Below are 57,247 nucleotides of genomic sequence, written 5' to 3'. Positions count from 1 at the left end.
ATCCGTCCAAACTATGCTTTTCATCCCGCCAAGAAGTGAATAGAACACCGTGAATGTGGTGAATACAATCCCGTACAGATGTGGTACAAATTGAACCGGTACATGGAAAGGAACGAGTGGTGAGATCGCGGACCACGGAATGAAAATCACGAGAAACTTGCCGAGACCGATGAATGCGTAGGTCATGAAGCTGAGACAGCTCAGAATAGCAAAAATTATAATAATGCTATGTGATTGCCGCGAATCGCGGGATGTGCCGAATCGGGTCAGCATCCATTCAGCGCTGGTGGACGCGCCTGACTTCCGCAGCCACGCCGACATGTAGACCATCATAAAAATCTGATTGAATACGGGCCAGAGCCAGGGAAGCCAGATGCTTTTAACGCCGTAAACAAACATTATAGAAACCATCCAGGCGGTTCCCGAAATGTCAAACATCCCCGATGCATTGGAAATCGCGAGCATCCAGAATGGAATCGTCCGGCCGCCCAGCAGGTAATCAGAGCTTGTTTTATCTGCTTGTCTCTTTGATACAATGCCGACAATAATTACAAAAACCAGGTAAGCCGCGATAACCAGAAAGTCGGTAAATCCTATTTCCATTCGCTTAATAAGTATTTAACAAATTGCCGGAATGGTAATAATACATTTTCAACATTAAATTGATATATTTAAACATTCCAACCTGACACTTTATGAATGAAATCTACCGCGAAATTACACCTTTGACCCAGTACGATTGTTTCACTGTTTTTACCCGGAGTAAAACAATTTTTGACTTCCCACTTCACACGCACGACGAATATGAGCTCAATCTTATCCTTTCCGGGCGTGGCGTAAAACGGATCGTAGGTGACCACACAGAAATTATTGACGATGCGGAGCTCGTTCTCGTCGGCAACAACCTCCCGCACGGCTGGCTGACCCACGCATACAAATGGCAGGAGGGGATGCCGGAAGTTAAAGAGATTACCGTCCAGTTCCACCGTGACCTTTTCGACGAAAATTTCCTGAAACGCAATCAGCTCTTCTTTGTACGTTCGCTTCTGGAAAAATCGGCCAAAGGGATTTCCTTTTCACGGGATACCATAGAGCGTATCCTGCCGCGTTTTCAGGCGCTGGGGCAGAAAAGCGGCTTTGACTCCATTTTGGAATTAATGTCCATTCTGCACGATTTGTCGGTCTCCCGGAATATGCGCACACTGTCGAGCAGCACATTCACAGGCGAGAATATTAATTTCAACAGCCGCCGCATTGAAAAGGTATTCGCTCACATGCGGGACAATTATGACAAAGAAATCAACCTGGCTGTTATATCCAAGCTGGCAGGCATGTCGGAGGTCTCTTTCAGCAGGTTTATAAAAAAAAGAACCGGAAAAACTTTCATAGAAAGTCTGAATGAGATCAGACTCGGCCACGCTTCCCGGTACCTGATCAACACCAGCAACACGATCTCCGAAATCGCCTACAAATGCGGATTCAATAACTTGTCTTACTTCAACCGGATTTTCAAAACCAAAAACGGCTGCACACCGAAAGAGTTTAGAGAGAACTACTCAGGTACGCGGACGTTTGTGTAGAGTTTATGAGTTTAAAGTTTATGAGTTCAGGAGTTTAGAGTTATTGAAGTTTGGAGTGGTTAATAAGTTTGTTTTACCAAAATAAAAGAGCTCAAAGCCGGGTAACCCACAACTTTGAGCTCTTTTACTTTAAACTCATAACATAACTCATAAACTCCCTACACTTTCAGCATCCAGCCGAAAACGTCTTCCTGTTTGCCGGTGCGCAGGTCGGTCAGGTAGTTTTTGACTTTTGTTACGAATGAATCTTCTTTGATCTCTGGCAATGTGTAATCCACACCTTCGTAAGCAATGGCTGCGAATGGAGAAATTACAACCGCAGTACCTGCACCAAAAGCTGCTTCCAATGTGCCGTTTTTGGCTGCGTCAATGATTTCTTTCACACTTACACGGCGCTCTTCTACCGGGATACCCCAATGCTGCGCGATTGCTACGATGCTTTTGCGTGTGATACCGTCGAGCGTTGTTTCAGAAACGTAAGGTGTCACCAGCGTTCCGTCGATCAGGAACATGATGTTCATCGTACCGGATTCTTCGATATAGGCATGCTCACGGGCGTCTGTCCAGATCAGCTGATCGTAACCTTGCTCCTGCGCCAGTTTTGCCGGATAAAGTGAACCGGCGTAGTTGCCTGCACACTTCGTGCCGCCCACCCCGCCTTCAGCTGCACGGATATATTGTGTTTCCACTTTCACGCGCGGCGGCTTGGCATAGTAAGTACCTACCGGACTTGTGAAAATGATAAAAGTATAAGAATCAGAAGGTTTAACCCCGATGTAAGGATCAGTTGCGAACATGTACGGACGAATGTACAGCGAGCATCCTGGCTGAGAAGGTACCCAGCCGGAATCCAGGCGGAGCAGTTCCAGAAGTCCGTTCATGAAAACTTCTTCCGGAATTGACGGCATGCATAAGCGTTCTGCCGATTTGTTGAGCCGCTTCCAGTTGTCTATTGCACGAAACAAGAGCACGTCGCCTTCCTCGCTTTTATAAGCTTTCATGCCTTCAAAAATCGCCTGTCCGTAATGCAGGGCGGCTGTTGCAGGACTGAGCGAAAGGTCGCCGTAAGGGACGATCCGGAGATCCTGCCATTGACCTTCACGGTAGTCGGCGATGAACATGTGGTCGGAAATATTCCGGCCGAAAACCAGGTTGTTGAAGTCAACCTCTTGTAAGCGAGATTCGGTGGTTTGCTGAACCTCAATCTGTAATGTGTCGGCTGTCATGATGCCTAAATTTAAATTTCGAAACGCTAATACGAATGTTCGTCAGGGATTGCAATTTAAAAATTTAATCTATAAATAACTGATATTTAGTACAACAATTATTTATTCGGAGAAAGTCTTGGATTCCAGGTGACTTCCTCGATTCCCAGCTCGTAAGTCATAGCCCGGCAGAGCATGAAAAGATAGTCGGAAAGACGGTTCAGATAGCGTACCACAATGTCCTCCACTTCTTCACCCTGTTGTAAATGGATCACCGCCCGCTCGGCCCGCCTGCACACCGTACGCGCTACGTGCCCGAAGGAAACAGACTGGTGCCCGCCGGGAAGCACAAATGCCCGCAATGGAGGTACTTTCGAATCAATCAGGTCCATTGCAGTTTCCAGTAAAAGAATGTCCTCTTCCAGAAGGTCCGGCAGAATGCGTTTGGTCCGGTCTGACTCGGAAGCCAAATGCGAGCCTATCGTGAAAAGTCTGTCCTGAATTTCTTTCAACAGCTCTTTCCGGCTTTCATTCACCGGCTGGTCGCGCAGCAGGCCAATGTAGCTGTTCAGCTCATCGACAGTTCCATAAGCGTCGATTCTGACGTGGGCTTTGCTCAGTCTTGTGCCTCCGATCAGGGAAGTCATGCCCTTATCGCCTGTTTTCGTGTATATTTTCATAAATGTGGTTTGAAAGTAGATTCGTGGCAGCCTGCATTCAGGCAACAACATTTGAGCGCAATAATAACTGCCAATTAGGTTTTAGAAACTCCCCGCCCTAATTTTGCACCCTGATTTAACTTGGCGAAAACCTCCGGAAGGTTGAAGAATTCATGAAAATTACAACATTTGCAATCAAGGTCTGGCGTTGGCTGTCTATCATATTCGTGGTAGGTGCATTGCTTTGGACTTACTCCCTGTTCCCTGAGATGGTAGCTGTGGATTTTGCCCAAACCGGCCTGGCCGAGAAATATGTGGATAAAGAGCATATTTTTTACATCATAATGGGCTTGTTTCTCCTGAACAATGTGGTGATCGCGGCATTTGCCCGCCACATCCCAAAAGTGGACCCTACCTATTTGCCAATTCCAAAAAGAAAAGAATGGGCGCAGTTCCGCCCGGAGCTTAGCGAGCATCTTGTAAACTGGATTTACTGTCTCGTTTCGGTAATCAACACGATCATTGGGTTCAGCCTCCTAGCTTTGGCGACTATCAACAGTACGCAGTACAAATTGGATGTATTCGATTTTTCGTGGGTATATTATATCGGGATCGTGCTGATAGTAGTTGTATTTCTGCTGCCTTTACGTCTGCTCTGGCCGCCGGTACCTGAGGAAAAGCTGTAAAAGGAAGCCGAATGGAACAAGAGCGCAGGGAGACAGGGACACAGGCAGATTGGCTTACAAAAGCAGAATCGATCCGGCTGCAGGATTATTATTATGATCTTCCCGACAACAGAATTGCGCATTACCCGCTTGAAGTCCGGGATCAATCCAAGCTGCTGGTTTACAAAAACAGCACAATCAATCACCATACTTTTTCGGATTTACCTGACCAGCTTCCCGCCGATACGCTGCTGGTTTTCAATGATACGCGCGTAATACCTGCCCGGGCGTACTTCCAAAAGGAAACCGGTGCAGTGATCGAGATTCTCCTGCTCCACCCCGAAGCGCCTACCCGCGTGATCAACGATGCGATGCTGATCAGGAATGAATGCGTTTGGGAGTGTATGATCGGGAATAAAAAGCGTTGGAAGTTAGCAGATACATTAAGAACAACAGTCGAGGTAAATGCAAAGACGGTCACATTGGAAGTATCCTATGCCGACTATGAGCGCAACCATGTGCATTTGAAATGGAGCGGCGGACTAACCTTCCTGGAAATTGTGCAGGCACTAGGTGAAATCCCGCTCCCGCCTTACCTGAACAGGGATACCGAAGAGGGAGATAAGCAAACCTACCAGACTGTTTACGCCCACCACAACGGTGCAGTAGCCGCGCCAACTGCCGGGCTGCATTTTACTGAAAACGTATTTACAGAACTAGAAAAGCGGGGGATACGCAGATCTTTTCTCACGCTGCATGTAGGCGCAGGTACTTTTCTGCCCATTAAAGTAACTTCGGTTACCGCGCACAGAATGCACTCCGAGCAGATTGTTTTTTCGAGGGAAGTGATCGAGGAGCTGCGAAGCGCGGCGGGACCGATTGTGCCTGTCGGAACAACTTCCATGCGCTCGCTGGAAAGTTTGTACTGGTTTGGTGTAAAGCTTTTCAGGAATGAAACGAGCGAGTTCCGGATTGAAAAATTATATCCTTATCCATTTGAAGAAAGCGACCTGCCGGCAGCATCCGAGGCGCTTGCTGCAATTGCCGCATTCATGGATGCAAATAATTACAGCTACATTACGGGTGAAACCGAGATATTCATATTTCCGGGATACCGGTTCAGGCTTTGCAAAGGACTGGTTACCAATTTTCATCAGCCAGGTTCTACATTGATCCTGCTGGTGGCTGCATTGGTAGGTGACGCCTGGAAACAGATCTACCGGGAAGCATTTGATACAGGTTACCGGTTTTTAAGCTATGGCGACTCTTCCTTACTCTGGCCTTCGGCACAACATTGAAATTTGAATTATGAATAAAACCTGGGTTGTACTTCTGCTTTTCCTGTTCTTGCAAGCTTGTGATTCCAGTCAGAAATCGAAGGAACAGCAGGAAGTTGCCGGGGAGAGCAGCTACAAAGGCCAATGCGAGGTCCAGCACGCGAAGGGTTTTGATATTCAATATTTTGATCAATATAAAATCATCACAATCAAAAGCGCGGATTCTACAGCAGCTGGCGAAAAGTTCATACTGCTTGAAAACGGCAGGTCGCGCCCCGAAGGTTACCCTGAGGCGCAGGTTATTCAAATCCCGGTTAAATCCATGGTTGGAACTTCCTCCATGCATACCGGCTTGCTGGAAACACTCGGCTCGACTGACGTACTGACCGGGCTGGCTGGTTCGCAGTACGTTTATTCGCCTTCGGTTCAGAGGCAGATCAAAGCAGGTAAGATAGTGGAAGTAGGGAAAGACAATGGACTAAACCTGGAAAAGCTGATCGAAATGCATCCCGATCTGGTAATGACGGTGGGTTCGCCCGGTACCAAGGCGGATCGTTTTACTGCATTGAGAGAAGCAGGTATCCCCGTACTGACCAATTCAGAATGGGTTGAAACCACGCCGCTGGCGCGTTGTGAGTGGATAAAGCTGGCGGCTGCACTACTCAACAAGGAAAAGGAAGCAAATGCAATTTTTGGCAAAATAGAAAGAGATTATAACCACCTTGCGCGCCTCGCCCGGACCACAGATCCCAAACCAACCGTTATTTCCGGCCTGAATACAAAGGATGTCTGGTTTTTACCCAAGGGCGACAATTATATGTCGCAGTTCTTCAAGGATGCGGGCGCAAGCTACCATTGGGCAGATACAAAAGGCGGGGGCAGTCTGTCGCTCAATTTTGAAGCGGTTTATCCCATTGCTTTGAAAGCGCAGTATTGGATAAATGTTGGGTTTGATAAGAATAATACGCGTAAAAGCATCCTCGAACAGGATTCACGCTATGCGGATTTTTCCGCAGCGAAATCGAGGAAAATGTACAGCTATAATGCACGTGTCAACGCATCTGGCTCCAACGATTTCTTCGAATCAGGCGCATTTAACCCGCATATCGTGCTGGCAGACCTGATCCATATTTTTCATCCGGGACTTCTTCCGGGGCACCAGCTGGTTTATTACAAACAGTTACCATAAAAATGGCAGCACCTGCAAAAAGACAAGGATTGATCCTGACTTGCCTCGCACTGCTGGCAGTTGTTTTTTTTGCATTGGATGTATTGTCCGGGTCTGTTGCCATTCCTTTCGCGGAAGTACTGCACATTCTTTTTTCGCATGAATCTGAAAATCAGGCGTGGTTATTCATTATTGAGAAAATCCGTATTCCTAAAGCAGCGACCGCTATTCTGGCGGGCTGCGGGCTTTCGGTAAGCGGCTTGCTGATGCAAACGCTCTTCCGCAATCCGCTCGCTGGTCCCTCCGAGCTGGGTATTACGGCTGGCGCTGGCCTGGGCGTGGCTTCGGTGATGCTGGCGGGTGGAAGCGCGGGAGGTATGTACGCGGTCAATCAGCTGGGTATCTCCGGTAGCTGGCTTGTAATTGTAATGGCGTCGCTTGGCTCTGCATTGGTGATGTCGCTTATTCTGCTGATCGCGGGCCGGGTAAAAGATAATGTTGTGCTGCTGATCGTAGGTGTGATGATCGGCACGATTACACTTTCTGTGATCAGTATATGGCAATATGTAAGTCAGCCCGAGGAGTTGCAGGAATACATTATGTGGACTTTCGGGTCGCTGGGCGGCGTAACACAGTACCGCCTTTTTGTATTGACAATCGTAGTAACACTCGGCTTGCTGGGCGCATTTATTTCTTCCAAATCACTGAATGCATTGTTGCTGGGGGAGAATTATGCAAGAAGCATGGGACTGAGCATTGTGCAAAGCCGGCTGATGATCATGACCAGTACCAGTCTGCTTACCGGAAGTATTACTGCCTTTTGCGGGCCGATCGGTTTTATCGGGATCGCCATTCCACACCTGACGCGCGCGTTGCTGCGTACTTCCAACCACCGTATATTAATCCCGGCCTGCTGCCTTTCTGGCACAGTGCTAATGTTGTTTTGTGATATTGTGGCGCAGCTCCCCGGTGCACAGACGGTCATTCCAATCAATATCGTTACTTCGCTGCTTGGGGCGCCGGTGGTGATCTGGGTAATCCTGCGCAGTAACAATCTTCGTTCGTCATTCTCATGAAAGATCCGCAGCCGATCCTGCAAACGGAAGCCCTTTCGATCGGGTACCGGTCAAAAAATGCTGACCTGGTTGTTGCAAGTAACCTGAATGTATCGTTACGGGCTGGAAAGCTGGTTTGTCTGCTCGGCGCGAATGGTTCGGGTAAATCCACTTTAATGCGTACACTGGCTGGCTTGCAGCCTGCATTAGCCGGTAAGATCCTGCTCAGCCAGCACGAGCTTGCCCGTTTGAAACCGCAGGAACTCGCCACGCAGCTGAGCCTGGTTTTGACTGAAAGACTTGAAACCGGCAACCTTACAGCTCGCGAAGTAATTACGCTAGGGCGAACACCTTATACCGGTTGGCTTGGGCAACTTAGCGAAGCAGACAGGCAGCAAATCGATCTTGCAATTACATATACAGGAACAGAGCCTCTTTTGAGCCGCCAAATCAGTCAGCTCAGTGACGGAGAGCGGCAGAAGGTAATGCTGGCGCGGGCACTTGCACAAGATACCGGCGTGATCTTGCTCGACGAGCCTACCGCGCACCTGGACCTGCCCAATCGGATCGGGCTGATGAAGCTGCTTCACCAGCTGGCCGCCGAAACCAACAAGGCGATTTTACTCAGTACCCACGAGCTCGATCTTGCATTACAAACCGCTGATCAGCTCTGGCTGATGAAAAAAGGCGACGGCTTGCTTTCCGGCGTACCTGAAGATCTGATTCTCGACGGATCTTTTGAATCTGTTTTCAACCGGGAAAACTTCTTCTTTGATACAAACACAGGCACATTCAATATCCAGCGGGAACCCACCGGGCAGCAGGTGTATTTGGAAGGCAGTGAAAAGGAGGTGCTTTGGACAAGAAAAGCGCTGCAACGCGCGGGATTTTGCATTGCAAGTACAGCTGGGAGTTTTTGGAAGATCAAAGTAATGCAAGTAGCAGGTAAGGGAGCAAACTGGGAAGTGAGCGGGTACGGGAAGTCAGGCCACCTGCATTCAGTTGAAGCCTTAATCGCTTTTTTGACCTATCACTAAAATGAATTTAACATCGGTGACTTAGCTGATGTTCTTTTCGTGAGAATGGCTATTTTTGAAACATATTAGCCAAACAGGTTTACCCTTCACATGATTCTTTTGGTTCCATTAGCAATGTGGCTTTGTACAGCCAATTGTTACCTGGCGTTTTTCAAAGATTGGCCCCAGGCATTCCGGCGGTCGGTTCTTGCTTCGGCCATTTTTCTGTTCTTCTTCATAGGGGCCAGTACCGAATTGCTCAGCGCATTTAATCTGATCAATCCCTACGTAGTAATTACCGCCTGGCTTTTGCTGAATGTAGCCCTGATACTTATTTCGGCGAGGCTGCAGAGTAAATACAAACTTAATCTGCGCTCGATCAGCAGGTACTGGATACAATCGGGAAAAGTATTCTTTCGTAAACTGGGCGCATTTACGGTAACTATTCTCGGTTCACTCGCATTATTTACGCTCGTGGTGGCTATTGTAGCCACTCCCAATAACCTCGATTCGCTGAGCTACCATTTGAGCCGGCTGGGTTACTGGGTACAAAACGGCAATGTGGAACATTACGCTTCCCACATTGAGCGCGCGATTTCATTCAGTCCGTTTTCGGAGTACGTACACTTGCATACGTACCTGCTTTCAGGCGGAGACCGGTATTTTCAGTTGGCTCAATGGCTGAGCCTGGCTGGTATTCTCATTTGTGTGTCTCTGATCGTGGAGCTTTTCTCGGCATCGCTAGTTCAGCTTCGCATCGCATTGGTTTTCGCAGCTACTTTGCCCATTGTAGTGCTGGAATCCATGACAACCCAGAACGATCTGATGGTCGCGTTTTTTATAGTTGCGACTGCCTTTTACTGCTTTGATTTTAGCCAGAACCGTAAGTTTATCGCCTTTTTGTTCCTGTCTCTCGCGGTTGCGCTCGGGATTATGACGAAAGGTACATTCGTCTTCTACGCGCTTCCGTTTGGCTTTTATCTTCTCATTTTTACAATCGGCAGAGCGGATTTGTGGAAGTCACTCGCATTGCTGCTGGCGGGCACCGTGATGCTGGTACTACTGCTGAATGCGCCATTCTGGTATCGTACGCACGAAATTTTCGGCTCGCCTGTCGGGACAATGAGCAATGGAAACAGGAATGATATTCGCGTTCCGGCTGATTTCGTCTCCTCGCTTTCCAAGCACACCATGCTGCACCTCGGATTTGTTTCTCCGGGTAACAGGTACAATCAATTTTTAGAAAACGGGCTTGTGGCATTGCACGCCGCTATGGGCCTTCCATTGGACAAGCCAGGTTCAGGGATGCTTTTTAAAATGAACAAGCTCAATTTCAATGAGGACTTCGCGCATAATTTCTTCGGAATGTGGTTAATTCTGCTAAGTATCCCATTGCTTTTCTTCGTAAAGCTTGCTCCCAACGCAAAATGGTATGCGCTGGCTGCGTTTTGCAGTTACCTCGTATTTTGTTTTTTTATCGGTTACCAAACTTACGGTTCGCGTCTGCACATCCCGTTTTTTGTACTTGCCGCCCCGGTTGTCGGTCTGGTTTACGGCTCATTTTTACCAACTATTATGAGCAAATTGATGCTGACGATACTCTGGCTTTTTGCATTGCCATTTGCACTTTTAAGCGTGACGCATCCGCTGCTTTCCACCAAATGGTTTTTTGAAAAGGTATTTCCGCCGATCAATAATGCATTGAACCTAAAAATTCATGTTGGTCCGGGTAATGTGAACCTGATGCAGGAAAGTATCATTTTTTCTCCGCCCGAGAAAATCGTCTGGGGCGATCATCTGCCTGAAATGCAGCGACTCACCAACTTTATTGAGGCTCAAAACCCGCAAAAAATCGGCTTCGATCTTACAGAAGCCAGTTATGATTATGCATTTCAATATTCTTTAAGAAAAGAAGGCCGTATTTTTGAGCATGTGTCGGTCCGTAATCCTTCAAAAGTATTGGAAAATATGGCATTCAAGCCTGATATTATCCTGGCAGAGGTTTACGAGGGCACGGCATTTGAATGTCACGGACGGAAATACATGCTCGGATTCCACACGCTGGACAAGTGGGTGTACGTTCCGGTTAAGTGATTTTGAAATAGAATTTACAGGTTTAATCAATTGAAATGAACGCATTGGAAGTTGTAGAAGCGTATTACGCTTGCTTTAATAATCAGGATTGGAAAGGAATGCTGGCGCTGGTTGACCCGCAGATCAGGCACGAGGCAAACCAGGGCGATGTGCGCATTGGAATTGAAAAATTTACCGAATTCCTGGGTAATATGGACGAGGCTTATGAAGAAAAGCTTACGGATATGTTCTTTTTTACCGAAAAAACAGGAACACGCGTTGCAGTTGAGTTTGTGGTAAATGGAACTTACAAGAAAGCGGAAGAAGGTATGCCGGAAGCTTACGGGCAAACTTATGTGCTGCCTGCCGGTGCTTTCCTGGAAGTGAAAGCTGGAAAAATCACGCGCGTAACAACCTATTACAACCTGCCGCGCTGGATTGAGCTGGTTTCTAAGAAATAATGGAAAACCTTTCATTTGTCACGAAAAGAGGCGCCGAGATCGAAAGTGTTTTTGAAGATTTGGGGAAATTGCGGATCGCCGTTTTTCATGATTTTCCTTATCTCTACGAAGGTGATCTGGATTATGAGAAAGAGTACCTCAAAATATACAGTCAATCTGCCAGAGCTTTTCTTTTCTCAGTTTATGATGGTGCCGAAATGGTCGGCGCTACTACCTGCATTCCATTAGCGGACGAAACAGAAGAAGTTCGGGCGCCATTTGAGAAAGCCGGGTACGATGTCAGCAGCATATTTTATTTTGGCGAAAGCATTCTTCTTCAAAAATATCGGGGACTTGGACTCGGTCACCGCTTTTTCGATGAGCGGGAAGCCCACGCGCGCAGCTTCGGCGATTATGAACTTGCGTGTTTTTGCGCGGTGGAAAGAGCGGCAGATCATCCGGCCAGGCCAGATAAGTATCGGCCAAATGACGTTTTTTGGCAAAAAAGAGGTTATGTAAAAAACCCCCGGTTACGAAGCACAATGCGGTGGCTGGATATAGGAGAGATTAACGAAACTGCCAAGACAATGACATTTTGGTTGAAGGCTTTGAAAAGTAAATAAATGAAAGTTACCGTCGCGGCAGCACAATATCCGATCAGCGAACACGCTGATTTTACTTCCTGGAAAAAGCATATCAAGAATTGGGTCAGCGAGGCCGCTGACCAGGGAGCCCAGCTTTTACTTTTTCCTGAATATGGTTCAATGGAGCTTGTCAGTACTTTTTCAGAAGCTGTCAAAAGCAATATCCGTGAACAGATCTTCGCGCTTGATGCGCTCAAATCGGAGTTTTGCGATGTGTTTGAGGAGCTGGCAAAAGCATATCATGTAACCATCGTAGCTCCCTCGATTCCGGTTATTGAGCAAGGCCAAAACCACAACCGGGCCTATGTTTTTTCTCCCGCCGGACTGGCCGGATACCAGGATAAGTTTTTCATGACGCGCTTTGAAAATGAAGAATGGGGCATCCAAACCGCGCCGAAAGTATTGACAGTTTTTGAGGCCCCCTGGGGGAAATTTGGCGTTCAAATCTGCTACGACATCGAGTTCCCGATAGGGGCGCAGTTGCTGTGCGAAGCTGGCGCGATGCTTATTCTTGCGCCAAGCTGCACCGAAACCATTCGTGGCGCGACCAGGGTACATGTCGGTGCCCGCGCTCGCGCCTTGGAAAACCAGGCATATACCTTGGTTTCACCAACAATCGGCAATGCAGCCTGGTCGCCGGCAGTAGATATCAATTATGGTTTTGCTGCCTGTTACTCAACGCCGGACATCGATTTGCCCGAAGAGGGAATTGTTGCAGCAATGGAACCCCAGGTGGCCGGCTGGCTCATTCAGGAACTGGATTTTGCAAAGCTTGATGTTGCGAGAAACGACGGTCATGTTTTTAATTTCAAAGATCTAAAAACAATACAAACAGCCCTTTTAGAATCGGATATTGAGATTCGCCATTGCAAGGTTTAAGTTGCCAATGCACTTAGTTTTATTTTGCAGCGGGATTTTCTGCTAAACGCGCCTTGGTTTCTAATGCTTCCAATCTGCTCACAATATCGCTGTTCAAAGCTTGGAGCGATTCGTTTTGTTTGGTCAGTTGCTTAATTGAATCAACCAGGTGAGGAATGAGCCCGATATAGTTAACCGACTTGAAACCCTTCTCATCTTCCTTCACCAACTCAGGGAATAACTTTTCTAATTCTTGTGCGATAAAACCTGTTTGTAGGGTTTGATCTTTCAGAGGATCCTTCCAGAAGTAGTGATATGGATTCAGAGCCGAAATTTTGTTTACGCTTCCGGTGATGGCGCTTAACTTGTGTTTGAGGCGGGCGTCGGAAGTTTGGATAACACTGCCCTGCAAAAAACCATTTCCATCTTTGTTTACCCAAAACTGCCAGGTATTTAAGAAAAACCCGACTTGTTCGTCAGTCTTCATTCCTACAAAGCCACTTTCAACGCCGGCAGCGTTATCAAAATGAATACCTGCTGTTACCCCATTGTGCCGGATACGCGCTCTTCCATCGACTTCCAGCGTGTACTTGGGATTAAGTGCATTTTTGCCCAAACCCAAATTCCCACTTCTTAGCAACGTGAGTGCATTTTGTCGGTCATTGTAGCTGATACCGTTGCCAATTTGAAAAATTCGGTCAGTGGGTTTTTCATTTTCCGGGTCAGGATTGTCAGATGCATTATTAAAGAGGCCGGTCACGAATGAAGCTCTCGTCTTAGCTATTGTGAAGTTTCCGAAAGCAGCCGAGATGTCTCCCATTGCCTTAGATGAAAATCCGAAACTTGCAGATGAACTTCCACTTGCCTCCGAGGAGAATCCGGTGGCAAGTGAATAGTCAGCAGAGGCCTTTGTCGATTGTCCAAGCGCTGTGCTGCTACTGCCACTTGCCTCTGTATCACTTCCGGAGGCAAAAGAACTGATCCCTAAAAGTTGATCCTCCCATTTATCATTGTCGGCCGTTCCAGCGCGGAACGCAGCTTTGACAGGATACCATATCAATTTAGATCCTTGTCCAACGAGAGGCAGACGGTATTTATCCAGCCGTGGGTCGTCCGGGGTAGTTGTGCTTGGGTCGATTCCTGGTTCTAGGACAAAATCCTGGATTACCGGATAGCTGTTATTCCATCTCCGGGCATCGCGCGCGTGAAGTGCATACGGTACACTTTGCATTTGTGTGGTACCAAGATCAGTAAATGCATTTCCTCCGTCAAGTGCTATTTCAATTTGCAGATAATGAGAGAATACCTGCCACACAATCTGATTGAAATCTCCCGTCAGCACATTCCCTTTCCCGATCGATAAGGTGAAAACCCCGTGTGCATTTGAAACTGATTGGTGCGTTTCCTGATAGACTACCGACCCATTCGGGGCTTCTTTGTGAATAGTAAGCCTCACGCCGATTGTAGCATCGCCTACGATTTTTCCCGCAGCGTTTCTTGCTACACCCTGAAAGCTGAATTGATCCGGTGCTTGTGCAAAAAGCTTAACGGTGCATAAAATGGAAAAAACGAGTAGAAGTAGAGATTTTGGCTGCATGGCAAGCACGTTTGATGGAGATTGAAAACCCCAACCTATCTACATTTTTGAGCTCAGAGATAAATGAGTTATCCCCTGGTGGATCTAAGTGATTGAATGGAAGAATTAGGCTCGTAAGGAGGCTTAAAATTACACGATCAGCGATCAACTCCTTATTGCTTTGACAGAATAGTCTTAACATGCATATCCCGGAATTGCCGCAATACAATCCGGACGTAGCGAAATGATCAGAGCCGGATCACGTTCCGTTTGTTGCCAAACCAGGTATCTTTCACAGCGCCTGTTCCATTGAAGCGGTATTGAACACCTACAATGCCGGTGGCTTCGTTAGGAAATTGAAGCGTGTAGACTTTTTTATTGTTGACGTAAATATTCGCCTGTTTCGCTACTGTTTCGACTCTCAGTTTCGTCCATTGCGTCAGGTCTGCCCCAAAATTCGATAGATCAGCCTCTTTGCTGGTCACGTAAGTGCCGCAGAAAGCCAGCGCCAGATCACCTACGCAAGGTTTTGCAACCAGAGGAATGATGATAATGTCGTTTTTACATTGGATCAGCACCTGTACAGGCTGACAAGCATTTGAACCCTGGTTGAAATCTGTTTTGATATTTGTTTCAAAAACAAAATTGTCACTCATCAGATCACCTAAATCACGCTGATTGAAGATCCGAATCTTCGGTGCTTTTGGGTGAAGTGACAAGTTGTATTTGTTCAAAACTCGCTCATTTACCGCTACAATGCCGTTGCTGATGCATTCTTCCTTCTTAAAATAAAGAGGCACCGGCTCTTCTTCAGCCAGACAAAGCCAGCCGCCGGAAGTAATCCAAAGGTCCTGCGTTTTGACGATCTGATTGTCCGCAATCAGTTTTGTGTTAAAGTATCCGGGATAGTAATAAATGGAGGAATGCTCACGCTTGTCCTTGGGAACAAGCTTTTTCCGACTTATATCCCAGGTTTGTACGATAAAAACAGAGTCGGTTTTGGCAGCTCTTGCGTCATAGTGGAATACCACCGAGTTGGGGACACCTTCTGTAACAATTTTGTCGAGCTTGAATGAGAACTGATCGGGATCGAGCGTCGAATCAGAAGCTTTACTGGAAAGCAGCACATACCCGGCGAGGACCAATGGCACTAGTGAAAAAAGCCAAAGGTACCTTAGTCTGGCTCTTTTTGGAGCAGGTACGGTACTTACTGGAACCGCGGTGGCTTGTGCATCAACAGTTTCTGTTTGTTTCTCTTGTTGTCTGAAATGCCGCCAGTCTGCGAAGCCGGCAAATCTCGCGAGTGCATTGAGTGTGGTGAGGGTTGGCGCGCTGTCGTATTTAAGCTTTCCCCAAATGCGCTTTAAGGTGGTAATGCTGAGACGCACGCCGGTTTTTTCGTGAAATGTGTCACTCAGCTTTTCAAAATCGTAATTGCTCCAATGTACGCTGTTACCCCAGCCGAGCTGTGATTCGATCAGCGTGAGGCACCGTTTCAGGTCCTGCTCTTCTCCTGTTTTTGTCATGGCGGTCGTGAGTTGCGTATTTGCGCAGTCAAAAATACCTTTTTAGGTTGATTCAGAATTGTCAATGCATGCAATCTGCCATAACTTCTTCCGAAGGTTATCCCATATCTGCCGTTTGCTTATTTGTTCATCCTAATGCAAAGTGGATGTATAGTTTTGCTTCGGTTCAAATGTAACTCTTTGAACTACCCGGATGCTCTGCGTGTGTGTGAATCAGGCATTCGGGTCTTTTTTTGCCCGCAGGAAAAGCTATGAAAACAATTGCCGGGTATATGGGCTTCATCACATGTATACTAAACCTCTTTTCCTGTCAGGGAAGCAATTCGTCATTCAAGCCGGATATTTTGTCAAAGGCCGGATATTACATTCAAAACGATAAGGTTTACTATTACGGCGGCTTCGGGAATGCAACTGTTACAGCGTTAGAGCATGTAGTGGCGAATCAATTTGAAACGCTTGATAAGCGCTTCCCAAAAGTAGAATTCGCACATTTATATGCGACAGACGGCACGCGAGTTTACTTTGAGGGTAAGCTGATAAAAGGCGCTGACGGGAAATCATTCCAGGTTTTCGGCTACGGATTGGGAAAAGATACCAGTCACGTTTTCGCATTCCATTCCATTCTCTCCGACGATCCGGCGCATTTTATACATGTAAATGGCGGATTGTTCAAAGACAGCAAGCACGTATATGTCGGCGACAGGATTGTTTCTGATGATCCCGGGCATCTCACTTACTTGGGCAGCACGAATCTGCGCTCTTATCATGCAGATGGAAAAGGTGTTTTTTCCGGCTCAATCAGAATAGATGCAGCCGATGCGAAAACGTTCAAACCCTTGGCGCACAACTATTCAATGGACTTTGAGACTGTTTTCCTGATTGATGAAGGTGTACTCAAAACACTTGAAGGAGCCGATCCAACCACATTTGAAGTACTGTCGAGTTACTATGCGAAAGATGCCCACCACGTATTCTGGCGATATCATCAACTACCCGCCGCGGATCCTGCGAGTTTCGAAATTATCAGCGAAGAACATCACAAGAGCCGGGATTCACGACGGGTTTATGAGCGGGAGAAGGTAATTACGGAAGTTCGGTAAGTTAAAGAGGTTCAAGGGGTACGATTTTGATCTGCGGGCTAGACTAAATAGTCTCAGCATACTATGTTCGTAGAACCTAATCAGTTGAGATATAATCCGGAATGCTCAAAAGTGTATCAATTAGCGCCTTAAAGAAACTCGCATTGCAACTAACGAAAAAAGCACCTAGCAAATTAATGCTAAGTGCTTCACTTTCAGGCTCCCGAAGTTGGGCTCGAACCAACGACCCTCTGATTAACAGTCAGATGCTCTAACCGGCTGAGCTATTCAGGAGTTTATATCCGGTTGTTTACTCGAATTGTGGTGCAAATCTAAGAATTCAAATTATACAGCGCAAGAGCAAACTTCAAAAAAAACTTACGATTGCACCTTAGAGAGAATTAACTCCTTGACTTTCTTTGCGTCTCCCTTTGTAAAATTGTTAATAATAATTTCGGGACGCATTCTTGGGATTACGCGGATTGTCGAAAAAAACATGCCGCTGTCCACTTCAACACCGGAAATGTCGGAATAGAACACAAAGTTGTCGGTACTTCTGAAAAGCTTGCTGACTTTGAAGGTTACGCCTTTCTCTCCGAAAGTTACTTCATCGGGGAAAAACGGATTCATCAATCCACTGGCGCTAAAACGTTCGTTCATAATATTAGGTTAAATTAAATTTTCATAAAGGTACATACACGACCTTCTTGGTCTCAAAAAATTCTTCGCTAAAATAGTCAGAAAGCGCGTAAACGCGGTTTTTCTGATTTAGCTCAGCTAGCTCTTCTGCCAGGTCGCCGCCCTTCAGGTATAAAATCCCGTTCCTAAGCTCATGAAAGGAATTGCGGCTGATGTTTTTCCTGACCCAGCCCACAAACGGCGTAATGCGAGTCACCGCTCGACTCACCACAAATTCGTAGGAATCGTCAAGCTTCTCGGCCCGCGTTTGGTCTGCACGCACATTATCCAGTTTCAATGCAGCCGCTATTTCCTGAACGACCCTGATTTTTTTACCAATACTATCCACCAGGTGAAATTGCGCATCAGGAAAAAGGATCGCCAGCGGGATTCCCGGAAAGCCGCCGCCGGTACCTACATCCAGAATGCTGGTACCGGCTTTGAATCCCTGCACTTTGGCAATTCCAAGTGAATGCAGTACGTGCCTTTCATACAATGTATCAATATCCTGCCGAGAAATTACATTGACGCGCGCATTCCAGTATTGATACAATTCTTCCATTTGACCAAACTTACTTTTTTGATCCTCAGTAAGTTCGGGAAAATATTTAGTGATTAATTCCATGTCCGGCGTGGCCTTCTTTTAGTTAGAGTAACAAAACCGAAAACGGTGTAGTAAACAAACAATGCAAAATCCATGAGTAAAAAGCTAAACCACTCTACCGTTTTGTCCAGCTTCAAATTGATAATTATGAGTAAAAACCATTGAATAACCCAACGTACGCCAACTATGATACCGAGGTATTGTAAGGAAAGATAGTCTCTTGTGATCAATCCAAAAAGAAGGGCGACAAGCCCCAGCATCCAAACCGCAATGTGGCTGCCCGATAACAATGCAAGCAGGATCTTGTTACGCGGCTTGTAATATCTGCTTACCGAAATATGGCGCGTCTTCTGACGGTACCAGTCTTTCCAGGTAGTTTTTGGTTTGGAGTAAACAAAAGAATCTTCCTCAATTGAGATCGTCGTGTTCTCGCTTGTAGAAACCTCATTCAGGAAAATATCGTCGTCTCCTCCATATACATTCTTATGTGTGTAAAATCCTTTGTTAGCGAAGAAAACCGAACGCTTATATAATATGTTGCGACCGACCCCCATGTAAGTCATTCCCGCCAGGGTAAAGGACAGGTATTGAACCGCAGTATAAAAGGTTTCGCAGCGGATAAACCAGTTGAGCATTCCCTTGCTGCGGAAGTAAGGCGAGAAGCCAAGCACAATGTCCTTGTCGGGAGTTACCCGGGAGGTCATTGCGGTGATCCAGCGGGGTGAGGAAGGGCGGCAATCGGCGTCGGTCATCAATGCGATCGGGTACTTCGCCTGCTTCATTCCTACTGTCAATGCGTATTTCTTCGGTGTTACATGATCAAATTGATCATTGATCCGGATGTACCTGATGTGTTTCCACTGAAATATGTTGCTACGGATATATTCTTCACTGCCGTCATCGGAACGGTCGTCGAGAACGATTACTTCAAATTCGGGATATTCCTGTGCATCCAGCAGGGGGAGTAGTTCTGTAAGATTGTCCCGCTCGTTCCAGGCGCAAACCAGCACCGTTACACCAGGCATTGTGTTACCGTAGTTCGCCCCTTTTCCATAAAACGCAAGTCTTGTAAAAAAGAAGAGATAATAGAATAATTGTACGGTAACAAACGCTGCTAGCGCATAAAGTAAAGAATCGGCCACAACAGAAGAGAGAGGTAAAATTTAATCATATTCTCACAAATATACAGTCATTGTCAGTATTCTTCGAGACCTTCAATCTATTTTTGCAGCTCAGTAATTTAAAAGATTTAATGAAGTTTACACTAGAAGTTGAGGACCCTGCTTCCAAGGCAAGGGCCGGATATATTGAGACGGATCACGGCATTATTGAGACTCCCATCTTTATGCCTGTAGGTACTGCGGGGACGGTAAAGGCGGTTCATCAACGCGAGCTGCACGACGATATTCAGGCGCAGATTATCCTGGGAAATACATATCATTTATACCTGCGTCCGGGACTCGACATTCTGAGCCGAGCAGGCGGCTTGCATGCATTTAATGGCTGGGACAAGCCCATTCTGACAGATAGCGGCGGGTATCAGGTTTACTCACTTGCGGGTACAGGCAGAAAGATCAATGAAGAGGGTGTGGTATTTAAGTCACACATTGACGGTGGCGTACACACATTTACCCCGGAAAATGTGATGGATATTCAACGAACCATTGGAGCGGACATCATCATGGCTTTCGATGAATGCACTCCTTACCCCTGTGAGTTCGGTTATGCACGTCAATCTATGGAGATGACGCACCGCTGGCTGGTGCGTTGCTGCGAGCGATTTGACCAAACAGATCCATTATATGGTCATAGTCAGACGCTCTTTCCGATTGTTCAGGGAAGTGTGTACAAAGATCTTAGAATCCAGTCGGCGGAATTTATTGCCTCTTGTAACCGCGAGGGAAATGCAATTGGCGGATTATCAGTGGGCGAGCCTGCCGAGATCATGTACGAACTGACGGAAGTAGTTTGCGACATACTTCCAAAGGACAAACCCCGGTACCTGATGGGAGTTGGAACGCCTGCGAATATCCTCGAATGCATTGCGCTGGGCGTAGATATGTTTGATTGTGTGATGCCGACCCGTAATGCTCGGAATGGCATGATTTTTACTACGGAAGGCATAATCAACATCCGCAATGAAAAGTGGAAGGATGATTTCTCGGCGATTGACGCAGGATTAGGAGGATATGTAAGTACTTTTTACAGTAAAGCTTATCTGAGGCACCTTGTAAAGTCGGGAGAAATGCTTGGAGCGCAAATTGCGAGCGTTCACAACCTTACATTTTACTTGTGGCTTGTGCGCAGTGCGAGGGAAAAAATAAGGGAAGGAGTATTTCTTTCGTGGAAGACTGAAATATTAAAAAAAATAAATCAACGTCTTTGAAAGTTCGGAAAAGGGCGTTTCTTTCGGGTAAATTTTGAATTGCCAATCCTGAAAGTTTTTCCGTTTCTGTGAAACTTCGGTTGATTAAGTGATATTGTTAACCTATTTTTGTGCGCACTAGGCATTTGGTTGACGTACAATTGGCCATGAATTGAATATCTAATTTACTCATATTGACTAAAGATCAATCCTAGTTAATCTTAATAACGCTAACTTGAATAGTATGAAAAAAGTATCCCAGTTGATTTGTTCGTTTGCCTTGGGGGCAATGATGGCGCTGCCTTCATTGGCGCAACCGCTAGAGCAACCGAATTCTCCGGATTACAATCCCAAAGCAACCTACGATGGCCCTTACAAACTGAATACATGGTCAGTTTCTGCACACTTTGGCCCGTCTATGTTTTTCGGCGATTTGAGAGAGTATGATTTCTGGCCTGTTACAAAAACATCTGCTGACAGCCACAAAGAATCCGGAACAATTCAAGGAGGCCTCACTTTAAACAAGCAGCTTTCATACTGGTTCGGGTCTCGCTTGGATTTGTCTCTTGGTAACCTGAGAGGTATGAAGCGTCGAAATTACAGCCGTTATTTTGAAGGAAATTACTTTGACGTTTCCGTTGCAGGAACTGTCAACCTGAAAGGTCTTTTAATGGGACCTAATAAAATGAAGCGCTGGAAAGTGGATGCGTATGTGGGGGTAGGTCAAATCTTCTACAATTCAGATGCGTACGATCTTACTGGCGGTATTAAGTTGCGCGAAACCGGCAGCAAAAATGACTGGATCGTTCCAACAGGTCTGAACATCAACTATGAGGTTACCAAAAGAATCGATATCGGTCTTGACTTCCGTTTGACTCACACTAACACAGATTATCTGGATGCTACATATGGTGGTGACTTCGACAGAACAGAGAATCTGGACTTTATCAAAGATCAAAAGACTTCCCGCAAAGGAAACTCTGAATTGGACAGCTACGGATACGGTGCGGTTCAGGTAACTTACAAATTGGGCAAGAACCCATTGAAAGTTCAGAAAGTAGATGGTAAATGGGATTACAAACCGGACGAAGGCGGATACTACCACTTGCGCTACACAGATCCTAAGGTGTTGATCAAGCCACCAAAGATTCTTACACTTGAAGAAATGGACTCAGTTGCAAAAGCAAACCGTCCAAAGGATATCGACCCACGATTGCTTCTTGATACAGATGGTGACGGTGTTTCTGACTTCTTCGATAAAGAGCCAAACTCACCAGCAGGAAGTATCGTAGATGGTGGTGGTCGCGTACTTGACTTCGATGCTTATGTTAAAAATGCATTGGCAACAGGTGCAGCTTGCAGCGAAATCTTCGCAAATGTGATGTTTGATACAGACAAAAACGTGATCAAGCCTGAGGCGCAGGAAATGTTGAAAAACGTAGCAGCGTTGATGAACAAAAATGGTTGCCGCTTGCAACTGGCTGGTCACACAGACCGTCGTGCATCTGACCGTTACAACATCGCACTTTCTCGCCGCCGCGTTGATGCAGTTAAAAATTACCTGATCAACGAAGCTGGATTGACTGACCCAAGCAAAATCATTGTTGACTACTTCGGTTCATTCAAGCCTATCGCAGATAGCGCAACCCGTAACGGACTACAAAGAAACCGTCGCGTAGAACTTAAACTTCTTCCATAATATCTCAGTGGAAAAAAGATAAAATCAGAATAAGGTCTCCGTCTTGGGGGCCTTTTCTGTTTTAAGATGAAATCTTTTCAATTAGTACTCACATTATATTACAAACTAGTTTAATGAAACAATACGATTATTTGATAGTTGGAGCAGGGTTGTGGGGATCTGTTTTTGCGCATGAAGCAACAAAACGCGGGAAAAAATGCCTGGTGATCGACCGGAGAGAGCATACAGGTGGCAATGTGTATTGCGAGAATGTGGAAGGGATTAATGTACACAAGTATGGTGCGCACATTTTTCACACCAATGACAAGGAAGTTTGGGATTACGTGAATTCCTTCGTGGAGTTCAACCGTTACACCAACTCGCCGGTTGCAAACTTTAATGGAGAGCTTTACAATCTTCCATTTAATATGAACACTTTCTATCAGCTATGGAAAGTGAGAACGCCGGAGGAAGCAAAAGAAAAAATCCGCGAGCAAGTAGAGCAGGCAGGAATTAAAGATCCGCAAAACCTCGAAGAGCAGGCTATCTCACTGGTGGGGACTGATATTTACGAAAAGTTGATCAAAGCCTATACAGAAAAACAATGGGGACGTAAAGCGACTGAGTTGCCAGCATTCATTATCAAACGTCTGCCTGTACGCTTTACATTTGACAACAACTATTTCAATGATAAATATCAAGGCATTCCGATCGGAGGCTACAATAAGCTGACGGAAGGTTTGCTTCAGGATGTTGAAGTAAAATTGGGAGTAGACTTTTTCAAAGACAGGGAAGCATTAACAGCATTGGCAGAAACCGTGGTATACACAGGACCAATCGATGAATATTTCAACTTCAAATTCGGACAGCTTGAATACCGCAGTCTGCGCTTTGAAAACCAGCTACTGGATCAGGAAAATTACCAGGGTAATGCGGTGGTGAACTATACGGATGGAGAAACCCCGTTTACGCGAATTATCGAGCATAAGCATTTTGAGTTTGGTACTCAGCCTAAAACAGTAATTACGCACGAATATCCACAAGAATGGGTAAAAGGCGCAGAGCCCTATTATCCTGTGAATGATGACAAAAACACTGCTGTCTTCAATCAGTACAAAGCACTTGCGGGAGAAGAAGAAAACGTAATATTCGGTGGGCGATTAGCTGAATATCGTTATTATGATATGCACCAGGTAGTTGCTTCGGCATTGAAGAAAGTGAAAGTGCATTTTGCCTGAAAATGCTTTTTTATAGATCCCTGGCACCTTTTACGGTGTCAGGGATTTTTGTTTATAAGCGTTTGAAAAAATATTTTCGGTTAATGCGTTACGTATTCTCCTAACTGCCGTCTAAACCATACTAAGCGAAAAGTATGTAATGACAGGTAAGCAATTAGGGCAGGTAACGAGTTTAACAAGGGACGGGAAAAGCATTCTCAGTCTCAATTTCCTGAAAGAAGCATTGCGCTTCTGGTATTGGTTTGCGGGTTCGGCGGCTGCGTGCATTGTTGCTGCGCTCTTGCTACTGAGGTACTCAACACCCCGTTATGACATAGAGGCTTCTCTGCTGGTGAGAGACGATGCCCGGGGTGCAAGCTTTGAAGACGCAGCACTATTTGAGAACTTTGGCCACACTGCTGTCAACAGCAGTGTGGATAATGAGGTTGAAATTCTCAGGAGCAGGAACCTGATGGAGCACGTAGTTGATACGCTGCAACTACAGGTGCGCTGTATTGCTGCCGGCCGGGTAAAAACCTCGGAGTTGTATGAGAAATCACCTTTCAAAATCAATTTCCTGCAACCCGCTTACCTGCGGAAAAAGGCCATTTACGGCCTGAGATTTATCGGTAATGACAAGTTCCAAATTTCGGATGTGACAAAAAGCATTACCGCAACTTTCGGCGACACCCTGCTGATCGGTGAGGTGCCGGCCATAGTCTCCCGGACAAACCACATCTATACATCTGACGATCAGTATTCCATTGAAATTGCGGAGAAAGATGAGGTTGTAGCCAGATATGGCGCGGCTTTGAAGGTGTCAGTTACCAACAAGCTGGCAAATGTTGTCGACTTGTCGCTGAAAGATATTCTACCTCAAAAAGGAGAAGCTATTCTCAATGAGCTGATCAGGCAATATCTAAGGAACAGCATCGATGATAAAAACAGAACAGCAGATAGTACGCTATCCTTCATTGCAAGCAACCTGGCTCAGGTTTCGTCGGAATTGGCGTCTATTGAGACGGGGATAGCCAAATTCAAGCAAACCAACGGACTTGTTGATTTGAATGCCGACAGCCAGATTGTACGCGAAAAGTCTTCCCGTACTTCCGATGAACTGGAAAGCTATTCCCTCAAATTGAGGGTTCTCGAAGAACTTGGAAAATATATTTCGGAGCATCCCGATCGCGCCATTCCCACTTCCCTCATTCAGCAGGAAAGTAATTTTCGGACATTGGTCAGTCAATATAACGAACTGGTTCTTTCCAGGGAACGCAATGCAGTTACAATCAGCGCCTCTCATCCGTCTATGCGCGCGATTGAAAATCAGCTAAAAATGTTAAAGGCTGATATGTACGCCGCATTGGACGTACAAAAACGAGAACTGCAGATTGCTCTCGATGCTTACAATCTGAACACAAGGAAGCTTGAAAATCAGCTAGCAAAGATTCCCTCTCAGGAACGGATCTACATTGACTACTCCCGACAGCAGCAAATCAAGCAGGAACTCTATCTTTTTTTGCTCAAAAAGCGAATCGAAACCTCGATCTCACGGTCAAGCACGATCGCTAATGCAAGAATACTTGATGCGCCGAAGCCAAACTTACAGCCTGTTACCCCTAATCAGCAGTTGGTATTGCTCATCGCCGGTTGCCTGAGCCTATTTATTCCATTACTTATCCTGCACATCAGACAAGTCCTGACTGTCCGTATCACCAGCAGAAAAGATATTGTAGATCGCTGCACCGCACCCATCCTGGGAGAAATTGGCTTTGAAAAGTACCATCAGTTCTTTGATCCGAACGTCAGGAACATTGTGGCAGAACAATTTCGCACACTACGGACTAACATTCTGTTTGGTTTGCCGACGCAACGATGCCAGACTATCCTGATTACTTCCGCCGTATCCGGAGAAGGAAAATCGTTTGTAGCTGCACATTTAGCAGAATCTTTCGCGACTGCCGATAAGAAAGTTCTGCTTCTTGAACTAGACTTGCGAAGACCTTCAATGGCCGCTTATCTGAGATTGAATTACCACGGGTTCACAGATTATATGTTTAAAGATCTGACACCTGCTAGTCTGGTTCAGCGTTGTCGCACGCGCAATTCTTTTGATATACTTACCTCAGGCCCGTCGCCTCCCAATCCGGCCGAACTGTTTTCAACAGACCGGTTCCGGCAACTGATCGAACTCTTCAAAAGCAGGTACGACCACATTATCGTCGATACGCCACCAGTGAATCTTGTAACCGACGCACGGATTATCGGCAGCATTGCAGATATGTCATTGTATGTGGTACGCCACGATTTTACGCTTTTGACAAACCTTAGTGAAATTGATGAGCTGCTGAGTACAGGTCAGCTGCCGGGCTTGAAGCTCATTTACAATGGAGCCAGACAAAGGCCGGGATATCAGTACTATTCACATTCTAAACAACGAAGGAGTTTTTTCTAATCAGGTATATCAACAACTAATCAAGATGAAAGGAATTTACATGATCTGTGAAATCGGTCAGGCGCACGAAGGTAGTGTCGCATTGGCCCACGCTTACATTGACGCAGTTGCGCATTCAGGCGTAAACGCCATTAAATTTCAGGTGCACATTGCCGATGCGGAAAGTAGCATTTATGAGCCGTTCCGCAATCCATTCTCATTCCCCGACCTGACGAGAATGGCTTACTGGAAGCGAATGGAATTCACGAAGGAGCAGTGGATTGGTTTGAAGCGCCATTGTGAGCACTACCAGCTGGATTTTATACCTAGTACGTTTTCTCTGGCAGCCGTCGCTATGCTCGAAAATATGGGCGTGTCGCGGTTTAAAATTGCCTCAGGAGAGGTTGAAAACTTTTTAATGCTCGATCGGATCGCGCGGCTTGGGAAAGAGATAATCCTGTCGTCGGGCATGAGTTCGCCGGAAGAGCTGGATGAAACCATCGCTTTCCTGCGCAGGTATAGCTGTCCGATCTCCATTTTGCAATGCACCACATCTTACCCTACCCAGCCCGATCAATGGGGGATCAATGTAATTCACGAGTTTAAAAACCGCTACCGGCTGCCGGTCGGATTTTCAGATCATTCGGGAGATGTTTTTGCTTGCCTTGCCGCAGCGGCGTCCGGAGCCGATCTGCTGGAATTTCACGTGACTTTCGACAAAAGAATGCCAGGGCCAGATACGTCTTCTTCGTTGACGGTCGATCAGGTTTTTCAGCTCGCCCGGGGCGTGCGGGCCATTGAAAGCGCCTTTCTAAACCCTGTCGATAAAGCAGATAACGTGCATTTTAAAAAGTTAAAAGCCCAGTTTGGTAAATCTTTGGCAGTCAACAAATCACTTGATAAAGGCCATGTCATTGCTATCGAAGATCTTGAATCCAAAAAGCCGGCCGGCTATGGCATTGAGCCAAAGAGATTTGCCGAAATTCTTGGAAGCAGGCTGCGGGAGAATGTTGCCCAATGGGATTTTCTAACTGCTGATCACATTTGACATGAGGAAAGTTTGTGTCGTGATTACAGCGAGGGCAAGTTACAGCAGGTCAAAAACATTACTATCGGCTATACAAAAGCATCCGGCACTCGAATTGCAGCTGATTGTTGCGTCCAGCGCATTGCTCGAAAGGTACGGACAGGTAGTAAGTCACATTGTTGACGACGGCTTTCCGATCGTAGCACGGATTGCAAATGCGAATACCGCCGACCAGCTTACGTCGGCTGCGGTAACTACTGCTTCCGGTATTACGGAGCTGGCCAGCGTATTTGAGAAAATCCGGCCCGATGTGGTAGTTACCATTGCCGACAGATTCGAAACAATGGCCACAGCGATCGCCGCCGCTTACATGAACATACCGCTTGTGCACGTACAAGGCGGAGAGGTAACCGGGAATATTGATGAAAAGGTCCGTCACGCGATCACCAAACTGGCAGATATCCACTTTGTAGCCACCGCGGAGGCGCGTAAAAGGCTGATCAAAATGGGAGAGGAGCCTGACCGGATCTTTTTTCACCGGCTGTCCTTCACTGGACATTGTCATCGATGTGCTGAAAAATCCGGAGATCGACTTTGACCCGTACACTTTATATGGTGGAATCGGCAGTAAGCCTGATTTGACACAACCTTACCTGATGGTTTTGCAGCATCCGGTAACCACACAGCCAAATAGGTCGGAGGAACAGCTGAACAATACATTGACTGCATTAATCTCCCTGCAGCTACCTGTGTTATGGTTTTTTCCTAACGCGGATCCGGGTACGGGCGGTACTTTCCATCGGATCAGCAGTTTTTACGGCCAAAACACATTGCTTCCTTTTCACTTCTTCAACAATATGCGTCCGGAGCATTTCCTGAAACTGCTTAATAAGGCGGCTTTGCTGATCGGGAATTCCAGCTGCGGGATTAGAGAAGGAGCTACGCTGGGCATACCAGCAGTTAATATCGGTAACCGACAGGACGGACGAGAACGCGGGCAGAATGTAGTAGATGCAAAACATGCAAGCGCCTCCATTCTGGAAGCCGCTGAAAGACAGCTCACCCGCGTCAGATTTGCGCCCGATTTCATTTACGGGAAAGGAAATGCAGGTCAGCAGATCGCCGACTTACTGGCAGAAATCCCTCTCACATTTGAAAAGAAAATTACTTACTAATGAAAACAACAAGCAGAATCCTAGGAGTAATCCCCGCCCGTAGCGGTTCAAAAGGCATTTACAACAAAAATCTAAAACTGCTTGGTGGCAAGCCGCTGATCTACTATACGATCCAGGCAGCACTGAATGCGAGAATGCTGAATACGGTAATTGTTTCAAGCGATTGTTTCAAGATCCTCCAATATGCACAGCAGTTTGCAGGAATAACCGTCCCGTTTGTAAGACCAAAAGACCTCGCTTCTGATGTAGCGAGCTCCTTTGACGTAGTAAAGCACTCGCTTGATTTCTACTCAAAATTCGGATGTACGTTCGATTTTGTCATGCTCCTGCAACCTACATCTCCTTTTAGAAGTGCGGATCTGATCGACAGGGCTGCGCAGTACATGATCGCATCAGGTGCCGACAGTTTGATTACTGTTCGTAAAATCCCCGCCCGGTTCCACCCAAGCTGGGCTTTTCAGGCTGGCGAAGATGGCTTGCATAAAGTGGTCGAAAACAGCGGGCAACTGATCTCACGACGCCAGGACCTGCCCGACAACTATTATCGGGATGGGAAAATTTACATGGCAAAAACTGCCCTGATTGAAACAGGAACGCTGCTGGGCGGAAAAATCGCCAGCTTGCTGACCGAGGATGAGCCTGACATTAACATTGATACATTTTCGGATTGGGAAATGGCGCAGCATCACATTCATTTATGGAAGAACCTTCAAAAAGAAAGCTGCTAGTGCTGATTACTAACCACTTTGCCGCCATTAACCTGATCCATACCGGCTTTATTCAAAAGCTGGCCGACAAGTACGATGTACAGATCCTTTCCGATTTCATTCAGGAAGCCGATATCGCGAAGATCAACAGGTATTTCGAAATTCAGCTCACACGAGCGGGTATGTCTTTCAGAAAAGAGCCTGCTGCATTGCGAAGGTTGAGACTTGTTGAGAAGTTCCTGTTTTTTAGTTTGTTCAAAGCTAATACACACAAGGTTAAGTGGCTGGAACAAAGCACATTTGTTCGCAACGTCTTGCTTTGTTTAAGCGGGTTTTTTAGTTCAGGAGTATTCACCCGCTGGCTCTTGAACTTTGTTCGGGACGTAATTATGCTGCTGTCGGCGAGAGCCTCGCCACCCGAATTGCCTTGTTTTGGCCTGGCCGGAGTCATATCGTCGTCGCCGCTTGATATCAGGGAAAATGCAGTTGTCAACAGGCTCGCCCGTAAGAAGGTGCCTGCTTTGGCTATCATTATAAGCTGGGATAATCTTACTTCGAAAGGCATTATCAATGCAAATCACGACTATGTGCTTGTCTGGAATGAAATTATGGCCTGCGAGTTTGAGAACTTCTATTCCGGTTTTCAGCCGAAGCCGCGGGTGTGCATTACCGGAATCCCGCGTTTTGATATTTATGGTAGAAGGAAGTTAAATGAGAAATCCCTCGTAAACTATAAAAGAAGGCTTTCAATCTCCGGATCCGCGGACATTATCCTCTTTGCCACAAGCGCGCCCCGGCACTTTCCCAGTCAGCACCATATCGTTGAGGATTTGCTGGCATATTGTCAAAAAAGGCTGAATACAATTCTGGTGATCAGGTTGCACCCTGCTGATCATTTCGCCCATTACACAAGATATCTCTCGGAACGTAATCTAAGGATTTGCAGATCTTCGGTTTCCAGCTGTTTTCCCGAGCTGAATTTTTTGGACCTGCTTGCGGACACGATTTACAGCTGTAACGTTTGTGTTCAGGTTGCCTCAACCATGCGTCTGGATGCGGCTGCGTGTGGGAAGCCTGTTATAAACATTGGGTATGATGGGGATTACGAGCTCCCTTACAGTCAGTCGGTGCGGCGCCTTTACGATTATTCCCATCAAGTGCCGCTCAATGCATTCAATGTAGACAAGCTGGTTTTAAGTAAGCAGGAACTGTTTAGCCACCTCGATAAAGTACTCAGACAGGGTTTTGAAAGTGCATCTTCACACGCAGCGCTTCGTGCCTATGCGCCTGATCAACCGCGAGGCAGCATTTCTTCCATGATCCATTATGTTGATGAATGGCTGCGTTGATAATTGAAATAGGCTGGAAGTGCCTGTTATCGGTGCTTATAACGGTAATTGCATCCTGGCTTTGTCCTGCATTACTCCGTTTTGGGGAGAGCAGTTTTCAGGCAATGGTCGTCGTTTCATTTTACATCTATTGCGCCGTTGCTTTGTTCTCTTTCTCGCCAAACAAGCTTTTTCATGCATTATCCATTCCGGTGTTCACCCAGTTTTTGCATTTGTTTCAAAAATATGATTTCGCTGCCGGTGCAAATTCACTCTGGCGACTGCTGCCTTTTCTAATCCTCGATACCTATTTCTGCAACTTCTTTGTGCGATCAGCATTTAAAATGGAAAGGGGAGAACAACTGTTTTTAGTCAACTGGATCGGTTTGAACACTTTGTTTCTCTGCATTTCGCCGAATCTTGGCAATGTGGTTTTGGGTGCTGTTGTACTTACGCTGGTTACATTGCCCAGCTACTTTGTGTATCTGCGCATTGCTATGCAATCTTCCGATTTTCGGTACAAACTGGAAACTTACATGTGCCTGCTTTACATCATTCTGGGAGCCGGAACTTTCGGGCTTGTGCTGGCGGGCGCGAGTTACAAAGGTTCTGAAAACTTGCTGGTGACACGTAATATCACGGATACAAACATCACTATGGCGTATTTCGTGTTGCTCTGGCCATTTGCAATACGCTTTGCCAAACAACAACGCTGGGCAGCTGGCTTAGTTACTGTGTTGACTTCGGTCTTCCTGGGCGTTGTTTTGTTTTCATTCTCCCGCGGTGCAGTGCTGCTGATCATACCTTATCTCTTTGTGACACTTGCATTGAGCTTCGGACGATGGCTGCTCTGGCTGGCTGTGAGCGCATTAGTATTGATCATGCTTGGGGACTCTTTCACAATTCCGGGTATTGATAATGCAGATCTGGCTTATTCCTGGAAGCTGCGGTTCGGTGATTTCGCTGCACATTCCAATTTTGCCAAGCTTCTCGAAACCAGCGGAAGAGGGGAGATACATGCTGTTGCATACAAGCTTTTTCTGGAAAGTCCGGTGGTGGGGCAGGGTACGGGTAGCTTTGAAGTGCTCGGACCAGGGTATAGGGAAGCGCATTCACTTTGGTATACTTTACTGGCCGAGAATGGACTTGCAGGCACAATCCTGATGTATTCCGTTTTTGTTCAATGCGGGTACGTACTCTTCAAAGCAGCTGCCGAGGGAAGAATGTACCAGGTACTGCCGCTTGCATTGCTGGTTTACCTGATTTTCAATCACACTGTCGGGAGCGTTTTTGTAATCATTCCTGCTAAAAGTGTGACGATCAATTGCATTGCGCCGGTATTGTTGCTCTGCCTCTATTTCTATTCCAAAAGTATGCGCGAGCCTGGGATTTCAAATGGGTAGAATGCTGATCATCGGAAAATTGCCACCCCCTATCGGCGGGGTAACCATGCACGTGAAGCGGCTCTTGGAAAACCTGGAACTGGAAGGATTTAAAAGCTTCGACTTCGCTGACCTGCGACAAAGCCCGGTTCGATGCTTTTTAAAACTATGTAGATATAAGGTAATTCACCTTCATATTTCAAGTCCTGCCTGGCAATTTTTGCTGGCCTTATTTTGTAGGCTGACTTTCAAAAAACTGATCATCACTTACCACGGGAACTGGGGACGTTATAGTTTTTGGGGAAATGTGCAGGTAAGCTTATCAGCGGGGCTTTGCGCCATTCCTATTGTTCAAAATAAAGAAAGCTTGCGCCTGGCACTAAAATGGAACAAAGCGGCACGACTGATCTCCACGTTTTTGCCTTCCAGTTACATAGAGCCGCTCGACAGCAATACTATTTCGCAATTGGCAGCATTCAGGGGCAAATACAGGATGGTTGTTTGCACCAATGCCTGGAACCTTGCTTTTGACAAAAACCAAAAGGAGACTTACGGGATTTCCGAGCTGGTAACTTACATTTCAAAACAGCCTGACTTTGGACTGATCGTTTCCGATCCCTCCGCGGCTTACCTTCCCTATATACTGGGTTTGGTCGGCGCGATTCCGGTGAATGTACTTTTCATTTCTACTCCTCACGATTTTCAGAATATATTGGAAGTGGCGGATGCATTTATCAGAAACACGACCACCGACGGGGTATCGTTGTCCATTCACGAGGCGCTGCAAATGGATGTAGCAGTGCTCGCAACAGCAGCCGTAGAAAGGTCGCCATATTGCCGGGTGTTCAATGATTTAACAGACTTGAAGCTGGAAACGGAGATCAGGAAAGCGAAGGAGCTGCTACCTGGCATAGAAATTAAAAGTGTGGATCCGCCAGCCATCCATCAGCTGATTTCGATGTATAGTGGTGTTCTGAATTTAAATAATCAGGAAAGCTCCAAAAAAACAAAGGCATAGAAAATTTCCATGCCCTGTTTCACACTATACACACACTATATTTTTAATATCTATATCAATCTATTTGATGGTTCGAAATCCGGTTATAGTACCGCAAAATAACAAACTAAAGTAATTAGAAAAAAACTTTAGAATGTGATTTTCTAAATTCTAATAAGAAAATAATGGACAATTCTATAAAAGAATTTGGCCAAAACCTGTTTGGGTTTCAAATTTACGTAAATAATATTTAAATATTGTCCATAGGTCAGTACCTGATTACATTCGTGTGACCAATTTTTCTTCCAACTGTGTTATGCATGTATAGTTGAACAGGTTACTTACTTTTGAAATGATATAAAATGAGGATCAATCCCGAAACCGTAGAGCGGATCAAGCTGGCCGCTGACATCGTCGAGGTAGTAGGGGATTTTGTATCCCTGAAAAAGAAGGGCGCCAACTACTCGGCTTGCTGCCCTTTTCATAATGAAAAAACGCCCTCATTCAACGTAAACCCGGTTAGGCAGATCTATAAATGCTTTGGCTGCGGTGCGGCAGGGGACTCCATTAAGTTCGTGATGGATGTTGACAATGTGGGTTATGGAGAAGCATTGCGCTACCTGGCCAATAAGTACAACATCGAGATCGAAGAGGAAGAGATGACGGACGAAGAAGCACTTCGTCAGAATGAGCGCGAGAGCCTTTACATTATCCTGAATTTTGCCAAAAACTTCTATCAGCACCAGCTTCAAAATTCGGAAGAAGGGCAGGCGGTGGGGCTCAGCTATTTTCGCGAGCGCGGTTTCAGCAATGAAATCCGGCAGAAGTTTGAGCTGGGATATAGTCTGGATACGTGGGATGCATTTTCCAAAGAGGCGCTTGCAAAGGGTTATTCAACAGAAATCCTTGAAAAGGCAGGTTTGCTGATCCCGCGTGAGGGAAGCAGCGGCGGCGGTTACGACAGGTTTAGAGGCCGGGTGATCTTCCCGATACATAACGTAGGAGGTAAGGTGATTGCATTTGGCGCCCGTATCCTGAAATCGGAAAGCGGGCAAAAGGCAAATCAGCCCAAATACCTTAACTCTCCCGAAACCGCTGTTTATCATAAAAGCGATGTCCTGTACGGGATCTTCCAGGCTAAGAATGCGATCCGCCAGCTCGACCATTGTTACCTCGTAGAGGGTTACACGGATGTAATTTCGCTGCACCAGGCCGGGATCGAGAATGTTGTTGCGTCTTCCGGTACTTCGCTTACCATTGAGCAGATCAGACTGATCGGCAGGTTTACACCCAATGTGACCATTCTGTACGATGGTGATATCGCGGGTATAAAAGCTGCATTGAGAGGTTTAGACCTGGTTTTGGAGGAAGGTTTGAATGTAAATATCGTGCTTTTTCCCGATGGCGAGGATCCGGATAGTTATGTCAGGAAAGTCGGTGCGGAGGCATTTAAAACTTATCTGAAAAAAGCCTCAAAGGACTTTATCACCTTTAAGACGGAGGTTTTGCTGCAAGATGCTGGCAATGATCCTTTTCGCCTCGCAGCTGTGATCGGAGAAGTGGTAAGCAGCATTGTCAAGATCCCGGATGCGATCAAGAGACAGGTATTTTTTCACCGCACATCAGAAATGATGAATGTGGATGAACAGATGCTCATTTCGGAAGGGAATAAGCTGGTCAGAAAGCAGCAAACCCAGAAAAAACCAGATAGAGGTGCTTCACAGCAGTATACAGCCCCCGAAGGTCCTTCCGATCTGGGGAGCTTTTCAGACGGATTTACCTTTACCGAGGAGGATATTTTCGAGCCCGAGCCTGTCACTACCACCTACGAACCGCCTCAGAAAAGTAAGCTGTACTACCAGGAGGAGGCATTTACGCGCTTGTTGGTTTTGTTTGGTACAAAAGAACTGGAACCTACGATCACCGTTTGCCAGTATGTACTTGGTGAAATTGAGGGAATTGACTTCAAAGATGCGGTTTTTCAACATTTGCTGACGCTTTTCAGAGAAAACCTCAACCGCAATTATGTGCCGCCAACTGACTACTTCCTGAACCATCACGAAGCAGAGATCAGGAACCTGACCATCAGCTGGCTGACCAGCAAATATGAGCTGAGCGAATTGTGGTCAGAGAAATACGAGATATATGTTCCGTTTGAGGCCGACGTTCTGGATAAGACTGCATTTGTGAACATTCTCCGGCTGAAAAAAGCTTTTATCGAGGAGAAGATGAAGGTTTGTCTAAACCAGGCAGTCCATGCGCAATCGGAGGAGGAGCAGAATACGATTATGGGTGAATTTATGTTTTACAAAGGAATCAGCATGGCGGCTGCCAAGGAGCTGGGTAGTGTAATTGGATAACTTAATTATGTAGCAACAATGAAAAAGATCATTTTTGCAGTTTTTGGACTATCAGTTCTGATGCTTGCGGGCTGTAGCAGTTCCTACAAAATTCTTAATCCCGAGCAGGAGGATAATTTCCGGCTGTCGGATTACGCAACGTTTGGGTTTTATGAGATAGAAGCCACGGGTGACACTATGCCCGAAAATTTTGAAAAGAATGTCGGGATCATCAAAGCTGCTGTTGCGCGGAACTTGCAGGGAAGAGGCCTGGATGAAGCACGGGACGCCAGTTTGAAAATTAATATTGCACTGAACGTAAAGGAGAAAGTTCAGACGAGGCAAACCGATTTCCGGACGGAAGGATTACCGAAATATATGGGCCAGCGCCGCTACTCGTGGAAAAGCGAGGAGGTAGTGGTAGGAAGGTATCGGGAGGGAACGCTCATGGTTGACCTGGTGGATGCAAACAACAACAGAATGGTGTGGCAGGGGGGTATATCCGGCATTATACCTTCTAAAAGCAAGAACTTTGAGCAGGAAGTTAATCAAGCTGTTACCGAGCTGATAGCAAAGATCCCGAAATAGCGAAGTCAAAAAAAGGGCAGCTTTCGAGGAAGCTGCCCTTTGAATATCTTAATATAGGAGTCTTATATATTGTTTACGACACTGCGAACTCTGTCATTGACGTTGTCAGCTACCGAACCAGCTTTGTCTTTTGCTGTGCTTACGTTTTTCAGGAAGCCCTCTTTCAGTTTGTCGGCCAAAACGGATAATTCTTCAAGGCTCTTATCGTATTTGTCTTTCGCATTGTCTCCCAAGCCATAAGCTTTGTTTTTGAGCAACTTGCGGGCATCTTTACCATTTTTCGGAGCAACCAGCAGGCCAATTGCAATGCCTGAAATCAATGCTCCAAGAGCGCCTATGAGAAATTTTTGGTTCTTGTTCATACGAATTTCCTATTTTGTGTAATAATAAAATCTTAGAACTCAGAGTAGTAAAAATACTGTGCCAATTTCTCCAAATCCTGTTTTGAAAGCCTCCCTGCTAATTCTGAGAGCACTTTTGCTGTTTAATGGGCTATTACTACTTGCCCCCGCTGCATTTGCGCAATGGGATATCATTGATATCAAAGCCACTATTCACATGCGTGCTGTCCACGCGGTTACCCCTTCTATTTGCTGGATTGGCGGAACAAAAGGCACAATTCTGAAAACGACGAATGGCGGAAAGACCTGGACAACCTACAAAGTACCAGGCGCGGACTCGCTCGATTTTCGTGACGTGCATGCCATTAACAAGAACACGCTGCTGGCGATGAGCGCCGGCGAATCCGAGAAAGATAAAGCCCGGATTTACCGTACAGATGACGGCGGAGAGAGCTGGAACCTTGTGTACCAAACTGCACAAGCTGGGGTTTTTCTGGATGGAATCGACTTTTGGGATAAAAACAGAGGCATTTGTCTCGGTGATCCGATTGTTGGAAAGCTGTTCATTCTGACTACCGAAGATGGTGGGAAAAGCTGGGCTGAACAGCCGCTTGAAAGTCGCCCTGCCGCGGAACCCGGGGAAGCCTGTTTTGCAGCAAGCGGTACTTCTCTGCTCGCATTCGGCAAAAGTAATGCATATATCGGAACAGGCGGATCCAAAATGGCGCGCGTGTTCCGGTCGGAAGATTTTGGCCGCACCTGGCAGGTATCTTCGACGCCACTGCCGGCTGGGCCGACCAGCGGTATTTTTGGTTTAAGGTTTTGGTCAAAGAAAAATGGAATAGCAGTAGGCGGTGACTACAAGCGCACCAGCGACTCCACACAGAATGTATTGCTCACAAAAGATGGCGGGGTTACCTGGCAACTTTCGAAAATGACCAATCCTGCTGGCTTGAAAGAATGCGTGGCTATTTACCAAAAAACAGATGCAATCTGGACAGGAGAAACCGAGCTGCGGTCTGACGATTATGCATTGGTAGCCACCGGCCCCTCGGGGAGCAGCTATTCCATTGATCGGGGCAAAACCTGGCGGTTCCTGGGGAAAGAGGGTTTTCACGCCGTCAGCTTCGCCGGCAATGTAGGCTACGCAGTAGGAGCGAACGGACTGATCGGGAAAATCGATAAGCTTTCTTTCAAAAAGAAAAAGCGAAAGCTGGTGCTGGTTGAAGAATAAGCATTCGCGGCCGCCGCTGCGGTGAACATTCGCGGCATAAAACCTTAAATCCGGTCAATCAACTCCTTTACTTTCCGAACTTCGCGCCCTGCCAAATGATCCGCAATGGCAGCTGCATGTTCACGTCCGTTTTCAATAAATACCTTTTCTGTGAATACCCCCGCCATAACAGTTCCGCACAGGTATAAGCCGGGAACGTTGGTTTCGAAAGTATCTGAATCGAAAGTGGGTACTTTGGTAACGGGATTGAGCACCACGCCGCAACGCGTCAGTAAATGTTCATCTGGCAGGTAACCAACTAGTAAAAACACGAAATCAGCCGGTAGCCACTCCGTTTCGTCCGTTTCCAGATTGCGGATCAGCATGCGGCCAGGCTCGATTGCCTCTGTCACGCTGTTGAATCGGGTATGTATCTTACCTTCTTTCACCCGGTTTTTTACATCCGGTACCAGCCAGTATTTCACCTTCGTCCTGAAATCCGCTTCCTTATGCACAATCGTTACATGCGCATCGTGGCGATAAAGTTCAAGCGCAGCTTCCACAGAAGAATTCGAGCCGCCTACCAAAACCACATTGGTGTATGAATATTTGAAAGGTTCGTCGTAATAATGTGATACGTGCGGCAGATCTTCGCCTGGCACATTCAGCATCCGCGGCACATCAAAATAGCCAGTCGCCAGCACCACATTCTTCGATTGAAATACCTGTCCGTCGTTCGAATAGGTCAGAAAAGTACCGTCAGCTTGCTTTTCAGAACGGTCCACATCTACAAACAACTTGAAATTAAGCTTATAGTAACCGGCTACCTTGCGGTAATATTGCAATGCTTCATTCCGGTTTGCCTTCACTTCGGAAATCGCAAAAGGTATCCCGCCGATCTCAATGTTTTCCGCAGTTGAAAAAAAGCGCATTCTTCTCGGGTACCTTCTGATGGATTCCGTCAGGTTGCCTTTTTCAAGGATCAGGTAATCCATTCCGCTTTTAGCGAGTTCGACTCCCATAGCGAGCCCGCAAGGACCGCCTCCGATGACAATAACGTCGTAAATGTGCATTACTTCTGGTAAGTTTTCAGGTAAAATCGGGCAGACCAAAGCTGGCAGTTGCCCATTCAATTTAACCAGCTAAATGGTAGATTGGTTTCTGAACTTTGTAAATTCGCTTGCAGTTAAATCTGCATATATTCCTTTCAAATTGGCAGACAGCATCGAAAATTTTATTGGTAAGCTTAATGCGTGGGGCAAAGCCGGAATTCCTTTTGTATTCCTGGTGGATTACAAAATGAAAAAACCACTGGCCTGGAAGCAGGAGGATATCAATGCGTCAGAAGTGCGGTTTAATCTGAATGGATTTTCCAATCAGGCAGCGCCAAAAATCGCTGACTCTTCGCCGGAGTTTTACTTCCGGAAGTATCCGATCGCCTTTGAAGCTTACGAGCCGAAGTTTGAGCACGTGATACGGAACATTCGTGCCGGCAATTCATTTTTACTGAATCTTTCAGTTGAAACCCCGGTTGATACCAACCTTAGCTTGCTGGACATCTTTGAGAATAGTCAGGCGCCTTACCGGTTTTGGCTGAAAGACCAGTTTGTCTGCTTTTCGCCCGAAATTTTTGTGAAAATCTCAGGAAACAGGATTTCGTCATTTCCTATGAAAGGTACCATCGACGCGTCAGTGGAGAATGCGGCACAGGTGATTTTATCTGATTATAAAGAGGCAGCTGAACACGCGACGATCGTGGATCTGATCAGGAATGACCTGAGTATGGTTGCCGAAAAGGTTTGGGTGGAACGTTACCGCTACATTGAAAAGGTTCAAGCTTATGATAGCGCATTGCTGCAGGTAAGCTCGGAGGTCGCAGGGATTTTACCCGATGATTTTAATGGAAATTACGGAGACTTACTTTTGAAATTGCTACCCGCCGGCTCCGTGACCGGGGCGCCTAAACCAAGTACTTTGCAGATCATCGAAGAGGCGGAAGGTTACGACCGAGGCTATTACACAGGAGTAATGGGCTATTTTGACGGCAAGAATTTTGAGAGCGCGGTGATGATCCGTTTTATAGAGGAGCAGAATGGAAAGTTTGTATTTAAAAGCGGCGGCGGGATTACCGCGTTAAGCAATGCAAAAAGTGAGTACCAGGAATTGGTAGACAAAGTGTACCTTCCATTTAAATCTGTGCCACATGTTGTGTATTGAAACGATCTGTGTTGAAAACAGGAAGCTCAAAAATCTGAGCTACCACGAAGCCCGGCTGAACAAAACCCGCAAGGAACTTTGGGGATATACCGATCAATGGAACCTAGCCGAGCTTCTTGAAATACCGGAAACTGTAAGTGACGAAATGTACAAATGCAGGGTGGCTTACTCGAAAGAAATTGATAATATCAAATGGGAGCCGCATATGCTGCGCACGGTCAAAAGGATCAGGCGCGTTTATAGCGACACAGTTGATTACAGCTATAAATATGACAAACGCGAGGAGCTGAATAGCCTTTTTGCGCAACGGGAAGATGCCGATGAAATCCTGATCATCAAAAATGGCTGGGTAACGGACGCATTTTATTACAATGTGGCATTTGGTGACGGAGAAAATTGGTTTACACCTACCACATACTTGTTACCAGGCACGCAACGCGCTTTTTTGCTCGATAAGGGAGTTATTCAGGAACGTGAAATTTCGGAAACTGACATTTTCAGCTACAATACGATCAAGCTTTTCAATGCAATGATCAGTTGGGAAAAGGCCCCGGAGATTGATACGCAGCTGATTGATTAGGGCATTTCTTTCTTGATCACAAAATTGTAAATTTGAATTATGGACATACAAACTGATAAAATCGAATTGGCGAAAAGACTTCTGGATACAGAAGATGAAAACGTAATTGACGCTGTCAAATCCATATTTCGACAGTTTGATCATGAAAATGAATGGTCTGATCTTCCCGAAAAAGTTATTCAGGATGTAGAAGAGTCGCTGAGGCAGATTGAAAGAGGAGAGGGGGTTTCACACGAGAAAGCGCGTGAGACGTTTGCAAAATGGCTTTAAAAATCATTTGGTCTGCACGAGCCCTTGATAACTTCCAAAACGTAATAGCATATCTTGAAGAAGACAGGGGCGAACAGGTGATCAGGACATTTGTTAAAAGAACAGAAAAGATTATCAACATAGCCGCGCAACATCCCGAGATCTTTCGAATAGTTTCCGAAAAGAGGCAAATTCGGGAAGCTGTAATTACAAAACACAATCTTCTGATTTACAAAGCTACAGATACGCATATTCAGCTGCTGGCAATATTTGATACGCGGCAGCATCCCAGAAGAAGCGGATTTATTAGCCTCCATTTTTCCTTTGCAAAGTATGACCTCCTTTTTTGAGGAAGAAACCACCCTTTTTACTGATTTGATTTTGCCGGTGCCGGTACCTGCTCTTTTTACATACCGGGTACCTCGGGAACTGGCGGGGTTGGTCAAAGTAGGGGCGAGGGTGATTGTCCAGTTTGGAAAAAAGAGGGTCATCACCGCAGTAATCGCCCATATACACAGTACACCTCCTGCCAAATACCAGGCCAAATACATTCTCGAACTGCTCGATGAGCAGCCAATTATTACCAATCACCAGCTTGAACTGTTCAAATGGGTGGCGGAATATTACCTGTGCAACATCGGTGAGGTACTTAATGTGGCTTTGCCGGCCGGGTTGAAAATCACGAGTCAGTCGCGCATTCAGCTTAATCCTGAATTTGACTACGAAGATTTGCTTACAGAGCAGGAATTGTTGGTTGTTGAAGAAATAAAAAAACATCAGACACTATCATACGAGGAAGTAGAGCGGCTTTTGCAGAAGTCAAATATTACTGCCATTATTAAATCGCTCGTCGGCAAGCGCGCCGTGATCCTTTACGAAGAAGTAAAAGAGCGCTACAAGCCGAAAGTTGTGAAGAAGATCAGGCTGACGAATGCGTATCTGAGCAATGAGGCACTTTCAGGGCTCGCGGCTTCGCTGGAAAAAAGCCCGAAGCAGCAGGAGATTTTACTCCGATACCTTAGCCACATTCCCGTTTATAACAATCCTGACCTGAACCAGAAAGGGCTGGACAAATCCGTTTTCGGCGGCGATGAAAGTATTTCGGTCTCTTCTCTGAACACATTGATTAAGCGAGGCATCTTTGAACAATTTGAAATTTTCATCTCACGGTTTGGCGATATTCCGGCTGGTAATACAGTCAACATTTCCCTGACGGAAACCCAGAAAGTAGCCGCCGAGCAGATTCAGGAGCATTTCAAGACCAAAGAGGTAGTGCTGCTCCACGGCATTACGGGGAGTGGAAAAACAGAAGTGTACATTGACCTGATCCGCCAGGTGCTGGAAGGTGGCTCGCAGGTACTGTTCCTTTTACCCGAAATTGCATTGACCACGCAGATTGTAGTCAGGCTGCGGAAGGTTTTTGGCGATGTAATGGGCATTTACCACTCCAAATTTTCTGACAATGAGCGCGTGGAAGTCTGGAAAGGTATTCTGGATGGAAAATTCCAGTTTGTGGTCGGCGTGCGCTCGGCGATATTTCTCCCATTTGATAATCTCGGATTAATTATCGTGGATGAAGAGCATGAATCATCCTACAAGCAACACGATCCTGCGCCGCGTTACAATGCACGGGATGTAGCCGTGATTATGTCTTATATGCACAAAGGCAAAACGCTGCTAGGTTCCGCAACGCCCTCGTTAGAAAGCTATTATCATGCCAAAAGCGGCCGGTACGGGTTAGTGGAAATGAAGCAGCGGTTTGGAAATGCAGCTTTGCCGACCTTTGAGCTGATCGATATCAAGAAGGAAAAGAAGATGAAAAAGATGAAAAACGAGTTTTCATCTGTCCTGATCGATCAGCTGCAACATAATTTGAATCACAAGGAACAAACCATCCTTTTTCAAAACCGGCGCGGGTACTCGCCTTATATGCAATGCGAGGAATGCAACTGGATCTCTGAATGTGCGAATTGTGATGTAAGTCTGACTTACCACATGAAAGCCAAGGAGTTGCGATGCCATTATTGCGGGCACAAAGAAGAAGTACCCCGAACTTGTCCCAACTGCGGCTCAACGAAGGTGAAAACAATGGGTTATGGTACCGAAAAGATTGAGGAGGAAATTAACCTGATGTTCCCCGAAGCGCGCGTGCAGCGAATGGACCTGGATACTACCCGCGCGAAGAATGCATACCAGCAGATTATACAGGAATTTGAAGAAGGCGGGATTGATATCCTGGTCGGAACTCAGATGGTGAGCAAGGGGCTTGACTTCGATAATGTAAGTGTAGTTGGCATTTTCGATGCCGATCGCATTATCCATTTTCCAGAATTCCGCGCTTCCGAACGTGCATTTCAAATGTTGACGCAAGTGAGCGGCCGCGCCGGCAGGCGGGCAGATAAGCCAGGTAAAGTGCTGATCCAGACTGCAAATCCCAGTCAGAAGCTGTTGGACCGGATCGTTCAAAATGATTATATCGGGATGTACGAGTCGGAGATCATTGAGCGTGAAAAATACAACTATCCGCCATTTACGAGGCTTATCAAGGTTACTGTGAAGCACATGGATGAAGCGGCCGCCCACAAGGCAGCGCAGGTATTGGCTGCAAAGCTCGCCGAAAATCTGGGATTAAGCCGGGTTTTAGGACCTCAGCCGCCGCTCGTTGAAAGAGTAAGAAATCTGTTTTTGTTCGACATTCTCATTAAACTTGAACGAGAAAAGATTAATTTTAAGGCGGCAAAGTCATTTATACAGGAAAAGGTTATTGACATTTTGACCGACAAAACTTTGAAAAGCATCCAGGTCGTCATTGACGTGGACTGTTTATAAAAATCATTTCTTACTGCAAAATCCCCTATGTCTTCCAAAAAAACCAGAATTGTTGCAACAGTAGGTCCGGCCTCAGAAACAAAAGAAACATTATATGCACTCGCAAAAGCCGGAGTAAATGTATTTCGTCTTAATTTTTCTCACGGTACCCACGCCGACCACCTTGCAAGACTAAACACAATCCGGGAGATCAATGAAGAATATGGACTGAATCTGGCGGTATTGCAGGATTTGCAAGGGCCAAAAATTCGTATTGGTCTTGTTGCCGAAAAAGATGGAGTTCTGATCGAGCCGGGAAATAAGCTGATCCTATCCAATACCGAAGTATTAGGTACTGCCGAAAAGGTGAGCACGCCTTACGACGGAATGTATAATGATGTCAAAATCGGAGACCGGATTTTAATGGATGATGGAAAACTGGAAGTGCTTGTAACAGGTATTGACGGTTCAGACGTGGTTACTGAGGTGATCTACGGAGGTTATCTGAAGTCCAAAAAAGGGGTTAACCTGCCTAATACAAGAGTTTCAATGCCTTCGGTAACTACCAAGGATTACGAAGATCTTGACTTCGGTCTGGAACATGACGTGGAATGGGTCGCATTGTCTTTCGTACGTACCGCGGCTGAGATCCTGAAAGTAAAAGAATACATCGCCAACAAAGGCAAAACAGCCCGTTTGATCGCGAAAATTGAAAAGCCTGAGGCGATCGTTAATATCGACGAGATCATCGAAGCAACTGACGGAATCATGGTTGCCCGCGGTGACCTGGGGGTGGAGCTTCCTGCCGAAGAGGTTCCGATGATCCAGAAAATGATCGTCGATAAATGTAACAAAGCAGGTAAGCCTGTGATTGTAGCTACGCAAATGCTGGAAAGTATGATCGACAGTCCGCGTGCGACACGTGCCGAGCTGAACGACGTTGCGAACTCGGTTCTGGATGGTGCTGATGCTGTAATGCTAAGTGCTGAAACAGCTTCCGGTAAATATCCGATCCTGGCCGTTGAAAGCATGACACGCACTATTGAGCGCGTAGAAGCATCTACAAACAGCATTTATTTCAGACACCATGCATTTGTAAACGAAAGTCCGGGGGCTTACAAGCTGAACGACAACGTAGTAATGAGTGCCTGCCGCCTTGCCCGTGATACGCAAGCAAGCGCAATTATTGGTATCACGCGGTCAGGTTACACTTCTTTCCGCCTTTCACACCACCGTCCAAAAGCAAGCCTTATCATTTTTACTTCCAACAAAGTATTGATGAACCAGCTCGCATTGTATTGGGGGACCAAAGTATATTATTACGATCGCGACCAGGGAGTTTCCACAGACGATCTGATCGAGGATATCAAGACATTCCTCGTAGAAAAAGGTGAATTGCAAAAGGGAGATGTATTTATCAACACCCTGAGCATGCCGGTTTCAAGACAACGCAAGACGAATACAGTGAAGTTGAGCGTAGTAGAATAAAAATAAGTTGAACAAATAGTGGGAAAGAGGCTGTCTTTACTGGCAGTCTCTTTTTGTTTTCAGGCTTTTTCGAATGCGTCTACCGCAATGTAGTTGTCATCTCCGTCGTCGCTGATCTTGAAAATAATTTGTCCGGCGCGGCATTGTTCCTGAACCACTTGCAGATAATTTATCGAGGGCGGATTGTCAGTTGCCTGGTAATAAGGCAGTATTATTTTCAAGAAATCAACCTGCAAGAGATCCTGATCGGAGCAGATAAGGAAGCAATTACGGGTATTTAATATGTGGCTAATGTATTTGTTAAAGTTTTCAGGAGTCAGCAAGAGCAAATATCCCAACACAATTGCATCGCCGCTCTTCACTTCTGCGCTTACGTACTTTTCTCTGTCAAGATCCCTTTCGGAAAGATTTGCGTGCCTGTTTTTTACGAGGATTAGATAGCAATTTCCTGACTTTCCTTCAAAAATCAGTTGCCGCAAATACTCGGAACATTCCTGAAATAAAGCATTGTAGTTATCACGGGAATCTCCGCTCGCTTCAAAGCCATACCGTTTGCAGGTAATGCCTTTCGAAGGAATGTCAGGGTACACTTGTATTTGCATGATACCCGGATTTTAACAAACCGAAAAAACCTTTGTTTCCGTAGTGATATATATCTTCCGGTTGGAGGCCAGGTCCATTTGATACCCACCGGTAAAAACGCCGAAACTCGGAAGGATAGCCTGGTGGTTGTCGACTACAAAACAAGGCAGGCGAACACTCTGGCGGCCTTTCCCATAGGTTGTGAAAACGGGATGCACGTGTCCTGCAAATACGAATTTATCTTTAACAGCATCTGTTTTGGGGTGATGTGTAAAAACGAAATCACCTTCCTCATAATCGTTTAGATGCACTTCCAGGTCAGCCTCTAAAAACAAGCTTACAGGCAGGATATCGTGATTACCGATCACAATCAGCATTTCTATATAATGGTGCGACTGCCGCCAGTCGCGGAAAAGCTCCCATTCTGCATTGTATTGACTGTGAAAAAGATCGCCGAGGAAGATAATGCGCGTAGCGCCGGTGTTTTTTACAAGCTCATTCAGTCTCGCAAAGTTGTTGTCAATCGCATTAGGCGGCAGCGCAATCCCTTCTTTTCTGAAATGGGTGATTTTACCTAAATGCAGGTCCCCGATCAACAATGTCTGCGTCTCTTCCCAAAAAATGGCTTTTTGTGTTAATAACTGAAAATGTTCCCCTCTGATTTCAATCTGCATTACTATACTGTTTGATCATTTTCTGGACTCTGTCTTCCAGCTTCTCCGAAGTTAATTGTTCTCTTAATCGATCCACCATGATCGGAAAAGAAAATGGTGTGGGTTTGGGTGTTTCTTTGACAATGATCTTCTGTGTTGCGATCCGGTCAAGCGCCTGCCGCATCCGCACTTCTTCCAGCTGATAAGTCAAAACTTCCTGGTAGGCTTGCTTGATCAGCAGGTTATTGTCTTCGTATTTGCTCATCACTGTAAATAGCAACGAACTTGAAGCCTGCAATTGTCTTGTTTTGACATTTTTTCCAGGGTATCCCTGGAACATCAACCCGGAAATCGCTGCAATCTCCCTGAATTTTCGTTTGGCCATCTCGGTGGCATTTACGCTCTGGTAAATATCGTCGACGAGATGTTTGGTTGAGAAAAGATCATTTTCAGCTAAGAGCTTTTCAAAATCAACATACTGATCACTAAGCAACTCAAAACCATAGTCGTTCATTGCAACCGAAAAGGTAATCGGAGTGAGCTTGCTTATCCGGTAGGCGAGGATGATCGACATACCTTCATGCACGAGCCTGCCTTCGAATGGAAAAATAAAAACGTGGTGGCCTTCCCGCGTCTCGCATTGCTCGATCAGGAGCTCGTCTGTTTTTGGGATAATCGACCGCTCAGCCTGTAATTCCAGTAGCGGCTGCATTTTCGCCAGCTCTTTCTCCTTGAATGGATTTTCAATCGCATCCGCAAGTCGCTCCCGTATAAATGTTGATAACTGCGAAGAAAGGGGCATTCTGCCACCCGCCCAACGGGCCAGGAAACCTTTTTTACCCTCGGCCTTTTTCACGGTAACTGTCATTTCGTGGATCCTGATAAACTCGACGGTCATACCTGCAAACGTAAAGACATCGCCGGGTTTCATCCACGTCACGAAAGATTCTTCCACAGTACCCAGGTATTTGCCGCTTTGCAGTTTCACTTTAATACCTGTTTCAGAAACGATCGTTCCCATACTCAGCCGGTGGCGCAATGCTATGCGCCGGCTGGTAACCATATAGCGCCCATCGACACGCTCTACTTTTTTATATTCATCATAAACTGTAAGTGAGGAGCTGCCGGTGGTAATATATCCCAAAAGCCACTCCCATTCCTGGCGGTTCAGGTATTGGTAACCGTAGCTGTCGCGCACTTCTTCAAATAATTCCGCTTCGTCAAACCCTTCACCCACTGCCAGCGTCATCATCCATTGAGCCAATACATCAAATGCGTGAGCGACAGGCGGGCGGTCTTCGAGGATATTTTTGGCAACACCTTCACGCAACGAAACCGCCTCTATCAGCTCCAATGCATTCGTCGGACAGAAATAGATCTTGCTATCCACGCCCGGCCGGTGGCCGCTCCGTCCCGCCCGCTGGATAAACCGCGCGATACTTTTTGGGCTGCCAACTTGTATTACTGTATCCACCGGTCGAAAGTCGACACCCAAATCCAGACTGGCTGTACAGATCACCAATTTCAGTCTTTCATCGTGCAAAGCTTCTTCCACCCAATCGCGTATCTCCCGGTCCAGTGAAGCATGGTGCAATGCCATTATTCCTGCGAATTCCGGGTATTTGTCGATAATTGTCCGGTACCAGATCTCGGTACCTGATCTGGTGTTGGTGAAAAGCAGCGTAGTGCTGCTCTGGTTTACAATTTCAACCACCTGATCTACCAAACGCGTCCCCATATACCCCGACCACGGCAAAGTCTCAACGCGTTCAGGGATAATACTTTCTACGAGAATCTTCTTGTCCGTATTCGCTTTGATAATCACCGAATTTCCTTCCGGAAAACGCATTCCGAGCAGCACCTGCTTGGCTTCATTGAGATTACCGATTGTTGCCGAAATCCCCCAGGTTTGCAAGTTTGGGTTCATTTTCCTTAACCGGGCTAGCGCGAGTTCTGTTTGCGTACCGCGTTTGCTGCCCATCAATTCATGCCACTCGTCTACCACCACAGTATGGAGGTTTTTGAACAGCTCTGAATTGTTTTTTTGAGCAAATAAAATGTGCAGACTTTCCGGCGTAATAATCAAAGCATCAGGCATCTGCTTCTTCTGGTCGCTCCGATCTTTGGCATTGGTATCGCCTGTACGCATTCCAACGCGCCAGGTCAGGTTCATTTCAAGCGCAGCCAATTCCATATTCCGGAACAAATCTTTGGAAAGCGCACGCAATGGTGTAATCCAAAGTACCTGCAATCCCCGCTTTGTCTTTGCTTCCTTTGACTTACCTTTCGGTTCTTTCGGATTAGCTTTGGGCTCTTTGGCAGGCAGCGAATTGATGTGCCGGATAAGGATCGGTACCCAAAGTGAATAGGTCTTCCCGCTCCCGGTGGGCGCATTTACTAAGCCACTTTTTCCCTCCAAATAAGCAGCAGCCGCTTCCTTTTGAAAATCCGCCCATTTCCAGTTTTTGGACTTAAACCATTGCTCAGCGATAATATGTCCACGTGATTTGGTCAAGAGGTGCGGGTTGTTGTCAGTACTTATTGAATAATGTTTAAATTTAGCAAGCTAAATGAACGTTCTGTCTAATAAAATAAAACTATACCAATATGTGGACGACGATCGAAGGAGTTTTTGAAAATGGTCAGGTAACGTTAAGTGAGGAGCCGCCGGTGACGGATAGGGCAAAGGTTTCGATTACTTTCATTGAGGAAAAACATAGTTCCATTCGCAGAGATCGAGAGCTGGGCACTATGAAAGGCACAATCAGAATGTCAGATGATTTTGATGAACCGCTGGACGATTTAAAAGAATACATGTAAATGCGCTATTTGCTGGACACACACATTATTTTATGGGCATCGGGTGAAAAAGATAAGCTATCGCAGCCTGCGTATAAAATTATCTCCAATGGAGAATTAGCCTGCTCCGCAAGTATCACTTCATTTTTCGAAATGTCAATTAAAAAGAAAGTAGGCAAACTTGAACTGGGTGACCAGCTATTTATACATTTCTAAGATCCCTTTCAGGTTTTCCAAAGTATCTGCCTCCTCCGCCTTCTTATCTTTCCTCCATCTCAAAATCCTGGGAAACCGAACCGCAATGCCCGATTTATGCCTGGTAGATTCGTTGATTCCTTCAAAACCAATTTCAAAAACGAGCTCGGGTTTAACAGTACGTACCGGGCCGAACTTTTCAAGAACATTTCTTTTGATAAAATAATCAACCTGCCCGATTTCCTGGTCGGTTAATCCCGAGTAAGCTTTTGCAAAAGGTACCAGCTTCCCATCTTCACCCCAAACTGCAAAAGTGTAATCTGTAAATAATTCTGCGCGGCGGCCGGAGCCCTTTTGGGCGTATATTAAAACTGCATCGACACTCAGCGGATCTACCTTCCATTTCCACCAATCGCCTTTTTTGCGGCCTACCTGGTAGGTGCCCGCTTTTCGTTTGATCATAAAACCTTCCGCGTTTTGTTCTCGCGAACTCGAATGCAAATCACGCAGATCTTGCCAATCTTTGAAATCAATTAATGGTGAGAGGTAAAATACAGTTTGTCCGGGAACCTGGCTGTGCAATAATTCCAGCTCAGCGCGCCTTTGCTCCTGGGTCAAACCTCGAATATCCACGCCATTTGATTCCAGCATATCGTAGCCTAAAAATGCGATAGGTGCTTCTTCGAGCACTTTTTTAGAGAGGTTTTTTCGACCAATTCGCGTTTGCAGCACATTGAAAGGCATTGGTTTCCCTTCCTGATAGGTCACAATTTCACCGTCGAGCACGGTTCCATTTGGCAAAACATTCGCCAGGAAATGCAGCTCAGGAAATTTTTCAGTGGAAAGTTCTTCGCCGCGTGTCCAGATGAAAAGCTCGTTATTTCTGTGAATAATTTGAGACCTGATTCCGTCCCACTTCCATTCTGCAAACCAGTCTTTGGGATCACCTAAGTCTGAAACATCGCCCTCGATTTGATAAGCGAGATAGTAGGGATAAGGTCGTGACGCGTTGTCATTTTCACCTTTATCCAAAATTAACTTTTCAAAAGTCGTACTCTGTGGCTCCCACTGGCCCATTACACGGTGCGCAATTACATTGGTATCCGTTTCCGTTGCCTCGGCTAAGGCCCTTACAACCAAAGTTTGCGAGACACCGATGCGGAAACTGCCCATCAAAAGCTTGTTGAAAACGAAAGTTTCGTGTTGCGATAGCTGCGACCAGGCATTGACAATGTGCGCGTGTTTTTCTTCATCTGTCATACCCGGCAACTCGCCCAGGTATTCAAACCAGCCGGTCAGCGTTTTGTCCGAACCTGTACTTCCGGTTCTTGGCAAAAGCAATGAAATGGTTTCTCCTAAATCGCCTACGCTTTGATAACTTTCCTGAAAAAGCCACATCGGCACATTCGCCTCCTGTGCAGCCCATTCTTTCACCATCGTGCGATTGACCTTAAAAGACGGTCGGCGGCCAGTGAAAAGGGTCAGTGCCCAGAGCTTGTCTTCGTCAGAAGCTTCGAGGAAATATTGTTTGAGAAAATCGACTTTCGCGTTCGTCTTATTCGTGCGGTCGAGGTTCATGAAAAGATCTGCAAACTGTTTCATAGCTCTGTTTCGCTTGCATTGTTTGACACTTCTGCGTCCAGTTCCTGCTTGTGCTGCTCGTAGGATTCTTTTCCGGCTGTCGCATCCTGCACGGTTTCCTCCTCTTCACTTTCATCCTCATTGCCGTACATCGTATGCACCTCGGCTGCTTCAATCCCATTTTCATTGAGCCAGCGCGCGTAAATGCTGGTATATCCGTGCGTTACGTATACTTTTTCGGCTCCCGTTTCCGCAACAGCCGTATTTAAATCAGGCCAGTCCACGTGGTCGCTCAGCACAAATCCCTGGTCAACAGCCCGGCGGTTTTTCGCGCCTCGCAACGCCATCCAACCTGAGCAATAACCCAGCGAAAAAGGCGCGAATTTCTTGATCCACGTGCTGCTATCCACCGAAGGCGGCGCAACGATCAATGCGCCCTTGAAGAGTTTTCGGTCTGTTTCCTTGGTTACTAAAGTTAGTTCTGGCAGATCAAAACCTGCTTCCCGTAATCTTTCATTTACAGTATAAATAGCACCGTGTGCATATATGGGTCCATCCTGCAACTGGATATTTTTCAAGATCCGCTGCATTTTACCTAGAGAATAACCCATGATCACGCTGGCCTTTCCTTCCGCCCGGTTCTGCGCCCACCAGTTATCGATTTCGGTCATTACTTCATGCTGCGGCTGCCATTTGTAAATAGGTAACCCGAAGGTAGATTCCGTAATAAATACATTACACTTTACCGGCTCAAAAGGCGTACATACATTATCATTTTCCAGCTTGTAATCACCGCTCGCCACCCATACTTCCCCTTTATATTCCACCCGAACCTGCGCTGAACCGATGATATGCCCAGCCGGATGCAGCGAGAATTTAACACCATTGATCATGAATTTTTGCCCATATTCCATCGTTTGCAGGTCAATATCCTGCCCCAGACGAAGACGCAAAATCGGCTCACTATCCTTGTGTGCAAGGTAATGCCGGCTTCCCCAGCGCGCGTGATCGCTGTGCGCGTGCGTGATAATGGCGCGGTCGACGGGGATCCACGGATCGATATGCACATCGGCAACGGAGCAGTATATACTTTTGCCGGTAAATTGGAGTAAAGGTTGTGCTGGCATGACCTAGAAAACATGAAAATTATGCCAGCTAATCATGCAATTCGGCACCACATTTTTCACACCGCAGGATAATCGGATTTGAATCGTTAAATTGTGTTTGTGTAAATTGTTAAATCACTTAAAACACTTTACACACATGGGATTTGCACTAATGGCCGAGCCGAAACTTACCATAGCTGAATACCTCAAACTGGAAGAGGAAAGTGAAGTCCGTCATGAATATTATGACGGGAGATTATATGCTATGGCCGGCACGACGCTGAATCACAATCGGATCGTCGATAACGTCAGGACGCTTTTAAAAGGTATTTTCAAACCAAGAGGCTGTCAGACATTTGCTGAAAACGTGAAAGTGGAATGCATTCCAAATTTCACTTACTGTTATCCCGATGCGATAGTTACCTGCTCTGTCGAAGATTTCAAAAGCACTTACATTGTGCGTAATCCGAGCATTCTGGTGGAGGTCTTGTCGGACAGCTCTGCCAACTACGATCAGGTATTCAAGCTAAAACTCTACAAGCAAATCGCCTCGCTACAATATTATCTTCTGGTTGCGCAACACGAATGTTACGTGCAATTGTTCACCCGCTCCGACGAGGATGACATTTGGACTTACCAGACTTTTGCTGATCCAGCAGACGAGGTCCCATTTGACAACTTGGGATTTTCGCTGTCGGTCGCTGCAATTTATGAAGACATTACTTTTTTGCCGGAAGAAGCTGAGTCGATGCAAAAAGAGTAAATTAAAAAACTGTCGCAGATTGGCGTTACTTATCTATTCACTCCCGTCTAAAGAAGCGTAAACTAGATTATCTCATGTCAGCAAAAACACACGAACAAAGATCAGCAGCGCAGGAAGCGCAACGCTACTTGGAGAATGCACGCACAATTCTCAGCGAAAAAGCCGGCAAAAAAGACGGATTGTATGCCGATGTGAAGTATGTTAAAATGGCATCAGGCACAGCATACTCTGCGGCACTCCTTATTTTGGATGAATTCTTGAAGCAAAAAGAAGGCATCCATTTCAAGAAACCAACCAGCATTGAAGATTATATTGCCAGGATAAGGAAATACGATAAAAAGCTGTTGAGACTACTTGCGAATGTTTATGACGAATTGCATTTGGCTGGTTACTATCACGGCACTAAATCCGTTGATACAATCCAGCTAGGTCTTAGCAATGTTACTAAGATGTTGAGTTACATCGCAGCTTAGGCTTCATTTCAAATAGATCAAAAAGCCGCGTATCTCTATTGCGCGGCTTTTTCTGTGCCCTAACTTCCAAGCTTCGTCAGCATGGTAGCGACTCTCAACTGGTTCACAATATGTACGCGCATTTCAGGAGTAATATTTTCCAGGTTCGTACTGAATAGAAAACTTTCAACCATGTAATGCATTGATTCCACTATTTCGCTCACGTGGTCGGTTGCAAAAAACTCATCAATGATTTCATTCTTCTTGATCAAGGCTTGGTTTGCCAATTCGGTTTTAAGTGTGTTCATAGTTTTTGAAAGTGTTTAAGTGAAAAATTTTATGTAGAATACTCTACAAATATAGATCAAATAAAAAGCCGGTTTACGGCTCGTAAGTAATAATTGTCTCGATCTTGAATCGACCGAATTCAATTAATATTTCCTTCATTCTCTTTTCTGAAACGCCGCCTCCATGCGTATAATCTCGCCAGGCAGAAACAGGTTTTCCCTTTTTAACATCTGCTGGTAAGGTCGGGTAAATGTTTTTTAGCCACCAATCAAATGCTTCCGGGATTGAAGAAAATTTCTTCATTCAAAGTTATGTTTTTGTGGTTTACTCTACAAGAGTTTTTAAAATAATTTTTGTGAAAGTAACGAAAGATACCTTTACTTAATCCCAACCACTTCACTCACCTCCGAAACCCCATTCTCATTAAAAGCTTCAATCCGGAAATGATATGGAACACCAACATTCAATGCGCGCAATTCAAACGCATTCGGCTCGTCGTGCCAGAACTGGTAAGTCTGGTAAAGCTTGTCCGGCGCAATGCCCCAAAGTACATTATACCCGATTGCGCCCGGCACTTTTTCCCATTTCAGATCCACATTCCTTGCGTCTTTCTGGCGGACAGCGGTAAAGCTTTTTGGAGTTGCAGGCGCTTTACCTGAGCCATTTCCAAAAACCCGAAATTCACTGACCGCCAGAATGGGTGAGGCTACATAAATGTGCTCGTAGCGTACATATCTTGCTTTCGTAGGTTTTGTCAGCTCAATGTAAGCCACTGGTCGGTCGCGCTTCGGTTCGTTGGAAATATCGGCGGCTGGCTCCCATTTTTTTCCGTCTTTTGAGGTAAGGATTTTAAATTGTGTGTAAACTTTTTCAGGGTTGTTGTCAAAAATGTCGGATTTGTAGTCCGTGTAATTGACCTGCACAGCTTTTACTTCATGCTCTTTTTCCAAATCAACGGTCAAAGTTTCGCCTGGCTTGTTCTGTTTTGCTGCCCAGAATGTGCGTGGGTTTTCGTCGGAGATTTTGGCGGCGGCCATCGAGTCGAGCGTAGATGAGGCAGTTACAGGCTTTTTATAGGACAAAAGCATCCAGCCCGTAAACTGTTCGTCGCCTTTGCCGGTCCAGGTTTTGGTCGTCATTTTGTGCGGGAAATCGCCGAATCTCGTGTTGGCGAACATTTGTCCGTCTTTGTCAAAGCCGGCCGGGTACATGACAATCCGCCGCTCCATTCCCCAGTTCAGCCCGATCCAGGTTGTGCCCGTATTCCAATAATTTCCATAATTATCCTGAAATGTATTCCCGTGACCAGCGCCCGTTGCGAAGCCGCCAGGCTTGTAGGAAACGGGGTTGTAAGGCGCGTAAGTAAATGGACCGAGCGGGTCGTCGCCTACGTAAGTACCATTTGCATACACATTGTATTCCGTGCCCGGCGCGCCGTATTGCAGGTAGTATTTACCCTTGTGCTTTGTCATCCACGCACCTTCGGTGAATGGTTTGAATGGATCCGAATGGTTGGGGCCGAAACGCTCCCAGCCATGTTCATATTGATTTAACCAAAACATTGCTTTGTAATCGCCTTTGAATGCCAGCCTTTTGGCATAATCCAGCTCCGAACCGAAAATCGGGTACACATTCGACGAGCCCCAGTACATATACCATTTGTCGGTGTCCGGATCATGAAAAAGCGCCGGGTCCCAGGGGCCGATATCTTTCGGCAGCCGCGGCGTCCAGCGGTTGTAAAACTCCCAAATGCCTTTTTCCGGCGCCACGGAATACAAAATCGGTCGCGACTCGAATGTTGATTGAAACAAAAACAAAGTATCCCGCACTGAAACAGCGGCAGGCGCGCACATATCTTCAAAAGGCCAACGGTTGGCTGTCAGGTACTTCCAGTTCAGCATATTTTTCGAATGCCAGTACCCGCCTGAAATTGTGACAAATAGGAAATATTCACCTTTGTGGTTGATAATCACCGGATCTGCACCAGAGCGGTAACTGATATTTTTGTTGAGCTGCTCGAAGTTGTATTTGTAATCGATGTCCATCGGATTACAATAGGTGGTTTGTGCAAATCCCTGGAATGTAAATGCAAAAAGTAGCAAGAGCACTGATAGTGTGAGTTTTAAATACATCGATATAAAATATTAATGGTGCAGAAAATTCTTTTCTGAATACTAATTTAAGTAAAAATGAGCCTCGTATGGTCAAAACCTTGCCGCTGACCAATTTTTCAAGACGATAACTTTTACCTTTGCGGTTCGATCCGAAAAAGTTTTTAATCTCACAATGGAAATAGATTTTATAGAGGAACTGCGCTGGCGCGGAATGCTGCACGACGTGATGCCGGGCACACAGGAACAACTGAAAAAGGAAATGACTTCCGGCTACATTGGTTTCGATCCCACGGCTTCCTCTCTCCATATCGGTAATTTGGCCACGATTATGTTGCTCGTGCATTTCCAACGCGCTGGCCACAAGCCTTTTGCATTGGTGGGTGGTGCCACGGGAATGATCGGTGATCCTTCATTCAAAGCTGCCGAGCGTTCGTTTCTGGATGAAGATACTTTGCGTTTCAACCAGGAAGGTATAAAAAAACAGTTGGAGCAATTCCTCGATTTCGACTGCGGTGAGAACTCGGCTGAAATGGTCAATAATTATGATTGGTTTAAAGAAATCGGCTTTTTACAGTTCTTGCGTGAAGCAGGTAAGTTTCTGAGTATCAATTATATGATGTCCAAAGATTCTGTAAAAAAGCGTCTGGAAACCGGGATATCTTTCACAGAGTTTTCGTACCAGCTTTTACAGGGTTACGATTTTTACCATTTATACAAAAACAAAAACGTGCGCCTGCAAATGGGCGGCTCTGATCAGTGGGGCAATATCACGACCGGCACTGAGATCATCCGCAGAAAAGAAGGTGACGAAGAAGGTTACTTCAAAGCCTACGCACTCACAACGCCACTTTTGACAAAGTCCGACGGTTCGAAATTCGGAAAAAGTGAGGGCGGGAATATCTGGTTGGATCCTGAAAAAACGTCTCCTTACGAATTCTACCAGTTTTGGCTAAACCAGGCTGACGAAGATTTGCCGAGGTACCTGCGCGTTTTTTCATTAAAAGGTCGCGAAGAAATCGAAGCGCTGGAAACAAGCCACGCCGCCGAGCCGCATTTGCGCATCATGCAAAAAGCACTCGCCGCCGAGCTGACAATCCGCATTCATTCCGAAAAGGCGTATCAGACTGTGATCAAAGCTTCGGAAGTACTGTTCGGGAAAGCCACGCTGGAAACTTTGCAATGCATTGAAGTCGATGAGTTTGACACGATTTTCAACGGTGTACCGCAAACCGAAATTACCCGAGAAGAATGGAATGGAACAGCTAATATCCTGGACCTGATTTCGACAGTTACCAAAGCCGAAATCTACCCTTCAAAAGGCGAAGCCAGGAGAGCAATTCAGCAGAATGCAGTGAGTGTGAATAAGGTGAAAGTTACTTCCGAAGCGCAGACTTTGAGTGAATTTTCATTGTTGCAGGACAGATTTTTGCTGATTTCGAAGGGGAAGAAGAATCATTTGGTGAGGGTTGTTTAGGGATTGATTTGTCATCTTGAGAGAGATTAAGCTTCGCGAACTATGGACAAGATTATCAAAACATCAAAAATTGAAGATCTTCCAGGTTATGACAAAGAATATTGGTGGTCTAAAACGCCGGAGGAACGTTTGGAAGCTGCTTTGAAGCTAATGCGCTCAGCAAAGGAAATATATTACGCGAATCCGAAAAACAAGCCGCTGGGCTATGGAACCAGAATACTTAAATCTGATCAGCCTATTAAACGAGGAAAAGGTTGAATATGTCATTTTGGGCGGACATGCGGTAATCGCTCACGGATTTATTCGCACGACAGGAGATATTGACATTTTTGTTAATTCGACATTGGATAATGCCAAGCGTTTGGTGAAAGCGTTATTCCGATATGGCTATACAAATGACGAATTTGAAGAGTCTGATTTTACCAAGGTGCCTAATTATTTGGCGTTTAGCAAGTATGATCATTATATTGATATTATGACCATGACGGTTGGAGTAACATTTGAAGAATGCTACTCCAACCGAGAAATTCTCCAAGTACGCGGTGTTCCTGTCAATTTCATTGGGCTTCGGGAGCTTCTTGAAAACAAAAAAACGCTAGGCAGGCCGCAAGATCTTCGTGATATTGAGAATTTGCAAGGAGAAGAATAAGACGAAGGAACGTTTGAAGAGGGTGTCTCAGTTTTAGCCGAGGCACCCTCGTCCATTTGCTTTAAACTGAGTGGAAATTGAAACGCGATATCGATCCATTCAAAGCTAATCGGCTGTTTTCGGCTTAAAAAGCAAGAAACGGGCGCTCCTAAGCTGCTCTTTTCCTTAGATTCTGGGCTAATGCGATCAGTCCCCATTCGATTTCGACCTTTTGCTTGCCGCGGAGCATAAACCGGCGGAAGCCGTGGTTATTTTTGATGTTGCCAAAGACCGGTTCGACATCAAAGCACCGTTTCTTTCTTTTAGCAATTCCTTCTTCACTTTTTAGTAGCTCGTTGGCTTGCTGCTTTTGTCT

Annotated in this window: 57 protein-coding genes and 1 tRNA gene (1 of these 58 cut by a window edge); 38 read left to right on the top strand and 20 right to left on the bottom strand. The window is 46.0% G+C overall.

Annotation, left to right across the window (positions count from 1 at the left end; all coding sequences use genetic code 11):
- Nucleotides 1–603, bottom strand: partial view of a sodium:solute symporter family protein gene (locus Q369_RS0112875; protein ID WP_031528219.1) — the start only. Its footprint begins 1,218 nt before the window's first position; only the first 603 of its 1,821 coding nucleotides appear in the window; it begins with the start codon at nt 601–603; its stop codon lies beyond the left edge, outside the window.
- Between the two features lie 92 nt (nt 604–695).
- On the opposite strand from Q369_RS0112875, the gene Q369_RS0112870 reads away from it, so the two are divergent.
- Nucleotides 696–1,580 carry an AraC family transcriptional regulator gene (locus Q369_RS0112870; RefSeq protein WP_031528218.1) on the top strand — a complete coding sequence of 295 codons (885 nt, stop codon included), beginning with the start codon at nt 696–698 and terminating at the stop codon, nt 1,578–1,580.
- Between the two features lie 158 nt (nt 1,581–1,738).
- Here Q369_RS0112870 and Q369_RS0112865 read toward each other — a convergent pair whose 3' ends face one another.
- Both Q369_RS0112865 and Q369_RS0112860 read right to left on the bottom strand, forming a co-directional pair.
- Entirely contained in the window at nt 1,739–2,806 is a 1,068-nt protein-coding gene (locus tag Q369_RS0112865) for a branched-chain amino acid aminotransferase (RefSeq protein ID WP_031528217.1), read from the bottom strand.
- Nucleotides 2,807–2,904: 98 nt separating this feature from the next.
- Complete coding sequence (locus Q369_RS0112860) at nt 2,905–3,465, bottom strand: cob(I)yrinic acid a,c-diamide adenosyltransferase (protein ID WP_031528216.1); 561 nt, start codon at nt 3,463–3,465, stop codon at nt 2,905–2,907.
- Nucleotides 3,466–3,617: 152 nt separating this feature from the next.
- Between Q369_RS0112860 and Q369_RS0112855 the strand changes: the two genes are divergently transcribed.
- The 9 genes from Q369_RS0112855 to Q369_RS0112815 all read left to right on the top strand — a co-directional run bounded on the left by Q369_RS0112855 (nt 3,618) and on the right by Q369_RS0112815 (nt 12,661).
- Nucleotides 3,618–4,130, top strand: a complete 513-nt coding sequence (locus Q369_RS0112855; RefSeq protein WP_031528215.1) for a hypothetical protein — start codon at nt 3,618–3,620, stop codon at nt 4,128–4,130.
- Between the two features lie 11 nt (nt 4,131–4,141).
- Entirely contained in the window at nt 4,142–5,407 is a 1,266-nt protein-coding gene (locus tag Q369_RS0112850) for an S-adenosylmethionine:tRNA ribosyltransferase-isomerase (protein WP_031528214.1), read from the top strand.
- Nucleotides 5,408–5,417: 10 nt separating this feature from the next.
- Nucleotides 5,418–6,575, top strand: coding sequence for an ABC transporter substrate-binding protein (locus Q369_RS0112845; protein ID WP_031528213.1), 1,158 nt, complete (start codon nt 5,418–5,420; stop codon nt 6,573–6,575).
- Between the two features lie 2 nt (nt 6,576–6,577).
- Nucleotides 6,578–7,630 (top strand): iron chelate uptake ABC transporter family permease subunit, encoded by a 1,053-nt coding sequence (locus Q369_RS0112840; protein WP_031528212.1) that lies wholly within the window; start codon nt 6,578–6,580, stop codon nt 7,628–7,630.
- On the top strand, nt 7,627–8,646 hold the full coding sequence (locus Q369_RS0112835; protein WP_031528211.1) for an ABC transporter ATP-binding protein: 1,020 nt from the start codon (nt 7,627–7,629) through the stop codon (nt 8,644–8,646). The genes Q369_RS0112840 and Q369_RS0112835 overlap by 4 nt, the downstream gene beginning before the upstream one ends.
- Before the next feature lie 90 nt (nt 8,647–8,736).
- Nucleotides 8,737–10,719 carry an ArnT family glycosyltransferase gene (locus tag Q369_RS0112830; RefSeq protein WP_031528210.1) on the top strand — a complete coding sequence of 661 codons (1,983 nt, stop codon included), beginning with the start codon at nt 8,737–8,739 and terminating at the stop codon, nt 10,717–10,719.
- A 35-nt stretch (nt 10,720–10,754) separates the two neighbouring features.
- The gene (locus tag Q369_RS0112825; protein ID WP_031528209.1) at nt 10,755–11,159 is read left to right on the top strand and encodes a nuclear transport factor 2 family protein; all 405 of its coding nucleotides are present in this window, start codon (nt 10,755–10,757) and stop codon (nt 11,157–11,159) included.
- Nucleotides 11,159–11,761 (top strand): GNAT family N-acetyltransferase, encoded by a 603-nt coding sequence (locus tag Q369_RS0112820; protein ID WP_031528208.1) that lies wholly within the window; start codon nt 11,159–11,161, stop codon nt 11,759–11,761. The genes Q369_RS0112825 and Q369_RS0112820 overlap by 1 nt, the downstream gene beginning before the upstream one ends.
- Complete coding sequence (locus tag Q369_RS0112815; protein ID WP_031528207.1) at nt 11,762–12,661, top strand: carbon-nitrogen hydrolase family protein; 900 nt, start codon at nt 11,762–11,764, stop codon at nt 12,659–12,661. It begins immediately after the preceding gene.
- Between the two features lie 19 nt (nt 12,662–12,680).
- Here the strand turns inward: Q369_RS0112815 and Q369_RS0112810 are convergent, their stop codons facing one another.
- The gene (locus Q369_RS0112810) at nt 12,681–14,237 is read right to left on the bottom strand and encodes a tail fiber domain-containing protein (RefSeq protein WP_031528206.1); all 1,557 of its coding nucleotides are present in this window, start codon (nt 14,235–14,237) and stop codon (nt 12,681–12,683) included.
- A gap of 227 nt (nt 14,238–14,464) precedes the next feature.
- Nucleotides 14,465–15,742, bottom strand: coding sequence for a hypothetical protein (locus Q369_RS0112805; RefSeq protein ID WP_031528205.1), 1,278 nt, complete (start codon nt 15,740–15,742; stop codon nt 14,465–14,467).
- A 251-nt stretch (nt 15,743–15,993) separates the two neighbouring features.
- Here Q369_RS0112805 and Q369_RS0112800 point away from each other — a divergent pair, with 251 nt between their 5' ends.
- Nucleotides 15,994–16,842, top strand: a complete 849-nt coding sequence (locus Q369_RS0112800; protein ID WP_031528204.1) for a DKNYY domain-containing protein — start codon at nt 15,994–15,996, stop codon at nt 16,840–16,842.
- A gap of 199 nt (nt 16,843–17,041) precedes the next feature.
- Here the strand turns inward: Q369_RS0112800 and Q369_RS0112795 are convergent.
- The 4 genes from Q369_RS0112795 to Q369_RS0112780 form a co-directional block, all read right to left on the bottom strand.
- Nucleotides 17,042–17,115, bottom strand: a tRNA-Asn gene (locus tag Q369_RS0112795).
- 84 nt (nt 17,116–17,199) lie between these two features.
- Entirely contained in the window at nt 17,200–17,481 is a 282-nt protein-coding gene (locus tag Q369_RS0112790) for a hypothetical protein (protein ID WP_031528203.1), read from the bottom strand.
- A 22-nt stretch (nt 17,482–17,503) separates the two neighbouring features.
- Nucleotides 17,504–18,124: a 16S rRNA (guanine(527)-N(7))-methyltransferase RsmG gene (gene rsmG, locus Q369_RS0112785; protein ID WP_031528202.1), complete on the bottom strand. Its 621-nt coding sequence runs from the start codon at nt 18,122–18,124 to the stop codon at nt 17,504–17,506.
- Entirely contained in the window at nt 18,115–19,245 is a 1,131-nt protein-coding gene (locus Q369_RS0112780) for a glycosyltransferase (protein WP_031528201.1), read from the bottom strand. The genes rsmG and Q369_RS0112780 overlap by 10 nt, the downstream gene beginning before the upstream one ends.
- Nucleotides 19,246–19,355: 110 nt before the next feature.
- Between Q369_RS0112780 and tgt the strand changes: the two genes are divergently transcribed.
- From tgt to Q369_RS0112720, 13 genes are all read left to right on the top strand, one after another.
- Complete coding sequence (gene tgt, locus Q369_RS0112775) at nt 19,356–20,489, top strand: tRNA guanosine(34) transglycosylase Tgt (protein WP_031528200.1); 1,134 nt, start codon at nt 19,356–19,358, stop codon at nt 20,487–20,489.
- A 223-nt stretch (nt 20,490–20,712) separates the two neighbouring features.
- The gene (locus Q369_RS0112770; RefSeq protein WP_031528199.1) at nt 20,713–22,167 is read left to right on the top strand and encodes an OmpA family protein; all 1,455 of its coding nucleotides are present in this window, start codon (nt 20,713–20,715) and stop codon (nt 22,165–22,167) included.
- A gap of 113 nt (nt 22,168–22,280) precedes the next feature.
- A complete protein-coding gene (gene glf / locus Q369_RS0112765; RefSeq protein ID WP_031528198.1) occupies nt 22,281–23,384 on the top strand; it encodes a UDP-galactopyranose mutase in 1,104 nt (367 codons plus the stop codon).
- Nucleotides 23,385–23,523: 139 nt separating this feature from the next.
- Nucleotides 23,524–25,818 (top strand): GumC family protein, encoded by a 2,295-nt coding sequence (locus Q369_RS0112760; protein WP_031528197.1) that lies wholly within the window; start codon nt 23,524–23,526, stop codon nt 25,816–25,818.
- Nucleotides 25,819–25,843: 25 nt separating this feature from the next.
- Nucleotides 25,844–26,845: an N-acetylneuraminate synthase family protein gene (locus tag Q369_RS0112755; RefSeq protein ID WP_031528196.1), complete on the top strand. Its 1,002-nt coding sequence runs from the start codon at nt 25,844–25,846 to the stop codon at nt 26,843–26,845.
- Between the two features lies 1 nt (nt 26,846).
- Entirely contained in the window at nt 26,847–27,422 is a 576-nt protein-coding gene (locus Q369_RS29675; protein WP_262485486.1) for a UDP-N-acetylglucosamine 2-epimerase, read from the top strand.
- Nucleotides 27,394–27,999, top strand: a complete 606-nt coding sequence (locus Q369_RS29670; protein ID WP_262485485.1) for a UDP-N-acetylglucosamine 2-epimerase — start codon at nt 27,394–27,396, stop codon at nt 27,997–27,999. The genes Q369_RS29675 and Q369_RS29670 overlap by 29 nt, the downstream gene beginning before the upstream one ends.
- On the top strand, nt 27,999–28,727 hold the full coding sequence (locus tag Q369_RS0112745) for an acylneuraminate cytidylyltransferase family protein (RefSeq protein WP_031528195.1): 729 nt from the start codon (nt 27,999–28,001) through the stop codon (nt 28,725–28,727). Before Q369_RS29670 ends, Q369_RS0112745 begins: the two co-directional genes overlap by 1 nt.
- Nucleotides 28,697–30,055 carry a CDP-glycerol glycerophosphotransferase family protein gene (locus Q369_RS0112740; RefSeq protein ID WP_031528194.1) on the top strand — a complete coding sequence of 453 codons (1,359 nt, stop codon included), beginning with the start codon at nt 28,697–28,699 and terminating at the stop codon, nt 30,053–30,055. The genes Q369_RS0112745 and Q369_RS0112740 overlap by 31 nt, the downstream gene beginning before the upstream one ends.
- Complete coding sequence (locus Q369_RS0112735; RefSeq protein ID WP_031528193.1) at nt 30,043–31,437, top strand: O-antigen ligase family protein; 1,395 nt, start codon at nt 30,043–30,045, stop codon at nt 31,435–31,437. The genes Q369_RS0112740 and Q369_RS0112735 overlap by 13 nt, the downstream gene beginning before the upstream one ends.
- A gap of 1 nt (nt 31,438) precedes the next feature.
- Nucleotides 31,439–32,434, top strand: a complete 996-nt coding sequence (locus tag Q369_RS0112730; RefSeq protein ID WP_051664055.1) for a glycosyltransferase — start codon at nt 31,439–31,441, stop codon at nt 32,432–32,434.
- A gap of 341 nt (nt 32,435–32,775) precedes the next feature.
- Nucleotides 32,776–34,773, top strand: a complete 1,998-nt coding sequence (dnaG, locus tag Q369_RS0112725; RefSeq protein WP_031528191.1) for a DNA primase — start codon at nt 32,776–32,778, stop codon at nt 34,771–34,773.
- An 18-nt stretch (nt 34,774–34,791) separates the two neighbouring features.
- A complete protein-coding gene (locus tag Q369_RS0112720; protein ID WP_031528190.1) occupies nt 34,792–35,340 on the top strand; it encodes a DUF4136 domain-containing protein in 549 nt (182 codons plus the stop codon).
- 62 nt (nt 35,341–35,402) lie between these two features.
- On the opposite strand, the gene Q369_RS0112715 is transcribed toward Q369_RS0112720, so the two are convergent.
- The gene (locus tag Q369_RS0112715; protein WP_031528189.1) at nt 35,403–35,702 is read right to left on the bottom strand and encodes a YtxH domain-containing protein; all 300 of its coding nucleotides are present in this window, start codon (nt 35,700–35,702) and stop codon (nt 35,403–35,405) included.
- Nucleotides 35,703–35,784: 82 nt separating this feature from the next.
- On the opposite strand from Q369_RS0112715, the gene Q369_RS0112710 reads away from it, so the two are divergent.
- On the top strand, nt 35,785–36,915 hold the full coding sequence (locus Q369_RS0112710; protein WP_229206824.1) for a WD40/YVTN/BNR-like repeat-containing protein: 1,131 nt from the start codon (nt 35,785–35,787) through the stop codon (nt 36,913–36,915).
- A gap of 44 nt (nt 36,916–36,959) precedes the next feature.
- On the opposite strand, the gene Q369_RS0112705 is transcribed toward Q369_RS0112710, so the two are convergent.
- Nucleotides 36,960–37,967, bottom strand: coding sequence for a YpdA family putative bacillithiol disulfide reductase (locus Q369_RS0112705; RefSeq protein ID WP_031528187.1), 1,008 nt, complete (start codon nt 37,965–37,967; stop codon nt 36,960–36,962).
- A gap of 73 nt (nt 37,968–38,040) precedes the next feature.
- Between Q369_RS0112705 and Q369_RS0112700 the strand changes: the two genes are divergently transcribed.
- From Q369_RS0112700 to pyk, 6 genes are read left to right on the top strand one after another with little or no spacing between them, the layout of a single operon-like run.
- On the top strand, nt 38,041–39,111 hold the full coding sequence (locus tag Q369_RS0112700) for an aminodeoxychorismate synthase component I (RefSeq protein ID WP_084165741.1): 1,071 nt from the start codon (nt 38,041–38,043) through the stop codon (nt 39,109–39,111).
- Complete coding sequence (locus Q369_RS0112695) at nt 39,098–39,691, top strand: aminotransferase class IV (protein WP_031528185.1); 594 nt, start codon at nt 39,098–39,100, stop codon at nt 39,689–39,691. The genes Q369_RS0112700 and Q369_RS0112695 overlap by 14 nt, the downstream gene beginning before the upstream one ends.
- 39 nt (nt 39,692–39,730) lie before the next feature.
- Nucleotides 39,731–39,961: a hypothetical protein gene (locus tag Q369_RS0112690; RefSeq protein WP_031528184.1), complete on the top strand. Its 231-nt coding sequence runs from the start codon at nt 39,731–39,733 to the stop codon at nt 39,959–39,961.
- Nucleotides 39,952–40,290: a type II toxin-antitoxin system RelE/ParE family toxin gene (locus Q369_RS0112685; protein WP_031528183.1), complete on the top strand. Its 339-nt coding sequence runs from the start codon at nt 39,952–39,954 to the stop codon at nt 40,288–40,290. The genes Q369_RS0112690 and Q369_RS0112685 overlap by 10 nt, the downstream gene beginning before the upstream one ends.
- A complete protein-coding gene (gene priA / locus Q369_RS0112680) occupies nt 40,274–42,769 on the top strand; it encodes a replication restart helicase PriA (RefSeq protein ID WP_031528182.1) in 2,496 nt (831 codons plus the stop codon). Before Q369_RS0112685 ends, priA begins: the two co-directional genes overlap by 17 nt.
- Nucleotides 42,770–42,796: 27 nt before the next feature.
- Entirely contained in the window at nt 42,797–44,236 is a 1,440-nt protein-coding gene (gene pyk / locus Q369_RS0112675; RefSeq protein ID WP_031528181.1) for a pyruvate kinase, read from the top strand.
- 59 nt (nt 44,237–44,295) lie between these two features.
- Here the strand turns inward: pyk and Q369_RS0112670 are convergent, their stop codons facing one another.
- The 3 genes from Q369_RS0112670 to Q369_RS0112660 are packed head-to-tail and all read right to left on the bottom strand — an operon-like array spanning nt 44,296 to nt 47,986.
- Nucleotides 44,296–44,838 carry a hypothetical protein gene (locus Q369_RS0112670; RefSeq protein ID WP_031528180.1) on the bottom strand — a complete coding sequence of 181 codons (543 nt, stop codon included), beginning with the start codon at nt 44,836–44,838 and terminating at the stop codon, nt 44,296–44,298.
- 12 nt (nt 44,839–44,850) lie between these two features.
- Nucleotides 44,851–45,492 carry a ligase-associated DNA damage response endonuclease PdeM gene (gene pdeM, locus Q369_RS0112665; RefSeq protein WP_035333423.1) on the bottom strand — a complete coding sequence of 214 codons (642 nt, stop codon included), beginning with the start codon at nt 45,490–45,492 and terminating at the stop codon, nt 44,851–44,853.
- The gene (locus Q369_RS0112660) at nt 45,482–47,986 is read right to left on the bottom strand and encodes a ligase-associated DNA damage response DEXH box helicase (protein ID WP_031528178.1); all 2,505 of its coding nucleotides are present in this window, start codon (nt 47,984–47,986) and stop codon (nt 45,482–45,484) included. Before Q369_RS0112660 ends, pdeM begins: the two co-directional genes overlap by 11 nt.
- 92 nt (nt 47,987–48,078) lie before the next feature.
- Here Q369_RS0112660 and Q369_RS0112655 point away from each other — a divergent pair, with 92 nt between their 5' ends.
- Nucleotides 48,079–48,291 (top strand): DUF2281 domain-containing protein, encoded by a 213-nt coding sequence (locus Q369_RS0112655; protein ID WP_031528177.1) that lies wholly within the window; start codon nt 48,079–48,081, stop codon nt 48,289–48,291.
- Nucleotides 48,292–48,486, top strand: coding sequence for a type II toxin-antitoxin system VapC family toxin (locus Q369_RS0112650; RefSeq protein WP_035333421.1), 195 nt, complete (start codon nt 48,292–48,294; stop codon nt 48,484–48,486).
- Here Q369_RS0112650 and Q369_RS0112645 read toward each other — a convergent pair.
- On the bottom strand, nt 48,469–50,067 hold the full coding sequence (locus Q369_RS0112645; RefSeq protein WP_031528175.1) for an ATP-dependent DNA ligase: 1,599 nt from the start codon (nt 50,065–50,067) through the stop codon (nt 48,469–48,471). The genes Q369_RS0112650 and Q369_RS0112645 overlap by 18 nt on opposite strands.
- A complete protein-coding gene (locus Q369_RS0112640; RefSeq protein ID WP_031528174.1) occupies nt 50,064–51,173 on the bottom strand; it encodes a ligase-associated DNA damage response exonuclease in 1,110 nt (369 codons plus the stop codon). Before Q369_RS0112640 ends, Q369_RS0112645 begins: the two co-directional genes overlap by 4 nt.
- 136 nt (nt 51,174–51,309) lie before the next feature.
- Here Q369_RS0112640 and Q369_RS0112635 point away from each other — a divergent pair, with 136 nt between their 5' ends.
- Nucleotides 51,310–51,915: a Uma2 family endonuclease gene (locus Q369_RS0112635; RefSeq protein ID WP_084165740.1), complete on the top strand. Its 606-nt coding sequence runs from the start codon at nt 51,310–51,312 to the stop codon at nt 51,913–51,915.
- 74 nt (nt 51,916–51,989) lie between these two features.
- Nucleotides 51,990–52,388, top strand: a complete 399-nt coding sequence (locus Q369_RS0112630; RefSeq protein WP_031528172.1) for a DUF5618 family protein — start codon at nt 51,990–51,992, stop codon at nt 52,386–52,388.
- Nucleotides 52,389–52,447: 59 nt separating this feature from the next.
- Here Q369_RS0112630 and Q369_RS0112625 read toward each other — a convergent pair whose 3' ends face one another.
- The 3 genes from Q369_RS0112625 to Q369_RS0112615 all read right to left on the bottom strand — a co-directional run bounded on the left by Q369_RS0112625 (nt 52,448) and on the right by Q369_RS0112615 (nt 54,787).
- A complete protein-coding gene (locus tag Q369_RS0112625; protein ID WP_051664053.1) occupies nt 52,448–52,675 on the bottom strand; it encodes a hypothetical protein in 228 nt (75 codons plus the stop codon).
- A 73-nt stretch (nt 52,676–52,748) separates the two neighbouring features.
- Nucleotides 52,749–52,958 (bottom strand): hypothetical protein, encoded by a 210-nt coding sequence (locus Q369_RS0112620; RefSeq protein WP_031528170.1) that lies wholly within the window; start codon nt 52,956–52,958, stop codon nt 52,749–52,751.
- Nucleotides 52,959–53,032: 74 nt separating this feature from the next.
- Nucleotides 53,033–54,787, bottom strand: coding sequence for a discoidin domain-containing protein (locus Q369_RS0112615; RefSeq protein ID WP_031528169.1), 1,755 nt, complete (start codon nt 54,785–54,787; stop codon nt 53,033–53,035).
- Nucleotides 54,788–54,947: 160 nt separating this feature from the next.
- On the opposite strand from Q369_RS0112615, the gene tyrS reads away from it, so the two are divergent.
- Genes tyrS through Q369_RS0112600 form a run of 3 tightly spaced genes read left to right on the top strand, consistent with a single transcriptional unit; the run spans nt 54,948 to nt 56,892 of the window.
- Nucleotides 54,948–56,243: a tyrosine--tRNA ligase gene (tyrS, locus tag Q369_RS0112610; protein ID WP_031528168.1), complete on the top strand. Its 1,296-nt coding sequence runs from the start codon at nt 54,948–54,950 to the stop codon at nt 56,241–56,243.
- Between the two features lie 42 nt (nt 56,244–56,285).
- The gene (locus tag Q369_RS0112605) at nt 56,286–56,501 is read left to right on the top strand and encodes a hypothetical protein (protein ID WP_031528167.1); all 216 of its coding nucleotides are present in this window, start codon (nt 56,286–56,288) and stop codon (nt 56,499–56,501) included.
- Nucleotides 56,449–56,892 (top strand): DUF6036 family nucleotidyltransferase, encoded by a 444-nt coding sequence (locus Q369_RS0112600; protein WP_031528166.1) that lies wholly within the window; start codon nt 56,449–56,451, stop codon nt 56,890–56,892. The genes Q369_RS0112605 and Q369_RS0112600 overlap by 53 nt, the downstream gene beginning before the upstream one ends.
- A gap of 148 nt (nt 56,893–57,040) precedes the next feature.
- Here the strand turns inward: Q369_RS0112600 and Q369_RS27685 are convergent.
- Nucleotides 57,041–57,247: transposase (locus Q369_RS27685; protein WP_035333420.1), on the bottom strand; the 207-nt coding region annotated here is incomplete at its 5' end.

It is taken from the genome of Dyadobacter crusticola DSM 16708 (assembly GCF_000701505.1).
Classification (GTDB): Bacteria; Bacteroidota; Bacteroidia; order Cytophagales; family Spirosomataceae; genus Dyadobacter; species Dyadobacter crusticola.
Note: the sequence above shows the minus strand (reverse complement) of the source record. Positions and strands in the feature narration are given on the sequence as shown.

Bases quoted from the DNA above. Each gene is read 5' to 3' on its own strand.
- Q369_RS0112870 (WP_031528218.1), top strand. From the start codon at position 696: ATGAATGAAATCTACCGCGAAATTACACCTTTGACCCAGTACGATTGT.
- Q369_RS0112865 (WP_031528217.1), bottom strand. From the start codon at position 2,806: ATGACAGCCGACACATTACAGATTGAGGTTCAGCAAACCACCGAATCT.
- Q369_RS0112860 (WP_031528216.1), bottom strand. From the start codon at position 3,465: ATGAAAATATACACGAAAACAGGCGATAAGGGCATGACTTCCCTGATC.
- Q369_RS0112855 (WP_031528215.1), top strand. From the start codon at position 3,618: ATGAAAATTACAACATTTGCAATCAAGGTCTGGCGTTGGCTGTCTATC.
- Q369_RS0112850 (WP_031528214.1), top strand. From the start codon at position 4,142: ATGGAACAAGAGCGCAGGGAGACAGGGACACAGGCAGATTGGCTTACA.
- Q369_RS0112845 (WP_031528213.1), top strand. From the start codon at position 5,418: ATGAATAAAACCTGGGTTGTACTTCTGCTTTTCCTGTTCTTGCAAGCT.
- Q369_RS0112840 (WP_031528212.1), top strand. From the start codon at position 6,578: ATGGCAGCACCTGCAAAAAGACAAGGATTGATCCTGACTTGCCTCGCA.
- Q369_RS0112835 (WP_031528211.1), top strand. From the start codon at position 7,627: ATGAAAGATCCGCAGCCGATCCTGCAAACGGAAGCCCTTTCGATCGGG.
- Q369_RS0112830 (WP_031528210.1), top strand. From the start codon at position 8,737: ATGATTCTTTTGGTTCCATTAGCAATGTGGCTTTGTACAGCCAATTGT.
- Q369_RS0112825 (WP_031528209.1), top strand. From the start codon at position 10,755: ATGAACGCATTGGAAGTTGTAGAAGCGTATTACGCTTGCTTTAATAAT.
- Q369_RS0112820 (WP_031528208.1), top strand. From the start codon at position 11,159: ATGGAAAACCTTTCATTTGTCACGAAAAGAGGCGCCGAGATCGAAAGT.
- Q369_RS0112815 (WP_031528207.1), top strand. From the start codon at position 11,762: ATGAAAGTTACCGTCGCGGCAGCACAATATCCGATCAGCGAACACGCT.
- Q369_RS0112810 (WP_031528206.1), bottom strand. From the start codon at position 14,237: ATGCAGCCAAAATCTCTACTTCTACTCGTTTTTTCCATTTTATGCACC.
- Q369_RS0112805 (WP_031528205.1), bottom strand. From the start codon at position 15,742: ATGACAAAAACAGGAGAAGAGCAGGACCTGAAACGGTGCCTCACGCTG.
- Q369_RS0112800 (WP_031528204.1), top strand. From the start codon at position 15,994: ATGAAAACAATTGCCGGGTATATGGGCTTCATCACATGTATACTAAAC.
- Q369_RS0112790 (WP_031528203.1), bottom strand. From the start codon at position 17,481: ATGAACGAACGTTTTAGCGCCAGTGGATTGATGAATCCGTTTTTCCCC.
- rsmG (WP_031528202.1), bottom strand. From the start codon at position 18,124: ATGGAATTAATCACTAAATATTTTCCCGAACTTACTGAGGATCAAAAA.
- tgt (WP_031528200.1), top strand. From the start codon at position 19,356: ATGAAGTTTACACTAGAAGTTGAGGACCCTGCTTCCAAGGCAAGGGCC.
- Q369_RS0112770 (WP_031528199.1), top strand. From the start codon at position 20,713: ATGAAAAAAGTATCCCAGTTGATTTGTTCGTTTGCCTTGGGGGCAATG.
- glf (WP_031528198.1), top strand. From the start codon at position 22,281: ATGAAACAATACGATTATTTGATAGTTGGAGCAGGGTTGTGGGGATCT.
- Q369_RS0112760 (WP_031528197.1), top strand. From the start codon at position 23,524: ATGACAGGTAAGCAATTAGGGCAGGTAACGAGTTTAACAAGGGACGGG.
- Q369_RS0112755 (WP_031528196.1), top strand. From the start codon at position 25,844: ATGAAAGGAATTTACATGATCTGTGAAATCGGTCAGGCGCACGAAGGT.
- Q369_RS29675 (WP_262485486.1), top strand. From the start codon at position 26,847: ATGAGGAAAGTTTGTGTCGTGATTACAGCGAGGGCAAGTTACAGCAGG.
- Q369_RS0112745 (WP_031528195.1), top strand. From the start codon at position 27,999: ATGAAAACAACAAGCAGAATCCTAGGAGTAATCCCCGCCCGTAGCGGT.
- Q369_RS0112740 (WP_031528194.1), top strand. From the start codon at position 28,697: ATGGAAGAACCTTCAAAAAGAAAGCTGCTAGTGCTGATTACTAACCAC.
- Q369_RS0112735 (WP_031528193.1), top strand. From the start codon at position 30,043: ATGGCTGCGTTGATAATTGAAATAGGCTGGAAGTGCCTGTTATCGGTG.
- Q369_RS0112730 (WP_051664055.1), top strand. From the start codon at position 31,439: ATGCTGATCATCGGAAAATTGCCACCCCCTATCGGCGGGGTAACCATG.
- dnaG (WP_031528191.1), top strand. From the start codon at position 32,776: ATGAGGATCAATCCCGAAACCGTAGAGCGGATCAAGCTGGCCGCTGAC.
- Q369_RS0112720 (WP_031528190.1), top strand. From the start codon at position 34,792: ATGAAAAAGATCATTTTTGCAGTTTTTGGACTATCAGTTCTGATGCTT.
- Q369_RS0112715 (WP_031528189.1), bottom strand. From the start codon at position 35,702: ATGAACAAGAACCAAAAATTTCTCATAGGCGCTCTTGGAGCATTGATT.
- Q369_RS0112705 (WP_031528187.1), bottom strand. From the start codon at position 37,967: ATGCACATTTACGACGTTATTGTCATCGGAGGCGGTCCTTGCGGGCTC.
- Q369_RS0112700 (WP_084165741.1), top strand. From the start codon at position 38,041: ATGGTAGATTGGTTTCTGAACTTTGTAAATTCGCTTGCAGTTAAATCT.
- Q369_RS0112695 (WP_031528185.1), top strand. From the start codon at position 39,098: ATGTTGTGTATTGAAACGATCTGTGTTGAAAACAGGAAGCTCAAAAAT.
- Q369_RS0112690 (WP_031528184.1), top strand. From the start codon at position 39,731: ATGGACATACAAACTGATAAAATCGAATTGGCGAAAAGACTTCTGGAT.
- Q369_RS0112685 (WP_031528183.1), top strand. From the start codon at position 39,952: ATGGCTTTAAAAATCATTTGGTCTGCACGAGCCCTTGATAACTTCCAA.
- priA (WP_031528182.1), top strand. From the start codon at position 40,274: ATGACCTCCTTTTTTGAGGAAGAAACCACCCTTTTTACTGATTTGATT.
- pyk (WP_031528181.1), top strand. From the start codon at position 42,797: ATGTCTTCCAAAAAAACCAGAATTGTTGCAACAGTAGGTCCGGCCTCA.
- Q369_RS0112670 (WP_031528180.1), bottom strand. From the start codon at position 44,838: ATGCAAATACAAGTGTACCCTGACATTCCTTCGAAAGGCATTACCTGC.
- pdeM (WP_035333423.1), bottom strand. From the start codon at position 45,492: ATGCAGATTGAAATCAGAGGGGAACATTTTCAGTTATTAACACAAAAA.
- Q369_RS0112655 (WP_031528177.1), top strand. From the start codon at position 48,079: ATGTGGACGACGATCGAAGGAGTTTTTGAAAATGGTCAGGTAACGTTA.
- Q369_RS0112650 (WP_035333421.1), top strand. From the start codon at position 48,292: ATGCGCTATTTGCTGGACACACACATTATTTTATGGGCATCGGGTGAA.
- Q369_RS0112645 (WP_031528175.1), bottom strand. From the start codon at position 50,067: ATGAAACAGTTTGCAGATCTTTTCATGAACCTCGACCGCACGAATAAG.
- Q369_RS0112640 (WP_031528174.1), bottom strand. From the start codon at position 51,173: ATGCCAGCACAACCTTTACTCCAATTTACCGGCAAAAGTATATACTGC.
- Q369_RS0112635 (WP_084165740.1), top strand. From the start codon at position 51,310: ATGGGATTTGCACTAATGGCCGAGCCGAAACTTACCATAGCTGAATAC.
- Q369_RS0112630 (WP_031528172.1), top strand. From the start codon at position 51,990: ATGTCAGCAAAAACACACGAACAAAGATCAGCAGCGCAGGAAGCGCAA.
- Q369_RS0112625 (WP_051664053.1), bottom strand. From the start codon at position 52,675: ATGAACACACTTAAAACCGAATTGGCAAACCAAGCCTTGATCAAGAAG.
- Q369_RS0112620 (WP_031528170.1), bottom strand. From the start codon at position 52,958: ATGAAGAAATTTTCTTCAATCCCGGAAGCATTTGATTGGTGGCTAAAA.
- Q369_RS0112615 (WP_031528169.1), bottom strand. From the start codon at position 54,787: ATGTATTTAAAACTCACACTATCAGTGCTCTTGCTACTTTTTGCATTT.
- Q369_RS0112605 (WP_031528167.1), top strand. From the start codon at position 56,286: ATGGACAAGATTATCAAAACATCAAAAATTGAAGATCTTCCAGGTTAT.
- Q369_RS0112600 (WP_031528166.1), top strand. From the start codon at position 56,449: ATGGAACCAGAATACTTAAATCTGATCAGCCTATTAAACGAGGAAAAG.